The sequence below is a fragment of the Streptococcus suis genome (genome assembly GCF_024509555.1).
GTDB lineage: Bacteria > Bacillota > Bacilli > Lactobacillales > Streptococcaceae > Streptococcus > Streptococcus suis_AD.
The window spans coordinates 1-48,556 of record NZ_JAMWEL010000017.1 but is presented as its reverse complement, the minus strand read 5'-3'; the positions used below and the strand labels follow the sequence as shown (position 1 = coordinate 48,556).

Here is a 48,556-nt window from a genome sequence, read left to right as displayed (position 1 = left end):
CTATTATCAACATTTTTAGTCAAAAAAAGAACTTAGTCTGAGACTAAATTCTGTTGATGTTATGCAGTTTTCTCAAAGTAACTTCTGGAAGGACGGGAACTAGAACTTACTTTGAGAATTTACCAAAATCTTAAAACGCTTATTCTAAGATCTTTTCGAACTCACTCTATTTCTTTTATTCAGAAGACTATCAGCGAAAATCCTTCAAATGGATTTGTAGATCACGTATCATTTCACGGCGACCACGGAAACATTGGCCACTAATTAGTTTTTCATAATTTTCAAGCTGGTCATTGCTTAGTTTTTTTCGATAATCCCTCAAGGCACCTCTCAACATTAACAGTTCATCATTGACTAAACCTGGCGATTGTATAACGTGAGATAAATCATGAATATCTTCATGCGGCATACGATCAAACTTACGCTTCTGACTTTCTTGTCTGCGCACGCGGTCTTTAATTCGATTTCTGAACTTCACTTTGAAATAGCAATATAATTGTTCCTGCTCATCAACTAACCACGGTTGATCTTCCAATAATTCAAACAAGGTCATCATGCCCTCTTGATCCCAGTCTTCCCTGTCCCAGAGCTTAATATAAAACTCTTTTCGAGCTTTATTTACAATACCTTTCACACTTGCATACACCTTTTCGAATTTCATTAACACATCTCCTTTGTTTGATGGTTTAAGTTTATCGAAAAAGGCTATCTTGCTACAGGACATTTTTGTCTACTAATTAGTAAATATGGTTTTTCATTCGTATTTTATAGTTATTACAGGCCATTGTTCTTTCCAGTTTTTCTTTTTTATTCTTTTCCCATATAAATCCATACGTTTAGAATTACCAATAAAATGAGGAGTTGGTCGTACCAAATAATTATAAATATCAGTCAATCCATAAGGCGCAAATAGTTCTATATCCCCTTTCTCTGTCTGACGAACACCAATTGCGGTACACCTTTCAGGAAATTTTTCTATTGCATCTTTTGACGATTGATAAGGAGAGGTATCCGGGCTATGAATGTGCATAAATACTTGATTCTTAGCTTCCCACTGATATTCCGGATATCTTTGACGCAAATTTGCTTCTAATTCTTTTGTTGCGTGATACGATATTTTCTCATCGTAAAAGATAAGATCAACATCCGTATTTTTATCAAAACGGTAGTGATTCCAGATAAAATTACGAATTGTTCCCGCACAAATCCATGAATCCGCTAAGTCTAAATCCTTTACAATCTCCAAAATCCTATTGATATCAGGGTCTTTCGATAAATATTTTCCCAACTCTTCTTTCATACAATCCTCTACCTTCAAGTTGTTCATTGATTTTAGTGTTGTTTTTTCTAGCTTCCTTAAAAAAATCGTTAGAAAATTCATTCTAACGACAGGGAGCAGATAAAACATTCACCAGACCTTAATTCATTCTTTGATTTGCAAACTCATGATAAAAAGGTCCACTGGACCTGATAAAAAGGTCCACCGGACCTGATAAAAAGGTCCACCGGACCTGATAAAAAGGTCCACCGGACCTTTTTATTCCTCCATAAAGCTGTTGAAGACTTCTTCAATCATATCCCATTCGGCTGTTGCGTCTTCTGGGATTGGTTGAAGGTCACCTTCTGTGCCGTTCTCATTTTCAATGTATGAGTAGGCTTGGATTTCAACTTCTCCGTTCTCATCTTCTTCTGCACTTGCAGGAATTAAGAGGACGTAGTTTTTACCAAACTCTTCTTGACCGTCAATCGTCAATAAGATTTCAAAAAGTGTTTCGTTTCCTTGGTCGTCTACCAAAGTAATCAATTCACGCTCGTCGTGATTGTGGTCGTGTTCATGGTCATGATGATGTGCCATTAGTATCTCCTTTAAAATGTTCTATCTAAATAATTTTGCAAAATCAGCTGGGCAGCCAATTTATCAATAACTTTCTTACGTTTCCCGCGGCTAATATCTGCCTGTTCAATCAGCATACGTTCTGCGGCAACAGTTGTCAAACGTTCATCCTGGTAATCAACTGGTAAGTTGTAACGCTCAATTAATAAATCTCCATAAGCTTGGCTAGCTTCCACACGCGGTCCGCTAGTATTATTCATATTCTTTGGCAAACCTACAACAAATTTATCAACCTTATACTGCTCTACTAACTCAGTTAAGCGTTCCAAACCAAACTCACCCTTTTCTTCATCAATTGGGATGATTTCCAATCCTTGAGCTGTGAAGCCCAAGGGGTCTGAAATGGCTATGCCAACTGTCTTAGAACCGACGTCTAATCCCATTATTCTCATTAGAGGTCAATCCCATTTCCTTTCAAATAGTAGCGCACCAATTCTTCGATAATTTCATCGCGTTCATGTTTACGAATTTGGTTGCGGGCATCATTATAGCGCGGAATATAAGCAGGGTCCCCACTTAATACGTAGCCTATGATTTGGTTAATTGGATTATACCCCTTCTCATCCAATGAACGATAAACACTGGTCAGCGTTTGGCTAATTTCTTGCTTATCTGTATCATCCAGACGAAATCGGACTGTTTCTTCTGTGAATCCCATACTTACACCTTCTTTCATTATGTCTTACTCCCATTATAACACACTATCTACATAATCTCAAAGAAAGAGCAAAAAGAACTCTATCATCAGAGTTCTTTCCTACTCTTATAAAGCTGCTCGCATACGAGCCTGAGCATTTTCAACATTACGAACAGAGCGAGGTAAGAAAGCACGAATATCGTCCTCCTTATAACCTACCTGCAATCGTTTCTCGTCAATCAGAATCGGACTTTTCAAAATACGGGGATTAGAAGTAATCAAGTCAATCACTTCGTTGACACTCAAATCTTCAATATCGAAATCCAAACTCTTTGCATAACGGTTTTTAGATGAAACTATGCTAGCAATTCCGTTTTCTGTCTTGGTCAAGATATTTAGAATTTCTTCCTTGGTGATTGCCTCTTTTGCTAGGTTATGTTCATTGTAGGATAATTGGTGGGCATTCAACCAGTTCTTGGCTTTCTTACAAGAAGTACAACTAGATACTGTATAAATTTTAATCATGTAGTCACTCCTTTGCTACATCTTAGTAAGCACATTATATACCATTATATCACAAAATCCCTCGGTCTGTAGACCTATTTTTAAAAAACTTTAAATTTTTGGGGAATAATTCGGTTTTAGACAAGAAAAAAAGTCTGGTCACACCAAACTTTTTCGTTTTTAATCTTCTAATTCAATACCGCCATCAAGATCTAGGATAACATCTTGGATTTCTTCCGTAACAACAGGGGCTTCTTCGGTCACAACCTCTTCAACTCCATCTGCTTCAATCAAGCCATAATGAATACGAATCTTGCGATCAATTTCATCAAAAATTGCTGGATTATCTGCTAAGAATTTCTTAGCATTTTCAGAACCTTGGCCAATTTTCTCTCCATTATATGAATACCAAGCACCTGCTTTTTGGATAATGCCGAGGTTGCTACCAATCTCAATCAATTCACCTGTGCGAGAAATTCCTTCACCGTACATGATTTCAACAACAGCTTCTTTAAATGGTGGCGCCACCTTGTTTTTCACAATTTTCACCTTGGTTTCCTTACCAACGTTTTGATCTTTCTTGTCGCCTGTCCCTTTGATTTGTGTATTACCACGAACATCCATACGGACAGAGGCATAGAATTTAAGCGCACGACCACCAGGTGTTGTTTCAGGGTTCCCAAACATGACACCTACTTTTTCACGCAATTGGTTGATGAAAATAGCTACTGTCTTAGTTTTATTAATGGAAGCACCAAGTTTGCGCATGGCCTGACTCATCATACGAGCCTGTAAACCAACATGGCTATCACCGATATCACCGTCAATTTCTGCACGTGGTACAAGGGCAGCGACCGAGTCCACAACAACCAAGTCAACCGCACCAGAGTCGATCAGCTTGCCTGCAATTTCAAGACCTTGTTCCCCTGAATCCGGCTGTGACAAGAGCAACTCGTCAATGTTAACACCAAGCGCTGCTGCATAAGCTGGATCCAAGGCATGTTCTGCATCGATAAAGGCAGCAATACCGCCATCTTTTTGGGCTTGAGCTACTGCATGAAGGGCAACAGTTGTCTTACCTGAGCTCTCTGGACCATAAATCTCAATGATACGACCTTTCGGATAGCCACCTGCTCCAAGCGCAATGTCGATTGACAAACTACCTGAGCTCATGACTTGAACTTTTTGTTCAGCCCGCTCACCAAGTCGCATGACAGCGCCCTTACCAAAATCTTTTTCAATTGATTTTAGGGCATCATCCAGTGCTTTTTTACGCTCATCTCCAAATTTCTTTGTAATATCTTCTAATTTTTTTCCTGGTTTCTTAGCCAATGATTTTCTCCTCTTTTCTTAGTCAAACTATTATAGCAAATATCTGCTATTTCACAAAGTGTTTCGTACAAAATCCAAAGCCTGCAGACAAGCAAGCTGACGAAGGTATTCCCACGAATAACCACCTAAATCTGTCTCTTTTTGGGAAATACCCGAGGTCGTAGCCAAAGTGAGGTATACTTTTGCAAGTACGTTGTCCTCTGTTGATTCCGGTTTGATAAGCACAGACACAGCCAAACCCAAATCAGCTTGCAGCTCCTGCCGAATGCAGTCAGCTTCCTCTGATAGCCAGCCCGATTCTGTCCCTAGCTGACCGATGACTTTTCCTCCGCTAAAATACGGCTGTTCAGCCAAAGCCAGACTCAATTCAGCTTGCAAGAGACCTCCTGTCCCCTGCTCGACAATGGCTATGGTTTGTCTTTTCTCCACCAAACGAGTCGCTACCGTTTTGACCAGACTATTGTCCTCTCCGTAGGCATAGAAATATTCTCTCAGTTTATCACGTTGTAAGATGTCTTCTTCCAACTGATTCAAACGTAGATTTGCTTCTTCTTGACTATTTGCCTTGGTAGATAAACGTAAAGTCACCTCTCCAACCTTAGCATAGGGTGCGATCGTTGGGTCAGTTTGGTTGTCAATCAAGTCCGCCAAAACAGTCACCAACTGGCTTTCACCAATGCCAAAAAAGCGTAGGACACGCGAGTAAAGTTGCTGCTGAGATTGGGTCAGTAAAGGTAAGAGACTCTCAGAAAACATGGCCTTGAGCTCACTTGGCGGGCCAGGCAAAACTATATAGGTCACCCCATTTTGCTCAATCATGCCTCCTACTGCCAAACCCGCTGGATTTTGTAGAGCTTGACTTCCCTCAACAATTTGTGCCTGGCGTTCATTGTTGGGTGTACGAACACGACCTGGGCGACTGGCAAAGAAACGGTCTAATTTTGCCATAGCCTCATCATCAAAAACCAGATTTCTACCTAAGAAGGTCGCCAAGGTCTGCTTGGTCAAGTCATCCCCAGTTGGACCAAGTCCTCCACAGAGAATGACTAGCTCACTACGCTTGCTGGCTACCTCCAGTACAGACAAAAGCCTCTGTTCATTATCTCCAACAGCTGTGTGGAAGTAAACATCAATCCCCAGCTCTGCACATTTCTCCGAAAGGAACTGAGCATTTGTGTTAACAATTTGGCCTGTCAAAATCTCCGTCCCGACCGCGATTAGTTCTGCTTTCATATTCCTCCTCTGTCTAGGGTGCGATTACTCGCTCATCTAATAAATTCGTAATTGATTTCTAAAATCACAAGATTCTTTATGTTCATTTAAGATACCTGCTGCCTGAAAATAAGAGTAAACACAGACAGGACCTACAAATTTGAAGCCTCGTTTCTTCAAATCTTTTGAAATCCGCTCAGACAAGTCGTTCTTGGTCGGCAATTCTCGGAAGGACTTGACAGGGTTGTCGATAGATGTAAAGTTCACCCATTCCCAAAGATACGTATCAAACGTACCGAATTCCTCCTGTACTCGAAGAAAGGCCTGGGCATTGGCGCGGGTAGCGTACAGCTTTGCCTTGTGGCGGATAATACCTGGATTGTCCAACAGCGTATCCAGGTCTGTATCAGACATGGCTGCAACTATTTCAAGGTCATAATTGAAAAAAGCGGAGCGAAAAGCCTGTCGTTTGTTGAGAACAATCTCCCAGGAAAGTCCTGCTTGGTAGGATTCCAAGCAAAGCAACTCAAACAGAGCCTGCTCATCGTGAAGTGGCTTGCCCCATTCTTCATCATGGTAGGCAATATATAAGGGATTATTGGGATTGACCCAAGCACAAGGGGACATAGAAACTCCTTTTTAGAACGCATAGCTAGATACATTTTTGAAAAAATAGCTAAACACAGACTAAGGACTGTGAGAAACGTAACCCTAAGTCCTGAATATCACCGAATAACGCAGTTGATATCTGGCGAAAGGCTTCGTTAAAACTCGCCTTTTACCTAGTTGTCATTACGGAGGTCTCACAACGAGATTTCTTGCAAAATTTCTGTTCGGCTGTCTATTTTGCTTTGTATCGCTTAACACCTTTGCATCTGAACACGACATGAGCCACAAAAATCGATATTATTTTTGTGGCGAATTAGTAAGGTACCTAGGCAAGTCGCAAATAGCGATTGCCGTAGTATGATGAGTTGCTTCAGCAACCATCATACTGGTACGTTAATTGAACACGGCTACGATACTTTGCAAAACGTAACTCTAAGTCCTAAATATCACCGAATAACGCAGTTGACATCTGGCAAAAGGCTTCGTCAAAACTCGCCTTTTACCTAGTTGTCATTGCGGAGGTCTCACAACGAAATTTCTAGCAAAATTTCTGTTCGGCCGTCTATTTTCTCTTTGTCCTTTACGTCCTTTGTATCTTATTACTTCATCAACATTTTAAGTGCTGACTTAATATAGTTTTCTGCGGTGTCAGTAGTACCGTCAAAGAATTTCTTGATTTTCTTGAGTTCGGCTGGACGGTAGCCAAGGGCTTCCATGGCCTCCATGGCTTCATCGAGGGCAACATTTTCACTGGCAGGTGCTGTTGGTTGGACAGGACCTGCTTCTTCGCTCATAACAAACTTGCCTTCCAAGTCCAAAATCATCTGCTGGGCTGTTTTCTTACCAATCTTTGGAAACTTAGTCAAGTAGGTGATATTTTTCTGCTCAATAGCGCGTACCAGACCGTCATTGTCATCAACAGCAATTATGGCTAGAGCCGTTGTCGGACCAATTCCTGAAACAGAAATCAGACTGAGGAAAACAGACTTCTCAGCTTCTGTCTTAAAACCGTATAGCAAGTGAGCATCTTCACGAATCACTTGATGCGTATAGACCGTTACTTCTTGCTGGACTTGCCCAGAGTAAGCATAAGGATTAGCTACCTGCAAGAGGTAACCAACTCCATGCGTTTCTACCACAATATACTTTGCAGTGATTTTTGTTAAAATTCCTTTGATATAGTCGTACATATACTTCCTTTACTAGTGTGTCAATTCTTTGTCAACGGTTTAATACTTCCCCAATTCACGTAGACTCGTATGATTTTCCTGAATGCGACGAAACATCTTTTCCATATCCGACTTGCTAAAATGCACCAAGACTGGTCGGCCATGTGGGCAGTTGTAGGGATTTTGACAATGCGATAATTGCCGCAACAAATCACGCGCCGAGTAATCATCCAAAGCATGGTTGGCCTTGATTGACCGTTTACAAGACATCATGATGGCCAGTTCTGCCCGATACTGCTTAATAGACACCTGATCCGTCAAGAGCAACATATCGCACATCTCGTAAACGCCCGACTCAATCTCCTCTTCCTTCATCCAGATAGGATGCTCACGTAAGATGAATTGGTTGACACCATACTCTTCTAAGTTGACACCAACTTGACGGAGGGCATCCATTTTATGCGCAAGATTGAGGGCATCATTTTGAGGAAATTCAAAGATATAAGGCACTAAGAGTTGCTGGGCAGAGTTATCTACCTGACCAATTTTCTCACGATAATATTCGTATTTGACCCGCTCCTGTGCAGCGTGCTGGTCGATGATATAAAGCCCTGTTTTCCCCTGTGCAAACAAGTAGGTTCCGTGCATTTGACCAAAATATTCTAATTCTGGGAAGGTTGATGTTTCTTCTTGGTCTAGTTTGTCTGCTAATTTGGCCAACTCTTTAGCACTCAAGTTAGGGTGTTCTGGGTCTGCACTTTCAGCTGTCTGGCGTTCTGCAAATTGGACAGACTTGACTGCATTTTCCTCGGGTACTTCTTTAGGAGCCTGTTTGTCTTCCTTCAAAGGCTTGATTTCCTCAGCGACCACCTCTGGCTTGAGGAAGAAATCCTGCTTGACGGTATCATAGTAAAGCTTGCTTTCCTTGAGTGGCAAGGTGACCTGCTCTGCTTTGACCTTGGTACGCGTACTAGACTGGGCCAGATTTTCCAGGGCATCGGGAATCAAATCCTGTTCCTTGAGAGCCTTGATAATAGCCTCGCGAATCAGGGTCATCAGTTCCTTTTCCTTGGAAATGCGGACCTCTTGCTTGGTCGGATGAACATTGACATCGGCCAGATAAGGGTCAATCTCAATAGAAATCACTGCCAGCGGAAAACGCCCTACCATGAGCTTGCTACCGTAGCCTTCTAAAATGGCACGGTTGAGTAGGAAGTTCTTGATGTAACGACCATTGATGAAAATAGAAATGTAATTGCGGTTAGCACGGGTCAATTCAGGCAGGGAAACATAGCCTGAAACCTGAAAATCCAAGTCCTCGGCCTCGATCTCCACCATTTTTTTAGCAGAAGCAATCCCATAAATACCTGAAATCGCTTGACGGAGCTTGCCCGTTCCAGCTGTCCGCATCAATTCTCGCCCTTCGTTGACTAGGGCAAAGGCTATTTCAGGGTGGGAAAGGCTCAGCCTGTTTATGATATCAGCGATATGCGATAACTCGGCCTGCTGACTGCGGACATACTTAAGACGAGCAGGAGTGTTGTAGAACAAATCTGAAATAGTCATCTGGGTTCCAACTGGTCGACTGATTGGCTCCTCTAACTCAACCACTCCGCCCTTAGAAACCAGACGCAAGCCATGGGTATGATCAGCTGTAGCCGTTTCGATAACCATTTGACTGACAGAGGCAATGGAGGGCAGAGCTTCACCACGAAAACCCAAGGTCCGAATCCGGAAAAGGTCTGCCTGATTTTTTATCTTACTTGTCGCATGACGGCGTAAAGCCAAAGACACTTGTTCAGGAGCAATGCCTTCGCCGTTGTCTGTAATTTGAATGGATTTTAGTCCAGCTTCCTCGATACGAATTTCTATCTGGCTGGCCCCCGCATCAATCGAGTTCTCCACCAACTCCTTAACCACACTGGCAGGTCGCTCAATCACCTCACCTGCTGCAATCTGGTTGGCTAAAATTTCTGGTAATTCAATAATTTGTGACATGATTTTCCCTATATTCCTTTAGAGATTTTTTCCCGTTTACTTATTCCTCCATTATACCACACATCCCTTTGTTTCTAAGTCAATGAAAAAATGACTGCCTAGGCAATCATTCATTCTTTTGATAAATAATAAAGTGATCAGTTGTCTGTACAGACTTGTACTGGGATTCTAGATTTGTCTTGACTTCATCTAAAATTGGCAAATTTTTATTGACCACTACATATGTTGCATCATTTTTATTGAGGTCATAAATCAGACTGTTTTTATTCTCCGTCGTATTCAGATAAGGGGTAATGGTGGTAATGGTCGCTGACGAAAGACGCTGGCTATCAAGGTAGATACTTGCACTATTGTCCCACACATAAATCTTATCTGCTTCCTCTGTTTGCTCACTGACATATTGAGCAACATTCTCTCGGTCTGCCACTAACTCTCCTTGCAGTAGGTAAGCATAAGCAGGTTGAGCAAAAATACCCAAACAAATAAAGAGAGGAAGGAAAAATTGTAATCTCAGATAGCTATCTTCTTCATCTACTGAATCATCCTGTAAATGAACAATCCCCATCACAAACCCATACGGAACTAGATTAAGTAAATAACTCCAATAAAAATGATCTGTCCCGACAATGAACAAGAGCTGAACTAAGAATGCTAGTAAGAGAATAATTTTAATATAGGTATGTTTACCTTGCCCAAATGATATAAGGGTTTGAACCATACTCTTGAAAAATCCAGATAGCAATAGGAATCCCGAAACCATTGCAATCGTCAAGTAGAGGTCAGTATATTGGAAATCCAAACGTAGATTATATAGGAAAGTTTGCTGAATAGCACTTCCCAAAATTTCTGAATCAAAAGCGTAATATCCCACTACGTACATGACTAGCAAGAAACCAAAAACAGTCGCCAAGAACTGGTAAATACCTCGTGCCTTTTGTTGATTTCTGATATTAAAGACAAGCAGGACAAGACTGGCTACCAGCCACAAAATACTTCCCTTTGGATAAATCAAAAATGTCAATGCTAGGTTTATCCCATATAAAATGAAGCCTTCATCTCGAATGGCGTTCTCAAAATAACGCACCAGAAACCATATAGTCATTAATATGAATGGAAGTACGAAGATTTCTGCATATAGACCGCCGAAACCAAGAGCAAATATAAAAATATAGAACCAGTGACTAAAGCTAGTCGCTAGATAATCTGATTGACCAAAATAAGCAATTATTTTATAAAAATAAATACCTGCAATGACTAAGAAAATAAATTGAAGCAGTCCAAAAACAAGAAATCCACCATCAATATGCCCTAGCCAGGCCAGTAAATAGTACAAAACCCCATTGGTTCCAAAGAAATTTCCATATGGAACCTGACCGAACATCATTGCCATACCGGCATACAGATTCTGAGTTTGTATATTGGTTGCAAAAGAAGTTAAAAATGGATTAGCGACACTAAAGATACTTAGTAGCAGACTCCAAATGATTGCTGGCCAAATCTTTGTGTCTAATAGTTTATCATTAAACTCTTCATCAAGATTTAATTCTTGAGACTGTGAGTTTTTACGCTGGCGTCGATATTTACCTTTATTTGTAGCGTTTTCAGATGTTGTATCTAACTCTGTCATTGCACTCCCCTTTCTTACTATTCTTCATTATTATATCAAAAAGCCCTCCCGATGTCATTTCCTATCGGGAGTTCTAGAAATTTTTGCAAACAGTTCCAACTGTCGAAAGGTATGGCGTTTGATCTTTTCAAATTCCTTTAGAAATGCTATTTTTTCTGCATGTGTCATACCTATTTATTCGCAAAAAGATATTCATTTTTTAAAAATCCGTCGAACTTCCGATATAAAGTAAAGGGAACCAGTCACAATCAGTATACCTTGTCCATCCGATTGCCAGTCTTCTATAAATTGCTGGTAGTTCTCAACATAATCTCGTCCTTGTCGGTTTTCCTCAGACACAGCACCATCATAAGCGAAGCTGGTTAGTACAAGGGGAGTATGTGGCAATTTTTCTTCTAATAATTCAAGCATTTCTTGAAAATCCTTGCGCCGAAGGGCTGAAAAGAGAATGGTGACTGGCTCTTCTTGTTCCTGAATAAATTCAACCAAACGTTCGATAGCTGGGACATTGTGGGCTCCATCCAAATAGATTTTTGGCTCTTGAGCAACCAATTCCAAACGACCAGGCCAGCTGGTTTGGGAAAGGGCTTGTTGAATCAACTGAGGTTGAATGTCTTTTTGGATATTGGTCATATAGAGTAGAAAAGTTTGTAGGGCTACGGCCGCATTCTCTTCTTGGTGCTGACCAGCCAGACCTAAAACCAATTCTGACAGTTCCAAGTCCGCATTGCTGAACTGTCCTGCTTTATAGGTGAATTCCTGACCAAATTGGTAGACAGAGGCTTGTTTGTCTTGGGCAATTTGGCGACAGAAGGCTGTGGTTGCTGGACAAAGTGGTCCTAGGACGACAGGCACGTTTTGCTTGATAATCCCTGCTTTCTGCTCTGCTATTTCCCTTAAAGTCGAGCCTAATAAATCCTGATGGTCCATGCCGATGGAGGTGATAAGGCTTAGGGCTGGTGCCACGACATTGGTCGTATCCAAAAGTCCGCCGATACCTACCTCTACTAGCGCCAAATCAGGCTGTTGGTCCTTGAAATAGAGGAACATAATGAGTACCATGACCTCAAAATAGCGGAAAGGCTCATAGCGTGCGGCAACTTCCTGCTCCAAGTCGTAGATGTTCTGTAAATAGTGCTGAAAATCATAATCCGAGATGGGCAGGCTGTTAATACAAATCCTGTCGTGCACGCTCACCATGTGGGGAGATACAAAACTGCCTACACGCAAGCCATGTGCCTGAAATAGCTGGCGCAAAAAAGCAATAGTCGATCCCTTGCCATTGGTTCCAGCGACGTGAATGACTGGCACGGCAAACTGGGGATTCCCTAGCAGTTCCAGGGCATACTCAATCTTTTCCATCTTGTAATGAAAAACCTGACCTTGTTTGGTGTTTAACCAATTTTCTAACATAGCCACCTCCTATATATTGTCTAGTATAGCAAAAAAAGCCAAGCAGATGTTGGCTTTTTGAATAATCTTATTCTTCAATCCATGTTCCCCAGTTACCACCAAGACGTCCAAAAAATTTTAAAAAGTTAAACATATTACTAATCTCCTTTATTCTTTATGAATTTAGTATAATACCTTTGACAAATCTTCAACAGGACAAAAATGTCACATTATTGATTGTCAACTTTCCAATCTTCTTCAATCTTCTGTTCTAATTCTCTATTTTCTATCAATTTTGCAAATAACATCGCATCTAGGTAATGTTTTTCAGCCTCACCTCTATCCTTATTTACAAAAAGTGCATACTTCCACTTCAATACACTAACAATAGGCTTTTTCTGAAAATCTTGAGTTGACTGTATAATTTTATCTACAGTGTCGAATATCTTTGGTATTGGTTCATAATATTTTTTACTTCCCAAAATGTTTACACAAGATAACAATGTATCTCTTAGAACAAATAAATCACTGGAATTGATAACATCGATTTGTCCATGTAAATATTCTATAATTTTCAAAAACTGTTTAAATATTTCTGAGTCACTACTGGACAATCTAACGTATTCAAGCTGGAGCCTAATAATCAGCAAATCATTCACTTCGTACTTTTGTTTTCGGAAAATTTGTTCAAAGTAATCTTCTAGTATCTCTTTTCCAAAGCCTGCTGTCCCTGACTCTAAGGTATCAATTCGGGATTGAATGGCATCAATCGCTATTTTCTCCTCCTCAGGCAAGTCATCATAATAGTCATCATAGATTTCCGTCATGATAGCATCGCGCTTTTCCACCAATTCTTCGTTGCCGTAAGTCGGTGTACGAAGTACATCAAACTTCAGTTTGGAATATCGTTCAGGTAGCGACACATAATCAGGCATAAGCTCGTAGAGCCCCATGCCTAATCGGGTTGCGATATACTGGATTTTTGAAAAAGTCGGCTTGGAAGTGCCTGCTTCGATACGGGTTAATTGGCGGACGGAGAGCTCCAGTTCATCATCGCAAAACTGTTCACGTGTCAGATTAGCAGTTTCTCGCAGTTGACGCACACGTTGACCAAATTCCTTATCGTTCATAACTCACCTCGCTATTTTTATTTCACATCCCTAGTGTATCAAAATTAGCTATAGATGACTAATTGAATATTTTCATGACTTGTTATAGTTGCTAGCTATATTTACACTTCAAACTTTTCCTTAATATCCACCAACTTCTCAATCTTCCAATTCTGCTCCACACCATCAATTTGCAGGTTGATGCTATGAATCCCTGCGTTGATAGCTGTTTCTACATCGAGCAAACGGTCGCCAATATAGTAGGTGCTTTCCTTATCCAGTCCGTATTTTTCGATGAGGAATAGCAGAGCTTCTGGACTTGGTTTGCGGGCAAAACCAGAATCGCTTGTCAAGATTTCTGTGAAATGTTGACGGACACCCAAATCCTCCAAAACCTGAAAAGCATTGTCACTCTTGTGTGTATAAACGAAATTTTGAATTCCTTTCTCTGCTGTCCAGTCCAGAATTTCACGCGCACCAGCCATCAAGGGAATCTGCGTATTTTTCTCCTTCAAGGAAGTCGCACGCACACGATTGAGTTCATCACTATCCAGACCGTACTTGGCCGCATCACGCACCAATAAATCTTTAACAGAATAGCGGAGAATATATTTTCTCACCTCTTCACGGTCAAAAGGAAGTTCATATTGCTCATAGGTTTCCTGAATTCCCGCCAAAATCGCTTCATACGAATCCAGAAGTGTTCCATCCAAATCCCAAATAAATGTCGGTGTCATCTTATCTCCATTCAAATGCTTGATAGGGCTTGTCCAATTGGTAGCCCAGCTTTTCAGCCAGTTTCAAGGATGTCAAGGTGTGGGCATCCCAGCTTGGATAGAGTCCGCGGTCTAAACAAGCTAAAATTAACTGAGCCGCACAGGCTTTTGCCAAACCCATACCTCGATAGTCTTCCCTGGTATCTACTTCTATCTCAATCCCAGCTGAATAGCTGGCATAGGACGAAGCCCCTGAGACCACCTGACCCTTGTGCAAGGTGACATAGCCCAGCCCCAAGTCCAAAAATTGTTCCACATCTATATAATTTCCCACCAAATCCCGTGACCATTCCTCTACCAGACAAGCCTCGTACAGATTACGGTCAATCAGTTTTATATCAAAGCTTTCAGGCAAGTCATCAACCAGTTTCTGTAAATGCCCAAGGTCAAACTCAGTGTCCTTTTTCGTAGCATAGCGGGTAAAGGACCGAATCCCTTCTCCGTAAGTCCCTTCTATCAAGTCTAACCAGGCTTGGTTTTGAGGAACTAGAATAATATCCTTTCCCTCGCAGATTTTTAGCAAGTCTCGATGTGGCTGGCCAGCTAAAAAACCAAAGAAGCTCTGCCGTCCATAGAGAGCTAGGGCTGACTGGGGCAATTGGCTGTCATCAACATAAATGTCTCCCATGGTACCTTCTAAACAGGTCCAGATAATCGTCTCAGGCCAGTCTCCAAATAAACGAGCTACTTGTCTCATCTGCTCTGCCATTATTTTTCCGTATAGGGATAACCCAAGTGCTCGTAAGCCTTGGCTGTCGCAACCCGCCCCGTCCGTGTCCGCATGAGGAAGCCCTGCTGAATCAGGTAGGGCTCGTACATGTCCTCCACCGTCTCACGCTCCTCGGCAATATTGACCGACAGGGTGTTGAGGCCGACGGGACCGCCACTGTACATCTCAATCATCGTGCGGAGAATCTTCTGGTCCACGTAGTCCAGCCCCTCGCGGTCCACATCCAGCATAGTCAAGGCCTTGTCTGTAATGGTGTCGTCAATCAGGCCGTCGCCCATAATCTGTGCAAAATCCCGCACTCGCTTGAGCAAACGGTTGGCGATACGGGGAGTTCCACGAGACCGACGAGCCAGCTCAATAGCAGCTTCATGAGTAATCTCCATATCAAAGATATCCGCTGTCCGCTCGACAATCTCCGTCAAATCAGCCAGTTCATAATACTCCATATGACCGGTAATACCAAAACGGGCCCGCAGAGGATTGGACAGCATACCTGCACGAGTGGTTGCTCCAATCAGGGTAAAAGGTGGCAACTCCAAATGCACGGAGCGACTGGCCTCCCCTGCTCCAATCATGATGTCGATGTAGAAATCCTCCATAGCAGAGTAGAGAATTTCCTCGACAGCCATGGGCATACGGTGGATTTCATCGATAAAGAGGACATCACCTGGCTCCAAATCGTTGAGAAGGGCCACCAAGTCACCTGCTTTTTCAATAACAGGACCACTGGTCTGCTTGATATTGACGCCTAGTTCGTTGGCAATGACAAAGGCCATGGTGGTCTTACCCAAACCCGGAGGGCCAAAAAGAAGCGTATGGTCCAAGGCTTCATCACGGAGCTTGGCCGCCTCGATAAAGATTTTGAGCTGGTCCTTGACCTTGTCCTGGCCGATGTATTCATTTAATTTCTGCGGACGCAGGGTACGTTCTACGTATTCCTCGTCCTGCATTTGTTCCATATCTAAAATTCGATTTGTCATGAAACCATTATAGCACAAAATGAAAATACCAGACTCAATGAGTCCAGTATTCTCAGGAGATTATATGAAAAAGAATGGGCTATTTCTAGCTTGGATATAGTATAGCTCGCCAAGCTTAAGAGAAACTAAAACAGAATTCATTTTATTTATTTTCCACTATTCGCAAAAATCGTTTTAGATAGTGCGAATCTAAATCGTTGTACTGACTGCCTTCTGTTGAACTTTCTTTGGAAATTTCCAGGCTCATCAACTGCCGATCAAACTCCTCTAGTTCGATGTAGGTATCGTCAGGTACCAAGTTCTGATTAACAGCTGGTTGCATAAACACAATCTTTTTCCCATCCAGTTGAATTTGATAGCTAAATTCCCCTTGCCTTTCAGCCCTGTTCACTGTCACTAGCTTGGTCCCAAAGCCTGTCCAGACAGACTTGACATCGCTGTAAAGATATTCCTTGGACGGAGCCAGCAGATTGATGTCGATGATCTGGGCTTTGGTCACTGCTGTTGTGGTAGAAATCAGCAGAGCGGTCAATAGGATACAACCGCCTGCCAGACCCAAACCATATTTCCAAGATAACTTCACCAGCCTCGCCAGTTTTCCAAAAAGAAAAACGAGAAAAGCTATGATAAAAAATATAGCAACCTTACCCAGACCAGTCGAATACTCATAGAAGAGCCAATCACTTGGTAGGAAAAATCTTTCGGTCAACCAGCCGACAAGGACAAAGTAGGCAATCCCACCTACGAGGGAGATAAGACCAATCGGAATCCACCAGCCCTGACTGCGGTTTTTCTGGCGGACCTTGTCCCGATGTTTCCACCAGGTTACGAGGTAGTCTCGCCAGAGAAGCGTTATCCAAGCGGTTGCTAGCAGGGAAACCACTGCTAGTAGGAAAAGATTTTCCTGACGACCCTCTTGGATTCGGGTAAACAGCCAGAGGATGGGGCCTGATGCCATCAGGCTCTGCACAAGGGTCAGCCATAGGCTTGGTAATAAGGCATATTCTAGGTCTTGTTTGAAGTCTTGAAATTCACCGCTTTCCACAAAGGCAATGGATTCCTGTGCTTCTTCCAACCAATCCATTTTCTTACCCAAATCCCTGACCACCTGGTCCAACAAATCAACCTTGTCTGTCAATTCTTCTGCTTGCTGATTGATTCCACGCTTTTTCTCACGCAAGGCTGATTGCAAATCCTCCTCTGGCAAGGCTAGGATGTCCGTAATCTCTGCTAGGGAAAACTCAAAATAGCGGAGTAACTTAATCAAGCGAAGCTGACGTACATTTTCCTCTGAATAATCACGGTAATCGTTGAGCGGATTTCTCACCACTTCAATCAGACCCTTTTCCTCATACAGCCGAATCGCCTTAGTTGACAAGCCTGTCAACTTCTCCACATCTTTGACCTGCATAAGCAACCTCCATCTGTTTTGATAGTCCTAGCATACACTACTCCCCTAGGGATGAGTCAAGACATTTTGTCAATTTTTATCAAAAAACAACCAACATTTGCTGGTTGTCCCGAATGTTTATAACCCAAGTCTCTCAAAGATATCATCCACCCGCTTAGCATAGTAGTCTGGGTTGAAGAGTTCATCGATTTCTTCCTGGCTGAGTTTAGCTGTCACGCGCTCATCCGCTTCGAGAAGGGGCTTGAAGTCCACTTGATTGTCCCATGACTGCGCAGTTTTTGGTTGCACCAAATCATAGGCTTCCTCACGGGTCATACCTTTCTCAATCAAGCTAAGCATGACACGCTGACTGTAAATCAAGCCAAAAGTTGACTCCATATTGCGTTTCATATTTTCAGGGAAGACCGTCAAGTTCTTAACGATATTACCAAAACGATTGAGCATATAGTTGATGAGAATGGTCGTATCCGGTGTGATAATCCGCTCCGCTGATGAGTGGGAAATATCGCGTTCGTGCCAGAGGGCCACATTCTCAAAAGCCGTCACCAAGTGACCACGCACCACACGAGCCAGACCGGTCATATTTTCAGAGCCGATAGGGTTGCGTTTATGGGGCATAGCAGAGCTGCCTTTTTGGCCCTTGGCGAAATACTCTTCGACTTCGCGTTGTTCAGATTTTTGCAGTCCACGGATTTCTGTCGCCATACGCTCGATAGACGTTGCAATCAAGGCTAGGGCTGAGAAATATTCTGCGTGAAGGTCACGAGGAAGGACCTGGGTCGAAATTTCCTGCGGACGAATGCCTAATTTGCCACAAACATACTCTTCCACAAATGGAGGAATGTTGGCAAAGTTTCCAACCGCACCTGAAATTTTACCAGCCTCGACACCCTTGGCCGCCACATCAAAACGCTCCATATTGCGTTTCATTTCGCTATACCAAGTTGCCAGTTTTAGACCAAAGGTCGTTGGCTCCGCATGGACACCGTGGGTCCGCCCCATCATGATAGTGTACTTGTGCTCACGCGCTTTATCGGCGATGATATTGGTAAAGTTTTCAAGGTCACGACGGATGATGTCGTTGGCCTGCTTGTAGAGGTAGCCGTAAGCCGTATCCACCACATCGGTCGATGTCAGACCATAGTGGACCCACTTGCGTTCCTCACCAAGACTTTCCGAAACCGCACGCGTGAAGGCCACCACATCGTGACGGGTTTCCTCTTCAATCTCTAAAATACGGTCGATGTCAAAAGTCGCCTTCTCACGAATCAAGGCCACATCTTCTTTGGGAATCTCACCCAACTCAGCCCAAGCCTCATCAGCGAGGATTTCCACCTCCAACCAAGCCTTGTACTTGTTCTCTTCACTCCAAATAGCCGCCATCTCTGGGCGGGAATAACGTTCTATCATGATTTTCTCCTTAGTTATTATATATCGTCAACACATAAATATAAGTTTCAAAATTAGTCATTAAATACTATGGTAATATTGTATCATCTCTTTCAGATAAGCTTTTCCCCACGTAGTTGTACCTGAGCGAGAAGTTAAATCTTTTTTTAATTCAACCATCATATTTCCACAATAATTATCCAAATTGTTTTTTTCAACATAATTCTTGTGATAATAATAAACTATTTCATAGGCACCAATATGATTTTTTAGTAAATAATTATCAATATTTAACGACAAATCACTAAATAATTTAAAATAATTTATTAATCTTTCTTCGGAAAGTTTATCATAAGATGCTACTTTATTGAATTCTCTATTTTCTCTTGCTTGTGTAATTTCTCTACCAAAAGAATGAGCAGCGTTATTCCGTAGTTTTCTAGTTTTTTCTAGATCCGCAATATTTTGCCTTAAAATTTCAGGTGCATCTGGAAATATTTTGTAAAACATATTTGTTCTTTTAGTCCAATCCCCATGTGTGATTTCTGAATCAATACTACTTATCAAGTCTTTATATCCTTTTTTATTGAAAAGATTTTTCTTTAAAAATTCTACACCATCAATTTTATTAAAAAGTCTATCTGGGCTATCTTCCGATGGGGATAAGTAAGTATAATTAAATAACAATGCAGGATTTGACTCTAATGCAATTCTTGTTACTAAAGATAGATAAGTTTCAAAATTTGAGACTAAGCTAATCAGTATATTTATTCTATTCCAGTTCTCAAATTGCTTTACACTAATCAGCCACTCCTCCAAATTCGGAGGGATACGTCTTGAATTTTCTCCAGTAGCTTTAAAAAAATCTACTGATGAAATCTTATTCAATTCATTACCATCTTTCGCCTCTAAATTTGCTAAATATTTTTCTTTACTCAGAGCTGGAACCAGAGACCAATAATTCCTATTTATATCTGTCAAATAATCTAAAAATGCCTTATAAGCCCACGAATTTGACTCATGTGCAGTATCTCGATTAAAAGTTACCATAAAAGACTTCCCCTATCTTTCGTATCCTATTTATTATGATAGTACAACAAACATACATATGAACTACCTATTCTCATCAATAACTAGATATTTTATACTTATTGTATAAGTTTTTCCTTTTTAAAACTTAATTTTTTAGCAAACATCATCCGTCAACACCGTCACATGTCCCATTTTGCGATTGTGCTTCGCTTCTAGTTTACCATAAAAGTGGGGATGGGCGGTAGGATTTTCTTGAAGAAAGGTTTGGACTGCTTCCATGTCTTGTCCGAGGACGTTGATCATAACGGCTGGAGAAAGCAGGCAGATAGGAGGTAGAGGCTCCCTTAAAATGCCTCGGATATGGGTATCAAACTGTGAAAAATCACAGGCTTCAATAGAATAATGCCCCGAATTATGTGGTCGAGGAGCAATTTCGTTGACCAGAATGTCCTGCCCTGCCACAAACATTTCAACGCAGAGGGTGCCTGCTAAATAGAGCTTACCTGCGATTTGTAGGGCCATGGTTTTGGCTTTTTCAGCAAGTTCATCTGAAATACGGGCAGGCACGATGGTCTTGTAAAGAATATTATTGCGGTGGATATTTTCCTGCACAGGAAAGACGGTGTAGTCGGAGCCATTGCCAGACACAAGGACGGAGATTTCTAGGTCAAAATTCACAAACTCTTCCAAGACACACTCGGCAGAGTTAGCTAACTGACTAGCCTCTACCAAGTCCGCCTCTTCTCGAATGACCTTCTGGCCATGTCCATCATAGCCCCCAGTGGCTGTCTTTAAGACATAGTTTTTACTGAGGTCCAGTCCTTCTAAGTCTAGGCTAGATGTGACAACTTTGTAGGGGGCGACTTGCACGCCAGCTTTTTTTGCCAAAAAATCCTTCTCAAAAATACGGTTTTGGGAAATACGGAGGAGGTCTGTCCCTTGAGGGAGCTGACCGTCCTTGATGACCGCGTCCAGTCCGTCGGCATCAACATTTTCAAACTCGTAGGTCAGAACATGGCACCGCTCCGCCAGCTGTTTGAGAGCCGCCACATCGTGATAGGGAGCAACGATAACCTCGCTGACCTTGGAGGCTGGGCAGTCCGCTGCAGGATCCAGCGTGATGACCTTGTGGCCCATGTAAATAGCGGAAATAGCCATCATCTGCCCCAGCTGACCGCCGCCAATAATTCCGATTGTCTTAGATGAGGTCATCTGTCATCGCCTCCGCAATTTTTTCTTGTTCCTTGGCAAAGTCTGCCAGCTGAGCTGCAATGGTTTGGTCTTCAATGGAGAGAATGCGAAGAGCTGTCAGGGCTGCGTTGGTGGCACCAGCTTCACCGATTGCCATGGTCGCAACAGGGACACCACCTGGCATCTGCACGATAGAATAGAGGGAATCCACACCACTGAGGGCACGGGATTGGACAGGGACACCGATAACAGGCAGGGTGGTCTTGGCTGCTACCATACCTGGCAAATGAGCCGCACCCCCCGCTCCTGCGATAATAACCTTGATGCCACGGCCACGAGCTTCTTCGGCGTGACGGAACATGAGGTCTGGTGTGCGGTGGGCAGAGACCACTTTCTTTTCATAGGCTACGCCAAAGTTGTCCAGCACATCGGCTGCTTTTTTCATGGTTTTCCAGTCAGAACTAGAACCCATGATGATGGAAATTGGAATGTTCATGCTTGTCTTTCCTTTTCTTTATCCCTTATTTTACTGCTTTACTCCCAATATCTGTCCGATAAAAGAGGCCTGTTGTATCCTGATTTTTCAGCTCCGAGTAAATTTTTTCTTGGGCTTCTTGGACGGTATCTGCTGTGGTGACCAACATATAGACCCGACCGCCGTTTGAAAGCAATACTCTGCTATTTTCCGCAAAACGAGCCCCTGCATAGTAGGTCGTGATATCACCCTCGGTCTTTGCTGGCAACTCTACGCCTTTTTCGTAATCCAAAGGATAGCCGTTTGATGCCACAACCACGCCCAGTGTCACGCCGCTATCCAGCCAAGTCAGCTGTGTCGGGCGTTTATGGAGGATATCGTCGATGTTCTGAGCAAAGTCAGAGGTCAGGCGAGGAAGGATAATCTGGGTTTCTGGGTCGCCAAATCGAGCGTTGAACTCAATGACTTTAGGACCTTGATCGGTCAGAATCAAACCAGCATAGAGCACGCCCAGATAAGACCGCCCTTCCGCAATCATGCCCTCAAGAATGGGCTTGACAATGGTATCAACCGCTCTATCCACCACGCTTTGAGGCAGGTGGGGAACAGGGGCGTAAGCCCCCATACCGCCTGTGTTGGGACCTTGATCACCGTCAAAGGCACGCTTGTGGTCCTGAGCTGTCGGCAGAATGTAGAACTGGTCACCATTGACCAGAGCAAAGAGGGAAAACTCCTCGCCCTCCAAGAATTCCTCGATGACCACACGAGCACCCGAGTCGCCGAACTTGTTGTCCAAGAGCATCTCCCGTGCCGCTTCGACCGCCTGCTCGACGGTTTCCGCCACGACCACACCCTTGCCCAGTGCCAAGCCGTCCGCCTTGACCACGATTGGAGCCCCCTGCTCTTCGATGTAGGCTTTGGCTTCTTCGAAGTTGGAAAATGTGCCAAAGGCTGCTGTGGGAATGCCGTATTTGACCATGATTTGTTTGGCAAAGTCTTTTGACCACTCCAGCTCCGCGGCTAGACGACTCGGACCAAAAACCTTTAGTCCCGCCTGTTCAAAATCATCAACCATACCTGCTGCCAGAGCATCGTCTGGACCCACAAAAGTCCAAGCAATGTCATTTTCCTTAGCAAAGTTAATCAGGGCAGAATGTTCGGAAATCCCGATGTTTACTAACTCGATACCATCTAAAGCCATCCCGTCATTTCCAGGAGCTACAAAAACCTGTTCCACCTGTTCAGACTCTAACAATTTCTTTGCGATAGCATGTTCACGACCACCAGACCCGACAACCAAAAGTTTCATTTTTCACACCTCAAAAACGGATTTTCTATAAACAGTATAGCAAAAACAGACGGATTTTGATAGAAAGAACAGGGTAACGTTCGGGAATTTCTTCTATAAAATGAACATCCTTTTTACCACGAAATTTACAAATCAATACTAAAAAATCATTCGTTTTCCCTCCCCTTTCCCGAATAGGTTGTGTAGGAGGATTTATATGAAAAAATATTCGACACTTTTATTTTCAACCCTTGTCTTAGCTACAAGTGTAGCGACGCCTGTATCAGCCAATGAGCAGTCGGAACCTGTCACAAATGCTATTGAAATAACTACTGCCCAGACTGAACAGGCAGTCCTGTCGCAAGGCGTGACCACGCAGCAAAATGGAGCAACCTTATCCATTTACTACAACCGCTCCGCCGATCAGCAGCAAAATCGCATCCAATACGCTATCTGGTCCAACGAAAACGGGCAGGATGATGTCCAATGGTTTACCGCAGGGCAAAGTCAAACGGACATTTCCCTCGCACAATTAGGAAAAACTGGCCTCTACACTATTCATGCCTATATCGTTATTGATAACAAACTGATCTTCCTTGAAGAAACCAGTGTCCATTTAGCTCCTGTCAAACCAAGCATTGTCAGCAGTATTTCGACACCAGGCTATTTGGATGTTCAGATTAACAATCTTCCTAGTAGCGTTACCGAGGTCAAACTTCCAGTCTGGTCCCATGCCAATGGACAGGATGATATCATTTGGTACACCGCTACGGCTGTGGGAAATGGTCGCTACTCTTTGCGAGTGCCACTCAAGCAACACCAGTTTAATACAGGTACCTACTCCATTCATCTCTATGCAAAGGAAAATGGCGCCAGTCAGGTAAGTATCACCGCATCGGCTGAATTTGTCGTACAAACACAACACATTCCTGCATCAACTACTCCTGCAATTTCCATCCAAAACCTCGATCCATTAAAAGGAAGTTATCAGATTAAAGTGCAGGAAACCGCTACTAACAAAGCCATTAAGTCGGTTGAGATTGCCACCTGGTCCACCAGTAATCAGAGCAATATCAAGTGGCGTACAGCTGCATATAGCAACGGCAGTTATATAAGCGGCATCAGCTTTACAGAGCATGCAAACCATACTGGGCTGTATCAAAATCATGTCTATGTGACCTATACAGACGGTAGTCGTGTGGGCTATATTGCACAAACGATCGATTTGACAACAGCTCGGTTGCCTATTGCTACAACAATTGCCTTTCAAAAGACTGGACTTTTCCAGGTTACTGCCCAGAATATCTACGATAGTGAGATAGTCACCTACGCAGTCTGGTCTGAAGAAAACGGACAAGACGACCTCAAGTGGTACACCGCTTCTAAATCTGCCTTACGCACCATTACAGGAAGTATTCCCTTGACCAATCACACAGGGACAGGAAAATACAACCTCCACCTCTACCAGAACGGAAAAGGGCTTGGAGCTTATAGTTTCCAAGTCACCACCAACCAACGTTATGTGGAAAATAATACCTATCCAATAGGACAATGTACTTGGGGTGCTAAGGAAGTTGCTCCTTGGGTTGGGAACTATTGGGGAAATGCAAACCTGTGGCTCATCTCCGCAAGAAATGCCGGTTTCAAAACGGGTACCACTCCACGTGTGGGAGCCGTCGCTGTTTGGACAAGTGGGCCCTATGGACATGTGGCAGTCGTCACCGAGGTCAGTAGCACCACTCGTATCCGTGTCAAAGAAAGCAACTACGCCGGAAATCAAGTAGTTGGGGACTATCGTGGCTGGTTCAACCCAGTCGCTGACGGTGTCGTAGGCTATATCTATCCCAATTAAACCAAAAAACCTCAGCACTGCTGGGGTTTTTGTTTGTATCAATGTCTAAAATGTCTGACTCCCGTAAAGACCATGGTCAAGCCGTACTTGTTGGCCATGTCAATGGAGTCTTGGTCGCGGACAGAGCCACCTGGCTGGATGATGGCCTTGATGCCTGCGGCTGCGATTTCTTCAACATTATCAGCAAATGGGAAGAAGGCATCCGACGCCAAAACGGCTCCCTCCAAACGATCTTTTGCTTGCTCAATAGCGATACGGACGGACGCTACACGGTTGGTTTGCCCCGGTCCCACGCCCAAGGTCATCTTGTCATTGGTGATGATGATGCCGTTGGACTTGACATACTTGGAGGACTTCCAAGCAAACTCCATAGCTGCCCACTCTTGCTCGGACGGTTGACGCTCGGTCACCACCTGCCAGTCCGCTGGGCTTTCCACCACCACGTCCTGATCCTGCACCAAGATCCCGCCGACAACGCCTGTGAACTCTTTTTCCACTTCGCTTGCATCCTGTGCGTCAAAGGCCAATTCCAAAATCCGAAGATTTTTCTTTTTATTGGTCAAAATCGCTAGCGCTTCTGCCGAGTAGCTCGGTGCGATGATGATTTCTAAGAAAATCGGGTGCATCTTTTCAGCCGTCGCAGCATCCACTTCCCTGTTCAGTACGACGATACCCCCGAAAATCGATACTGGGTCAGCCTCATAAGCATAATCCCAAGCCTGCTCAATAGTCTCTGCCTGACCGATACCACAAGGGTTCATGTGTTTGAGAGCCACAACAGTTGGACGGTCCTTGAAATCACGGATAATCCGAATGGCTGCATCCGCATCCCGAATGTTATTGAAGGACAATTCCTTACCATTTAGCTGTTTAGCAGCTGCAATCGAATAATCAGTCGGAATGGCATTTTGGTAGAAATCCGCATGTTGCTGAGGATTTTCTCCGTAACGCATAGGCTGATTGAGGTCGTAGGTAAGGGTGAGTTTTTCAGGCTTGTCTTCGCCTACTTGCTTTGTGAAATAATCTGCTATTAGGGCATCATAGGCTGCGGTGTGACGGAATACCTTTGCAGCCAATCGCTGACGTGTTGCATAGCTCGTTTCCCCCTGCTCTGCAATTTCCCCTAAAACCATCGGATAATCTGTCGGATCCACCACAACTGTCACGCTGGCGTGGTTTTTAGCCGCAGAACGCAACATGGACGGACCACCGATGTCGATGTTCTCCACCGCCAAGTCGTAAGTCACATCTGGACGCAAGATAGTCTCTTTGAAAGGATAAAGGTTGACCACCACCAAGTCAATCAGGCCAATTTCGTGGTCCTTGGCTGCTTGCAGGTGGCTGTCCAAATCCCGACGAGCCAGCAAACCTCCATGAATTTTGGGGTGTAGGGTCTTGACACGGCCGTCCATCATCTCAGGAAAACCGGTCACATCGTCAATAGCGATAGTCGCTACACCAGCCTGATCCAAGGCAACTTTTGTGCCTCCTGTCGAGATAATTTCCCAGCCAAGTTTGGTCAATTCTTGGGCAAATTCTACAATACCATTTTTATCTGATACGCTAATTAACGCACGTTTTGTCATGATTTCTCCCCTATTTTCTAAGTAATAAATTAAGATCGCAAACCAATTTCTTTATAAATTCGTTTAATTTGCTGAATAAATCTATCATCTCCTCTACCTTTTTCGTTAATCTCTTTCTGAGGAGTTGTAGACCAACGATAAATTTGTTCAATACTACCATAAGAACGCTTAAAAAGCTTGGCATATTTAATACAATTCTGTTTCGTTGCAGCATCAGATAATATAATCTTCAATTCCTCATCGGTCCAAGGTTTCCCTTTGTTACTTGTATCTAATTCAACATTATCTTTTTGAAAATCAATTAGTGCTGCCTCTATAAAATTAATTTTTTCTAAAAAAGTTAAGTCTTCAATACTAAAATTAAAAACCGTAAATAACTCTTTTTTAAAATCTGATTTTTTCATTATGTCCCCTATTGATTATTTATATATCCCCCCCAACTCCTCCAAAACTGCTGGATAGAGTTGGTACTCCGCTTCATGTATTCTTGCTTCGAAGGTTTCCAGGGTATCCTCAGCCAGCCTTGGTACTCGGACTTGCTGGATAATTTGTCCTGTGTCAACGCCGCTGTCAACCCAGTGGACTGTTACGCCACTTTCAGATACGCCTGACTGCCAGGCATCTTCAATCCCATGAGCACCGGGAAATTCAGGCAAGTAGGCTGGGTGGATATTGATGATCCGACCTTCGTACTGAGCCAGCAGGGTTGGTCCCACAATCTTCATATAACCTGCCAAGACGACCAAGTCAATCTGATGTTGGTCTAGCAGTTGGATAATAGCTTCTTCGTAGGCCTGCTTATCTGCAAACTCTTTTAATTCAAAAGCAAAGGCAGGCACCCCTAGTTTTTCAGCTCGTTCCAAGACATAGGCGTTTCTACGGTCTGAAAAGACAAAGGCTACTTCAAACTGCTCTGCGATGACTTGGAAATTAGAGCCATTGCCTGATGCAAACACTGCTATTCGTTTCATTTGATGACCACACTCTTATCTTCCTTGGCGATGATGCGACCAATGGTGTAAACTTCCTCGTCAACTAGTTGACAGACACTGTCAACCTTGTCTGGACTGACTGACAGGACCAATCCGATACCCATATTGAAGATTTCAAACATTTCTTCATGTTTGATCTGGCCATATTTTTCAAGGGCTGTAAAGATTGGAAGGACAGGAATCTTATCTTCTTCAATCTCAGCTGCAAGATTATCAGCAAACATACGGGGAATATTTTCGATGAAGCCACCGCCTGTGATATGGGCAATGCCATTGACCAGCCCTGCTTTTACCAGAGGCAACACCTGCTGGACATAGATGCGGGTCGGCTCTAAGAGGACATCCTTAAGGGCTCTGCTGTTGAGCTCTGGTAACAGAGCGTCGCCAGAAACATCTGCAAAAACGCGTCGGACAAGGGAATAGCCGTTGGAGTGGATACCACTGGAAGCTAGGCCGAGGAGAATATCGCCCTCCTGGACCTTACTGCCGTCAATAACCTGGGACTTCTCCGCAATACCGACGGCAAAGCCAGCTAGGTCATAGTCATCCTCGCCGTACATGCCAGGCATCTCAGCCGTTTCACCGCCAATCAATCCACAACCTGCCTGGACACAGCCTTCCGCCACACCTGCAACCACCTGCTCCAGCTTGGCAGGCTCGTTTTTTCCTGTCGCGATGTAGTCGAGGAAATAAAGTGGCTCCGCACCTGCAGCGATAATGTCGTTGACACACATGGCCACGCAATCCTGACCAATGGTATCATGTTTGTCGTACTGGATAGCTAGCATGAGCTTGGTTCCCACGCCGTCTGTCCCAGATACTAAGACTGGCTCTTTAACATCCAGTTTGGTCAAATCAAACATCCCGCCAAAGCCACCGAGAGCTCCCATAACGCCCAAACGTTCTGTCCGAGCAACGTGTTTCTTAATCCGCTCAACCACTTCATAGCCAGCTTCGACGTCAACGCCCGACTGGGCATATGCATTTTTATTTGTCATTTTAATTCCTTTCAACAGTTTACAGGTCTGTCAAGCATACTTGACAACTCTGTCACTTACTTGACATTCTCGATATAAAAACTCGTTTTCTCTTCTAGGCTACGGAGATATTCTTCCTCATAGTCATAGAGAGGCGTTGGAAATTCTCCATCAAAATAGGCCACACAAAGCCCACCTTTAGGTGCATCTGTGTTGATGCCAATGGCCTCAATCATCCCTTCAAGAGAGAGGTAGGTCAGGCTGTCGGCTCCAATAATCTCACAGACTTCCTCAGCGGTGTGATTGGCTGAAATCAGCTCCCGACGGGTCTGGATATCAATCCCATAGAAACATGGGTACTTGAGTTCAGGGCTGCCGATAGCCACATGAACTTCTTTTGCCCCTGCATCACGAAGAAGCTGGACAATGCGACGGCTAGTTGTACCGCGAACAATGGAGTCGTCAATCATGACCACCCGCTTGCCTTTGACAACACTTGAAACAGCTGACAACTTCATGCGCACACCCTGCTCTCGCAATTCCTGTGTCGGTTGAATAAAGGTCCGCTGGGTATATTGGTTTTTAATCAGCCCCATTTCATTTGGCAAACCAGATTCCTCTGCAAATCCCATAGCTGCAGATAGGGAGGAGTTTGGCACACCAACCACGATATCCGCTTCATGTTGAAATTCCCGGGCCAAACGACGGCCCATGTTTTTACGAGCCGTGTGGACATTGACACCATGAATAACCGAGTCCGGTCGGGCAAAATAGACATACTCCATAGAGCAAACAGCCAGTTGCGTATCTCTTGTATAGCTATCATATTGAATTCCTGAATCATCAATGACGACAATTTCACCAGGCTCCACATCTCGCACCCAGTCAGCCCCCACTACTTCAAAAGCACAAGTTTCGCTGGCAACTACCCAGGCACCATTTTTCATTTTGCCAATTGAAAGTGGACGGAAACCGTTAGGGTCCAAGGCAGCAACCAATTTATCTTCTAACAAGATCAGGTAGGCAAAGCCCCCTTTAACAGTATTGAGGGCTTCCTTGATTTTTCCCATAAAGTCTGGATTGTGACTGCGACGAATCAAGTGCATGAGAATTTCAGTGTCAGAAGAAGAAGAGAAAATGGAACCATTTTTTTCCAATTCAGCCTTCAAACTGACCGCGTTGGTCAAATTCCCATTATGTGCCAAACCCACCTGCATATCTGCAAAATCAAATAGGAAGGGCTGGATATTATTGATAGAAGCAGAGCCAGAAGTTGCATAGCGGACATGACCAATAGCAGCCGTTCCTGTCAAGGCTTCTAAATCCGCCGGATTTTTAAAGACTTCTGCAATCAGCCCTGTTCCGCGATGGCGACGCAATTGTCCGCCATCATTGGCCAAAATCCCAGCTCCTTCTTGTCCTCGGTGCTGCAAGCTATGTAGACCAAAATAGGTCACCTGAGCAGCCTGCGGATGTCCCCAAATACCGAAAACTCCGCATTCTTCATTGAGTGATTTAACTTCATATGTCATATTTATTTTCCTGTAAAATAGCGAACTGCTGAAACAAACAATCCTTGGTCTTTCTTACCTGGAATATTTTGGAAAAGACCGTCCTCGTAACGCTCGGAATGCCCCATTTTCCCGATGATTTGTCCGTTGCGACTGGTAATACCTTCAATAGCATGGCTGGATCCATTTGGATTGTACTTAGAATCCATGCTTGGCTGACCTGTAAAGTCAACGTATTGGCTGAAAATCTGACCATTGTCCCGAAAGATAGCAAATTCCTCGTCTGTCACTACAAATTTTCCTTCCCCGTGGGAAACTGGAATAGCGTGAATGTCACCGACCTGGACACCTGCCAACCACGGTGAGTTGACATTGGCAATCCGCGTTTCCACCATTTTGGCAACGTGCTGGTTGGCATCGTTGTAGAAAAGGGTCGGACTGCTTGCACCCGCCTCCTCAAAGTTTCCATAAGGTAGCAAGCCCGATTTGACAAGAGCTTGGAAACCATTACAGATACCGATGATGAGGCCACCTTTTTCGATAAATTGGTCAATAGCAGAGCGGACCTTGGCGTTTCGTAAGATGGTCACGATAAACTTGGCAGACCCGTCTGGCTCATCCGCAGCTGAGAATCCCCCTGCGAAGAAAAGAATATTGGCCTTGGTGATATTGTCAACCATAGTGTCAACCGACTTTTCAATACTCTCTGCATCCAGGGTTACAAACGGAACAAGATTGACTTTTGCACCAGCCTGTTCAAAGGCCTTCGCAGAATCATATTCTGAGTTAGTACCTGGGAAGACTGGGATGTAAACTACAGGAACCTCAACGGCTTCTTTTGCTTTTATAACCGCTGAACTTGTGACTGCCGGAACATCCTGCAACTCCGTCGCCTGTTCAAATTCTGTTGGATACACTTCTTCTAGTTTGCCTTCAAAGGCTGCCTGCAAATCCTGTCCAGCTAGGTTGACACCGTTGACAAGGAGTGTAAAGTCAGCGGTGGTTTGTCCAATTTTCACAGCATCTGGAATGTCTTCTTGCGATGTGAAGACAAAGCCACCGAGCTGGCCTGTCAAGCTGGTTTCAAGGTCTGCAAGCTCAACTCTTGCTCCGACTTGGTTACCAAAGGACATGAGGGCTAAACTTTCTAGAATGCCTCCATATTTAACTGCACTAGCAGCCGTAATCGCATAATCGCTCTGCCATTTTTCAAAAGTCTCAAAATTAGACTTCATCAAGGCAAAATCAATGTCTTCTGATAAAATCTGGCCTGGTAGGTAATAAATGTGCTCGCCAGCCGCCTTGAACTCAGGTGAGAGAACCTTGCGGCTGTCTGCTGTTGTCACACCAAAGGCAACCAAGGTCGGCGGAACAGTCAAGTCCTCAAAGGTACCAGACATGGAGTCCTTACCACCGATAGACGGCAAACCAAGCTGAATCTGAGCCTCGATAGAGCCCAGAAGTGCTGCTACTGGCTGACCAAAACGCTCTGCCTGCTTGTCCATCCGCTGGAAATACTCCTGATAGGAGAAGCGAGCCTTGGACCAGTTAGCACCTGTTGCAACCAAGCGAGCCGTCGCTTCGATGACCGCATAGGCAGCCCCGTGGTAAGGGGACCAGTCTGCCAGATAAGGATGGTAACCCTGAGCCATGACCGAAGTCGTTGTCGTCACACCCTGCTGGACAGGCAACTTTTGCACAGAACTTTCAGTCGGTGTCAGCTGGTGACGACCTCCGAGTGGGTGGTTGACGGTTGAACGACCAACAGATGAGTCGAAAATCGTCTGCAAACCTTTTTGGCTAGTATGGTTGAGGTCTGATAAAAGTTCTTTCAAGTCCTCTTGTAGTGTTTCAGTAGATGTCCTACGTGTTTCTGGTAGGTTGACAGAACTGTCAACCACCTTGGCGTCCACCACCACGCGCACACCGTTGGTATCAAGGAAGGAACGTTCCAAATCAACAATGGTTTGACCATTCCAAGTCATGACCAGGTTTGGTTTTTCAGTAACTTTGGCTACGACAACCGCATGGATATTTTCCTCACGACAGGCTGCGATAAAGGCATCTACGTCTTCTGGACGGACAACTACACTCATCCGCTCCTGTGATTCGGAAATGGCAATCTCCGTTCCATTCAAGCCTGCATACTTGAGCGGGACCTTGTCCAAGTCTATTTCAAGACCGTCTGCCAGCTCACCAATGGCAACGCAGACACCTCCTGCACCGAAGTCATTGGATTTTTTGATAAGGCGTGTAACGTTACCATTTCGGAACAAACGCTGAATTTTACGTTCTTCAATGGCATTTCCTTTTTGGACTTCTGCACCAGCTCTTTCCACAGACTCGACTGTCTGCACCTTGGATGAGCCTGTTGCTCCACCGATACCGTCACGGCCTGTTTTGCCACCCAACAAGATGACCACATCGCCTGCGACTGGTTTTTCACGAACCACATTTTCCTTAGGAGCAGCACCGACAACGGCACCTAATTCCATGCGTTTTGCGACAAAGCCTGGGTGGAAATATTCACGTACATAGGTAGTTGCAAGACCAATTTGGTTTCCATAAGAAGAATAGCCATGTGCCGCTGTTTTGGAAATGATTTGCTGTGGCAATTTCCCTGGACGTGTCGCTGTCAGCGGCTGGGTGATATCGCCCGCACCTGAAATCCGCATGGCTTGATAAACATAAGAACGACCTGACAAAGGATCACGAATAGCTCCACCGATACAGGTTGCGGCACCACCAAAAGGCTCGATTTCAGTAGGATGATTGTGAGTTTCATTCTTGAACATGAGGAGCCATGGCTCTTTTACGCCATCCACATCCACTTCAATCTCTACCGAGCAGGCATTGATTTCATCTGACACTTCCATGTCATCCAGACGACCATTGGCCCGCTCGTAACGACCAAAAATTGTCGCCATATCCATGAGCGTCTGTGGCTTATCTGTCCGACCTAATTCTGTCCGCATCGCCAGATACTTGTCATAAGTCGCCTGCAATTGCTTGTGGAATTTTGAAGCTGAAAAATCAATAGACCTGAGCTCCGTTTCAAACGTCGTATGACGGCAGTGGTCACTCCAATAAGTATCCAAGACCTTGAGTTCTGTCTCAGTTGGCATTCGACCAATTGACTTGAAATAGTCCTGAATGAAGAGCAGGTCTTCCACTTCCATGGCCAAGCCAGCTTCTCGCTTGTAAGTTGTAAACTCTTCCGCCCCGTAGCTATCAAAAAAGTCCAAGCTTGGAATGACGGTATCTGACACCGAAAACTCCTGAGCCACCAAAGGAGCATCCATATCCTTGAATCGCGAATCCACAGGGTTGAGCAAATAATTCTTGATGGCAGCTAATTCTTCTTCCTGCACATCACCGTTCAAAATATAGAGCTGACCTGTATTGACACGCGCCTCCTGACGACTGCCCAATAAGAGAAGGGCCTCCTGACTGCTGGCAGCCCGCTGGTCAAACTGCCCAGGAAGAGCCTCAATCGCAAAATAAGCAGCCTCCTCCAAATCAAGCTCAGCTTCCGACAAGACCTTGTCCGTCACTTGCTCGGTAAAGATGTGCTTGATGGCCTGCTCTAACAAATCCTCCTCAAGATTGAAAACATCGTAAACCTGCACTAACCGCAAACTTGACAGACTTGTCAACTGTAAATTATGGGTCAACTCCTTGCGAAGAGCCTCCGCCTTAATCTGAAAATCCGCCCTCTTCTCAACAAAAATCCGCTTCGCCATTTTTTCCAATCCTTATTTCACTTCTTGTAACTTTGCCAATACGACCTCGTAAACCTCGGTCAACTCCCCGAGACCCCGACGGAAAACATCCTTGTCCAGATGGTTGCCATCCGCATCCCATAAACGACAATTATCAGGAGAAAACTCATCCGCCAATAAAATCTGACCAGACGAGTCAACCCCAAATTCTAGCTTGAAGTCCACCAAAGTCAGCCCAATCTGAGCAAACAAGTCCTTCAAGAATTCATTGATTCGTCTTGTTTCTTCCTTGATATAGGCAATTTCTTCTGAACTAGCTAGATTAAGAAAAGCAATATGTTCGTCGTTGATAAAAGGATCGTCCAACTCATCTTTTTTATAGTAAAATTCCACGATAGGAGTAGATAAGTCAATCCCTTCTTCCACCCCAAAGCGTTTTGAGAAAGACCCAGCTGTCACATTTCGCAAAACAACCTCGAGAGGAATGATATCCACTTTTCTATTTAACTGATCTGTGTCTGACAAACGCTTGATAAAATGCGTTGAGACACCAGCTTCATTCAATTTTTCAAAAATCAAAGATGAAATCAAATTATTGAGCCGGCCCTTGCCCACAATCTGTTCTTTCTTACCACCATTAAAAGCCGTCGCCTGGTCCTTGTAAACCGCAACAATCTGGTCACTATCAGCCGTTGCGTAGATGTCTTTTGCTTTTCCTGAATAGAGAAGGTCTGTTTTCATAAGAATGTTCGCCTTTCATAAAATATTCTAGTCTTTTCGTTTATTTTATCACATAACATTCGTGTTAACAAATAAAAATCTAAAATGCTATCGAATAAAAAGAAAAACGCCCGTAATCTACGAACGTTCTTTTAATTGACTCCAAATAAAATCCACAATATCTTCTAATGTTTCAAAGCGCTCAATCGCGGCATCTGGAACATCGACACCAAACTCGTCTTCCAAGGTCAATACGAATTCCATAATTTCCACCGAATCCGCTGCGATATTATCTACCAAGGTAGATTCAGGTTGAACTTGAAAATCTTCTCCCTTTTCATCCTGAATCAATTCAACAACCCGCTGATAGACCTGCTCTCTAATCATGTTATTCCTCCACTACTGAAAATTTCGCCACTGATTTTTCGACAATACCAGCATCCAAGATAGAACGCGTCTGCTTAATAGTATAGAAAATCGACTGGGCATCGCTGGATCCATGCGCCTTGATGACAGGTGCTTTCAGACCAAGCAAGACAGCACCACCTGCAGTTTTATAGTCCATAGCCCCCAAGGCCTTTTTCAAGGTTGGTTTGACCAGTAAGCCTCCCAATTTAGCACGCAGACCGCCATTCTTGATTGAGTCCGTCAACTGGCCAAGGATGGATTTTGCAGTTCCCTCAATGGTTTTCAGCACAGCGTTTCCCGTGAAACCATCCGTCACGACCACATCCGCCACGCTGTTGAGCAACTCACGCGCCTCCACATTGCCGATAAAGTTGATCGACTTGTCTTCTGACAAGAGTTTATAAGCCTCTTGGTGAACTGGCGTGCCCTTGGTATCTTCCGTACCGTTGTTCAAAAGTCCCACACGAGGTTGTTTGACACCACGCACATGCTCCGCGTAAAATGAGCCAAGAATACCATACTGATAGAGGTGATGAGCTGTATTTTCAGCATTTGCCCCCAAATCCATCATATCAAATCCCTTACCGTCCATAGTAGGAAGAGTGGACATAAGACCAGGACGGTCGATGTTCTTGATACGACCGACGACAAAGACGCCTGCCGCCAACAGAGCACCTGTATTTCCAGCTGACAAGACCGCATCTGCCTGACCATCCTTGACAGCCTTGGTCGCTAGGACCATCGAAGCCTCTTTCTTACGACGAATAGCCTTGACAGGCTCATCATCTGAATTGATTTTCTCCGTCGTATGGACGATGCTGACACGCTCTGTCGCTGTCAAATACTGCTTGATTTTGGCCTCATCACCATAAAGTTGAATTTCAATGTCTGGAAAGGCAGCCAAGGCTTGATTGACACCTTCTACCACTGCCTGAGGGGCGTGGTCCCCACCCATAGCATCTACTGCAATACGTTTCATTCTGTTTCCTCATTTTCTGTTCTTGGTTTCATAATCTGTCCCCAAGAAGACAAATCATCTATAAATTTCTTGGATTTCAAGTGAATCCCCACATATTCCTCGTACAGCTGGTCAATAAAAAGCCGTAATTTTCGCTTCATCTCAGGCTTGATGGAAATGGTTTCCAGCTCATCAAAGGAAATAGCCTGAAATTGATCAAGTAGATAGGGAACATTGGGATCCAGATAAGCCCGTCGCTCATCTTGTTGATAGTGTTGCGGACACAAGACACCGCTGTACTTGTAAGAATAATCAAAAGGCAAGCCAACCCGATGACAAAAAGCACACTCGTGAAAATTCAGACTGATCCCAAAACGTCCCAAGAGCTGAATTTCAAAGATATTGGTCAGAACTTCGTAGTCCAAACCTGACTCCATCAAGTCCAAGGTCTTGACCAAAAAAGCAAAGAGAGCTGGGTCATAGACCTTGTCCTGCAAGGCAGCATCTGCCAAGGCTAAGATGTAGGTAGCATAGCTAAGCTTGAAAATATCACCGTTAATATTCTTAAATGGCTGTACCTGATGAAAATCTTCAATATAAGACAGACCATCATCATTGATTTTAACGATAAAATCCGCATAGGTCAAAGGCTGGATAGAAGCTACCAGCTTGGACTTAGAGGCATGTTTCACGAAAAACATTCGCTTGCCAGCCTTCTCCGTAAAAATCTTGACCAGCTTGTCATCTTCTCGAAAATTCCGATTATATAGGACTAATCCCCTGGTTTCAATTCGTTCCATTTTCTTCTAGATATTCCTTCAAACGAGCCATAGCTGTTTGAATCTTCTCCATACTTGCTGCGTAGGAAATTCGCACATAGCCTTCACCATACTGACCGAAGGCTGCACCCGGAATTAAGGCCACCGCTTTCTTTCTCGCAAAGTCTTGTAAGAAGCTAAAGGAATCTTGATTGTAACCCATAGGAATTTTTGCAAAGATGTAAAATGCTCCATCAGGCTTGATAATTTTAAAGCCCAAGTCCGTCATCTTCTCGATGATGTAATCCCTACGCTTGACGTACTCCGCCCGCATCGGAAGAGCATCATCCTTACCGTTTTTCAAGGCCTCAACCGCACCATACTGCATAGCAGTTGATGCTGCAGTCACGAGATATTGGTGGCTCTTGATGATTTGAGCGATAATCGGAGCCTGACTCATAATCAAGCCAATCCGCCAACCTGTCATGGCATGAGACTTGGACAATCCCTGAATCAAAATGGTCTGTTCTGGCAAAAACTCCGCAATCGAAGTATGAGGCTGACCAGTGTAAGTCAACTCCGCATAGACCTCATCCGAAAGGACAAAGACAGGGTACTTACGCAAGACATCCGCAAAAGCCTGAATCTGCTCACGTGAGTAGGTCACACCTGTTGGATTAGCAGGATAGTTGAGAATGACAGCTTTTAGCTTATCACCCTGCTCAATAATCGCCTCTTCCAACATCTCAGGTGTCAACACAAAATCATTTGCCGTCGTATCGATTTCAACGATGTCTGCTCCCACCATATTGACAATAGGCTCATAGCCAGGATAGGCAGGAGCAGGTAAAAGAACCGTATCCCCAGCCTCCAAAATAGCTACAAGGCTTGCTGATAAAGCCTCTGTCGCACCAATAGTAGATAAAATTTCCGTATCTGGATTGTAGTGCAAGTTGTATTTTTCAGCCACAAACTCAGCTGCAGCCTGACGCAACTCCAAAAGTCCAGCCATACCAGTATAATAGCTCTTGTTGGCATCAATGGCGGCCTTGGCCGCTTCTTTGACATGATCAGGCGTTGTAAAATCAGGCTCGCCCAAGGTCAGTTTCAAAATTCCTGGAACATCCGAAATGGACTGATCAAACTGACGAATCATCGAAACCTCGATACGGTCTAAATTCTTATTAAAACGGTCATGTAACTTCATAGCAAGCCCCCCTTAAACTCATAATTGTATGTGAACTAAAAAGCTAGTGATTTAGATATAGTCATTTGAATTAACTTTGATACATCGTCACTTTCGGCTTGCCGTACTCTACGAAAGTAACTAGCTTCGCAAGTCTTATCTCCAACCTAGAACAGCCTCTAGGCTGTTCTAGCAGCCTGCACCTCAGTTCCTTGTCTGAAAGCTAATTCATTCGACTATAAATCCCCTTGAAGTCCTACCGACTTCCACCTAGATTTCCTAAAATCATACGCTTTTCTTAATGTTCTCATTAATTATATAAGAATATTATACCAAAAAGAAGAGCCTGACGGCTCTTCCAACTATTATTTGGTAATCTTTGTTTCAAATAGAGGTGATAGTGGACGTTTTTCATGGATACGAATAATGGCATCCGCCAACAAATCAGCTGTTGAAATATGCTCAATCTTCTCAATCAAACGTTCTTGAGGAATTTCAATAGTGTCCAAGACCACCAATTTTTCAATGGCTGACTTAGTGATATTGTCCATAGCTGGTCCTGACAAAACAGGGTGAGTACAAGATGCATAGACAGCTGTTGCACCAGCTTCCGCCAAGGCATCTGCCGCATGACAGATAGTCCCTGCCGTATCAATCATATCATCAATTAGGATACAAGTCTTGCCCTCGATATTTCCGATGATATTCATAACTTCAGATGTATTCATCTTATCAACACTACGACGCTTGTCAATAATCGCAATCGGTGTTTTCAAAAATTGCGCCAGTTTACGCGCACGGGTCACACCACCATGGTCTGGTGAAACCACCACGTAGCCATCACCTGTCATCCCGCGACGCTCAAAATAATCCGCAATAAGTGGTGCCCCCATCAAATGATCCACAGGAATGTCAAAGAATCCTTGAATCTGGGCAGCATGGAGGTCGATGGTCAACAAACGATCCACTCCAGCAGTTTCCAGCATATTGGCAACCAATTTTGATGTGATTGGCTCACGAGCACGAGCCTTACGATCCTGACGAGCATAGCCGTAATAAGGAACAACAACATTTATCGACTCAGCAGATGCTCGTTTCAAAGCATCTACCATGATCAAAATTTCCATTAAATTATCATTTACAGGTGAGCTAGTAGATTGAAGGATGAAAACGTGACTGCCACGAATTGATTCTTCAATATTTACTTGAATTTCACCATCTGAAAATTGACGAACACTTGATTTCCCCAAAGGAATTCCAATTTTTTTTGCAACCTTCTCTGCTAACTGTTGATTGGACGAAAGTGCAAACAACTTTAAGTCGGTAAACGCCATGATATCCTCCTAGATTTTTCTACTCTACTATTTTAAACCTTTTTAGACCAATTTTCAAACAAAAATAAAAGATATAGATAATATTAGAATTTTCTTAAAAAATCCTTGGATAAACCAAGGATCGAACGATTATGGGTAAATATAGTAAACTGCACCTTCAGATGTAGTTGTTGGATTAAACCAGCCACGATGATTACCAATATAGCGATGGCCATTATAGTTCGATTCAGAAACTTGAATATTTGTAGAGCTTTCTACTGCTGTTACTAGAGCAACGTGACCATAAGCACCACCGACCCATACTGCAACTGCTCCAACCTGTGGAGTTGTACCTACACTGAATCCTTCTGCACGAGCTGAAGCAACCCACTGGTTAGCATTTCCCCAGTAAGGTCCAACCCAAGAAACTTGTGACTTAACTCCCCAAGTACATTCCCCAATCGGGTAAGAAGAAGCATCATATTTGGCATTACTTGCTGCTGCAGATGAACTTCCTGAAGAAACAGTGTTACTTATATTTGAACTAGTTGCTGTAGTCGTTGGTGTTGAAACAACTGGAGTTGAAGCTGCAGTTGAACTTACGGCTGGAGCAGTTTGCTCTTCAGTTTTATTTTCAGTTGTTGCTTTAGGGGTAGATACTGTTGCTATAACCTGTGCCACCGCTGAAGCTGCTTGTTGTTGAGCCAGAGCAGCCTGCTGAGCTTCGTATTCCGCTTGACGTGCTGCCGCTTGACGTGCTGCTTCTTCTGCTGCAGCCTTTTGAGCAATTAAATCATTTTTTTCATCTTCAGCAGTTGCTTTCTCTGCAGCGAGATTCAATTGTGCAACTTGCAATTCAGCTTGACGAACTTTCAAAACCTGCTCATCATCTTCCAATTTCTGACGATTTGCTGCCAATACATTAATTGCTTCTTGATTAGCTTTCTGTTTTTCAACAATTGCCTCTTTGTCAAGTTTTTGCTGATTTAACATACGATTATTTGCAGCAACAATCTCACGCATTGCGTTTACACGAGAAACAGCATCAACAATAGATTTTGAATCTAGAATTGTATTAATATAGCTTGATGCTGAAGCATCTGTCTGAGCACTTCGTGCTTGCTCTTTCAAGGCGCCGTCTCTAGAAACAATATCTGCTGATAATTTATCAATTTCAGCTGATAAGGCCTTCGACTCATTTTCCAAGCGAATATTTTCTTCAGTTAATTTTTCTTGCTCTGCAACAATTTCATTAACCTGACCTTGAATTGAATCCACCTGCTGTTGAGCAGCTGTTTGTTGCGCCGTAAGTTCATTGATCTGTTGATTTTTTGCAGCAATCTGACTATCTACATCATTTGCATTGATTACAAACGCATAATTTACATTTGATAAAACTATAGTACTCAACATTAAAGATGCTAAGATTTTTTTCTTCATAAACAAATACTAACTCCTCTATACTTTCTGACTATACCATTTTATTAAAAAATAATGTGACTATATTACACATATTTTACATTTCTATATCTAATTTGTTATTAGTTAGTGATTTAAAAAACCGATTTTGATTGTCTTAAATATTGAAAAAGACTTTCCTCAACCCTTTAAAGCTTATCTCCTATGAACATAAAAATGCTCTATAAGACTGTAGTAGGAAAATCCACTAGAGAGATTATGGAGCCTTTTTGAGTATAGAAAAAAGTCCCATATGACCTATAATAGAAAACGACTAAACTCGCATTAGAAAAACACATATGGAACAAATCAAGAGTCAGGGAACGACTCTTGATTCCTGAGCCTAGAAATTGAAAAGCGAAGCTCTTATCACAAATTTGCTCAGAATTAAAGACAAAAATATTACTATCTCTAATGAATATGACCTAGGAACTCACTTAGAACTCCACGGTCACTTGGATTACATAGCCCCTAAATGTCCCTCCTGCAAGGGACAAATGGCTAAATACGATTTCCAAAAAGCCTCCAAAATCCCCTATCTAGAAACTGCTAGTTTCCCACTGCTTATCCGTCTTCGAAAGCGTCGCTTCAAGTGTAAAGATTGTGGGAAAACGGCTGTCGCTGAAACTCCTCTTGTCAAGAAAAACCACCAAGTATCTGTCTCTGTTAACCAGAAAATCGCCCAATTACTCATCGAAAATCAAGCAATGACACATATTGCACACAGGCTATCTATCTCAACATCATCAGTTAGTCGAAAGCTAAATGAGTTCAAGTTTGAAACGGATTGGAATACCTTACCTGAGGTGATGAGTTGGGAGTCAAACAGTCTGGGGATAGACTGGTTGAGCTGCCTTCAAGAAGGGGAAGATGAGCTTTATCGCTCAAGATTTCAACTCCCTAAACGTCATTGCTATCCTTTGTGTAAGAACTCAAGGAACCATCCGAAACCACTTTCTACGCTATCCTAGAAAGTTAAAAATCGGGTCAAAGTGATCACCATGGTTATGTTTAGTCCCTACTACAAATTGCCTATACCCTTCGCCCTCCCATTTCAAGGCTCAGGCTGAAACAGTCTATTCCCAGACTGTTTCACTCCCAAATGCCAAGATAGTACTCGATAGCTTTCATATCGTGCAACACCTTAGTCGAGCTATGAACCGTATCCGTATTCAAATTATGAATCAATTCGACAGAAAATCGCACGAATACCGTGCTTTGAAACGCTACTGGAAACCTCGCTTTCTTATTTCTAGGCTCAGGCTAAATCAGTCCACCGGACTGATTTACTTCAACAAGATAGCCGTAAACTCAGCGATAAACGATTTCATCGCCCTATGTTTCGCATGCATTTGACTAACAAGGAAATCCTAGAAAACTCCTATCCTACTCAGATGAACTCCGACAGCGAAATCAGGATTTAACCTCCCTGACACCCCTTGTTTTGATGAAAAATTTGACCTAAACATCTGTCGGAAACAGACCAATGAGATGAAACAACAGTATCAAAATTTTCCTAATCACTATCGCTGTTTACCTAATCGCACACCCTTTGACTTTCTACCAAGCTCTAGCCAAAAAAGTGATCCACCCCTGTTTTACGAACTTCATTTTCGAATGGTGCGTCTCGAAATCAAGCCAGGTTTCTTTGAAACTTTGGTGACAAACACCAATTATTCTCCAGAAAAATTAAAAGATCTCTATGCCTACAGATGGGGCATAGAGACCAGTTTTCGTGACCTAAAATACAGTATCGGTCTGACTCATTTTCATGCAAAAAAAGAAGGAAGGGATTCTCCAAAAAATCTACGCTCACTTTATCAATTTTAATGTTTGTAAATGGCTAACCTCACACGTTGCTATTAAAATATCAAAGTTAAAACAGATTTATAAGATTTACCCGTTGTGCTAGCTAATCAAGCGTAAGCAAGGGAATATTTTAAGCTGATACCAAATTCAGTATGACTGCTTTTAAGCAAAAGAGAATAGATAAGTAATATAGCTTCTGTCTTAAATTTGAGCGCCTGAATGTTTCGGCAACGTAAAGCCTCCATTCCAAACTGCTCTAAGCTAGAAAATACGGTCTCCACTGGTTTCCTCAATCGACTTATTTTGTAATTTTCTAGCCATGAATAACCCATCAAGTTTTTTCTGAGTTGAGAAATTAACTGGATACCACAGTCTGCTAACGCTGCCTTTGTCTGTCTATCCACATATCCTTTATCTCCATAAACGATTGGAAATGGGCTATTTTCAAGCAGCTCCAAAGCAACATTGCCATCATAAATAGATACGGGTGTGACAACATAATCAATAGGAAACCCACTATCGCTGACAAGAACTGAAAATTTCAAGCCATAATAATGGATTTTCTTAGTCGCATTATAGCCAATGTCTGCCACCTCTGATAACAATGTAGCTCTCATGTTGCGAATGGGGTGACATAGTGCACAAGGAAAGCTGTCAATCAAGCCGAACGAGCAGGTTTGATAAAAATCTAAGACCATATAATAGCGTATACGCTGAATACTTTGAGCAAGATTTTGACAGATACGGCAGTTCTGGGAAGTTGTCAGGGAAGTGATTATGACGAATGGCACGGTAAATAGCACTTGTCGTCCGGCAGCCCTCTTGAATTGTCCAAAGATAGCTAGCGATAACAACGACATCAGACTGTTTTTGTAGGTGGATGTTTCGCCGATTTTGAACCTCATGGGGAACAAATCGCTCATATAAAGCGAGAACTTGGATCAAGATTTTTGAAAAAATAACTTGTGTTTGATTGGGATTTGCGAGATAATAATGTTGGCTTTGCATATCATTCCCTCATTTCGTGGTTGTTTTGAGTTTATGATACGCAAAGTTTTTTTATTTGGCTAGAATTAACTAGCACAACGGGTAGGATTTGTTTTTCAGACGCTGTTTATGCTTGTCGAAAATTTCGTAGAAACAAACTCTCTTCCTTCCAATTGGAAACCTACATTGCCAAACATTTATCCATCGTCCGACCTAATCGAACATTCCAAAGAAAGATAAGAAGCAAGGTACCTGTAAGCTTCACTTATAGAGTAACATAATAGTTGAAAAATTGGGTTAAAAAACATCCTTTTTGTGCGCCCTAAATACAAAAACTATTCCCGTTTGGTCATCAATTGCTCGGACGGGAATAGTTCCTTTAATTATTTAAATGCTTAACTTCATGATATTGGCTAGGGGACTACCTTTTTGTTTTTTGATAGCGAAAGCGGCTTGGCATAAACATTTCTTCAAATAAGAATTTCCGTGTCGAATCTTGGTACTTCGTTTCTTACCAACACTCTCATTATTACCTGGACATAGTCCAGCCCAAGAAGCTAAATGTCTAGCAGTAGGAAACTGACTCACGTCAACACCAACCTCAGAAATGATAACAGAAGCTGTAATGACATCAATGCCTGAGATGGAATCCAATATTTCTACATGATTTTCATATTGTGATAGATAGATATTCATTCGCTCTTCTAACAACTCAACCTTCTTCTGATAAAAATCATAAATCTCTAAAGACTGCTTTAACATGAAGCGATGATGGTCAGAGAAATAACCGTCCAAGGCTTCCAGAAGCTGAGGCACTTTCTTCTTCAAGCTAGTGTAAACGGATTGATGGACAATGCGAGGTGTGATAGGCGTCCCATCAGCCAGTAGCTGAAGGAGATTACGTCCAGATAGCCCCATAATATCTTCAATATAGGTTGTTGGCTTGATACCACCTGACCGAAGAATTTTATGGATACGGTTTGTTTCTCGATTGCGACTTTCCACATAATGTTTTCGCTGTCTGGTCAACTCCCTCAATTCTTGAATGGTTTCATTGGGAACGAAACTCCGAGGCAATAGACCAATCCGTGTTCATTATTTTAGTCGTATTTTTATACTCATGCCTATCGCATGTTTTGGGGTTCTCGTCAGTAGAGTGGATCAGTTTTGCCCTCGATGAATAGCATCATTAACTCGTCAACCACAAAGCCCTCACTAAGATGTTACACCTAGTGAGGGCTTTATGTTCGTTTTCATTATTTTGTGGGTGAGGGCGGAAACGTCATGGATGTCTTTCCCGTTCTCTAGATGTTAACTGACATCAATCCACTACAGTTAAAAAAGTAGCAAAAAATCATATTTACGGATAGATATAGCCTGAAACTCCACTTGCTGCTGCATCAAACCAACCACGGAAATTGCCAACGTACATATTTCCATTAAAATTTGATTCTACAACTTGAATTTGCGAACCATTTACTGCAGTAACAACTGCCACATGTCCATAAGCACCTGAAGTCCAAACCGCTACCGCACCGACTACTGGTGTTGAACCCGTACTGAAGCCAGCAGCTGAAGCTGAGTATAACCATTGGTTTGCATTTCCCCAATAGTTCCCAACCCACGGAGCAGCTTGTTTTGCTCCCCATGTACATTGACCTACTGGGTAAGTATTAGCACTACTACTATTGCTTACTGCAACTGAAGAATTTGATGACGATGTAGTTGCTACATTCGCAGTAGATGCTGCCGTTGCAGACGTAGTAGATACTGTTGTTGAAGCAGGTGCAGATGACACTTCAACTGAAGAAGACTGAGGAGTTGTTGAAGCAACGTTTTCAATAGCTGTTCCTGTAGCAGGTGCTGCTTGAACAGGAGCCACTGCTTGCTGTTGCTGTTGAGCAAGTTGTGCCTGACGAGCTTGGTAAGCTGCTTGTTCTTCAGCAGCTTTTCTTGCTGCTTCTTCAGCTACTGCTTTTTGCTCCAACAAACTAGCTTTTTCATTTTCCGCTGAAGCTTTTTCCGCAGCCAATGATAACTGTGCAACTTTTAACGCTGCTTCTTGAGTTTTCAATTCTTGAGCAACATCATCTAATTTTTTCCAGTTAGTCTCAACGGTATTAATAGCTTCCTGATTGGCTTTTTGCTTTTCTTCAATTGTAATCTTATCAGACTTTTGCTGTTCCAACATTCTATTATTTGCTGAAACAATTTCATTCATGGCATTAACACGGGAAACTGCATCAACAATAGATTTTGAATCTAAAATAGTATTAATATAGCTCGATACAGAACCGTCTGTTTGAGCACTTCTAGCCTGTTCTTTCAAAGCAGCATCACGAGATACAATATCAGCTGCTAATCTCTCAATTTCAGCAATTAGCTCTTTAGACTCAGCTTCCAGTCGAGTATTCTCTTCTTGTAAAGAAGCCTGTTCTGCAAGAATTGTATTTACTTTCGCTTGTAGCTCATCTACTTGAGCTTGAGTACTAGCCTGTTCAGCTGCAATCTCATTAATTTTATTTTCTTGTGCTGCAATTTGACTATCATAATCATTAGCAGAAACTACTGTTAAAGAAGTAACATTTGATAAAATAATTGTACTCAACATAAGAGTAGCTAAGATATTCTTTTTCATAAACAGTAATAACACCTCTATTCTTTCTGACCTTATCAGTTTATCAAAAATATTTCGCAAGTATATTACGCAATTATTACATTTCTATGTCTTGTTCCCTCTGACTGAAATTTTCAAACAGAGGTAACGTCAGGAAAAATAATAATAGATTGCAAATCAAAGTTGGTAATAAATTAAAGAAAACAAATACAGAAACTGACAAATCTGTCATATTAAAAAGACTAGCTATCAAGAAACTAAATATCTCTAGTAAAAACAGAACAACTAGAAAAGACAATAATCTTGTAAGCCCAACGAAATAAACATTCCTATTGAAAAAGTAGATTAGTAATATAGTCATAGGAAATAAACTTGTAGCAAAACCTATAAAATTAAAATAATAAATATCATACAAAAGACCTAAAAAAATATAAGTAATGAACATAAGTTGGAAAGAATCTCTATTTATTCTATGAAGCGCATAAATAAATACCAGATGTATAGAGATTGAGGTAAAAGCAGGTGAAAGATTCGTTAACAAGGTAGATAACTGACCATCAAGAAGGAACAAAAATAAGATGACAAGTGCAGACATGAAACTATTCTTTTTAAAATCCATTATTGTTTCACCACCGACACAGAATAAATATTAGAGAAATTCGCTGCTGGCTTAATATAAACTTCTCTATTTAAACTATCATTACTTTCTTTAACAGAAGATACCTCTCCAATTTTCAAATTAGCAGGAAGCGTACCAGCTAGGTCACTTGTAACCACTGATGAACCAGTCTCAATAGCTGAAGTAGAATTCAACTGATTGATTATAAAAGTATTTGAATCTAAATCATATCCGGATAAAATACCGTAAACAACATTATCACCTGAACCAATCTTGACAGGTATTTTAGTAAAGTCATCAGAATTAGTAATAAGCTTAATTACAGCTGAGTCAGTTGAAACCGTTGAAACCGTTCCAATAACTCCACCATTTGACAAAACCAAGGTATTCTTACTAATATTTGAAGACTCACCAATATTAATAATCAACTCTTTAGTCCACAAACTTGGTGTTCTTACAAGAACCTCCCCAACAGAAAAATCAATATCAGGATGAGACGTGGACAACTCAAGATTAGCTTTCAAAGACTCATTTTCTTTTTTTAAAGAATCGTTCTCTGCATTCAAAGTATCGAATTCTAAAGATATTCTTTTTAACTCTCTATTCTCCGAGTAGGAAGCAAATAAATCATCAATTAGGTCAACCTGACTTGAAATATAAACAACAGGTGCTGACAAAACTCTCTGAATAGGATTTATAAAAAATCTTACAGAAGAATCAACAAATGAGGAGCTATCTGAGTTAGAATAAGTAGCAAATAAAAGTGAAATTGAAACAAAAAAGAATAAAAAAATAGCTATTATATACTTATAAAACTTAAACATACTCTCACCCACATCAAAAGATACAATAAAACGAGAATATCAAAAGATAATCTCGCTTTCTACGGAGAATAAGGGATTCGAACCCTTGCGCCAGTTACCCGACCTAACGATTTAGCAAACCGTCCTCTTCAGCCTCTTGAGTAATTCTCCATTAATATAGAATGGGCACGAGTGGAATCGAACCACCGACCTCACGCTTATCAGGCGTGCGCTCTAACCATCTGAGCTACGCGCCCAAGACAGTAACTTGGACAAGTTATGGCGCGAGACGGAATCGAACCGCCGACACATGGAGCTTCAATCCATTGCTCTACCAACTGAGCTACCGAGCCAATAAAATATATTCTAAAATAAAGGAGGATGTGGGATTCGAACCCACGCACGCTCTTACACGCCTGACGGTTTTCAAGACCGTTCCCTTCAGCCGGACTTGGGTAATCCTCCATTTATATGGACCTTGTAGGACTTGAACCTACGACCGCTCGGTTATGAGCCGAGAGCTCTAACCAGCTGAGCTAAAGGTCCAGCACAAGTGATGATAGCGGCGAAGGGGATCGAACCCCCGACCTCCCGGGTATGAACCGGACGCTCTAGCCAGCTGAGCTACACCGCCAAAAATATAATCGGGAAGACAGGATTCGAACCTGCGACACCTTGGTCCCAAACCAAGTACTCTACCAAGCTGAGCTACTTCCCGTTATTACTTAAAAATAAACCTCCCCTAATGTCTTCATTAAGCGAGTAATGCACCCTAGAGGATTCGAACCTCTAACCGCCTGATTCGTAGTCAGGTACTCTATCCAGTTGAGCTAAGGGTGCTTCTATAAAATGCATGCCGAGGACCGGAATCGAACCGGTACGATGTTGCCATCGCAGGATTTTAAGTCCTGTGCGTCTGCCAGTTCCGCCACCCCGGCCTCTCAAAGCGAACGACGGGATTCGAACCCGCGACCCCCACCTTGGCAAGGTGGTGTTCTACCACTGAACTACGTTCGCAATCTTTTCTTAATGCCGGCTACATGACTTGAACACGCGACCCTCTGATTACAAATCAGATGCTCTACCAACTGAGCTAAGCCGGCCTATTAAAATTTCTTATATGCGGGTTAAGGGACTTGAACCCCCACGCCCGAAAGCGCCAGATCCTAAATCTGGTGCGTCTGCCAATTCCGCCAAACCCGCATATGACTCGTGCTGGGCTCGAACCAGCGACCCATTGATTAAAAGTCAATTGCTCTACCAACTGAGCTAACGAGTCTTTACTTAATTATATTAATTGAAACAGATGATTGAATCGTTTCAACGGTCCCGACGGGAATCGAACCCGCGATCTTCGCCGTGACAGGGCGACGTGATAACCGCTACACTACGGGACCTATGGGAGTTAACGGGATCGAACCGCTGACCCTCTGCTTGTAAGGCAGATGCTCTCCCAGCTGAGCTAAACTCCCATTTGGAGATTTCTCTCCAATTTGCTAAGCGACTACCGTATCTCACAGGGGGC

Annotated in this window: 40 protein-coding genes, 15 tRNA genes and 5 pseudogenes; 4 read left to right on the top strand and 56 right to left on the bottom strand. The window is 43.0% G+C overall.

What is annotated here, in order from left to right:
* Nucleotides 1–190: 190 nt before the first annotated feature.
* From NF418_RS07905 to purD, 23 genes are all read right to left on the bottom strand, one after another.
* The gene (locus NF418_RS07905; protein ID WP_256779124.1) at nt 191–661 is read right to left on the bottom strand and encodes a sigma-70 family RNA polymerase sigma factor; all 471 of its coding nucleotides are present in this window, start codon (nt 659–661) and stop codon (nt 191–193) included.
* A 93-nt stretch (nt 662–754) separates the two neighbouring features.
* Nucleotides 755–1,300, bottom strand: a complete 546-nt coding sequence (locus tag NF418_RS07900; protein WP_256779123.1) for a nucleotidyltransferase family protein — start codon at nt 1,298–1,300, stop codon at nt 755–757.
* 237 nt (nt 1,301–1,537) lie between these two features.
* Nucleotides 1,538–1,855, bottom strand: a complete 318-nt coding sequence (locus NF418_RS07895; RefSeq protein ID WP_004195480.1) for a DUF1292 domain-containing protein — start codon at nt 1,853–1,855, stop codon at nt 1,538–1,540.
* Nucleotides 1,856–1,866: 11 nt separating this feature from the next.
* Complete coding sequence (gene ruvX, locus NF418_RS07890) at nt 1,867–2,286, bottom strand: Holliday junction resolvase RuvX (protein WP_105150615.1); 420 nt, start codon at nt 2,284–2,286, stop codon at nt 1,867–1,869.
* On the bottom strand, nt 2,286–2,552 hold the full coding sequence (locus NF418_RS07885) for an IreB family regulatory phosphoprotein (RefSeq protein ID WP_105108277.1): 267 nt from the start codon (nt 2,550–2,552) through the stop codon (nt 2,286–2,288). Before NF418_RS07885 ends, ruvX begins: the two co-directional genes overlap by 1 nt.
* Nucleotides 2,553–2,657: 105 nt before the next feature.
* Nucleotides 2,658–3,056, bottom strand: a complete 399-nt coding sequence (gene spx / locus NF418_RS07880; protein WP_105108276.1) for a transcriptional regulator Spx — start codon at nt 3,054–3,056, stop codon at nt 2,658–2,660.
* Nucleotides 3,057–3,215: 159 nt separating this feature from the next.
* The gene (gene recA / locus NF418_RS07875; RefSeq protein ID WP_256779122.1) at nt 3,216–4,367 is read right to left on the bottom strand and encodes a recombinase RecA; all 1,152 of its coding nucleotides are present in this window, start codon (nt 4,365–4,367) and stop codon (nt 3,216–3,218) included.
* A 51-nt stretch (nt 4,368–4,418) separates the two neighbouring features.
* A complete protein-coding gene (locus NF418_RS07870; RefSeq protein ID WP_256779121.1) occupies nt 4,419–5,600 on the bottom strand; it encodes a competence/damage-inducible protein A in 1,182 nt (393 codons plus the stop codon).
* 36 nt (nt 5,601–5,636) lie between these two features.
* Nucleotides 5,637–6,206, bottom strand: a complete 570-nt coding sequence (locus NF418_RS07865) for a DNA-3-methyladenine glycosylase I (RefSeq protein WP_256779120.1) — start codon at nt 6,204–6,206, stop codon at nt 5,637–5,639.
* Between the two features lie 581 nt (nt 6,207–6,787).
* Nucleotides 6,788–7,378 carry a Holliday junction branch migration protein RuvA gene (ruvA, locus tag NF418_RS07860; RefSeq protein ID WP_256779119.1) on the bottom strand — a complete coding sequence of 197 codons (591 nt, stop codon included), beginning with the start codon at nt 7,376–7,378 and terminating at the stop codon, nt 6,788–6,790.
* A 39-nt stretch (nt 7,379–7,417) separates the two neighbouring features.
* Entirely contained in the window at nt 7,418–9,355 is a 1,938-nt protein-coding gene (mutL, locus tag NF418_RS07855) for a DNA mismatch repair endonuclease MutL (RefSeq protein WP_256779118.1), read from the bottom strand.
* A 106-nt stretch (nt 9,356–9,461) separates the two neighbouring features.
* The gene (locus NF418_RS07850) at nt 9,462–10,982 is read right to left on the bottom strand and encodes a glycosyltransferase family 39 protein (protein WP_256779117.1); all 1,521 of its coding nucleotides are present in this window, start codon (nt 10,980–10,982) and stop codon (nt 9,462–9,464) included.
* A 192-nt stretch (nt 10,983–11,174) separates the two neighbouring features.
* A complete protein-coding gene (locus tag NF418_RS07845) occupies nt 11,175–12,395 on the bottom strand; it encodes a bifunctional folylpolyglutamate synthase/dihydrofolate synthase (RefSeq protein ID WP_256779116.1) in 1,221 nt (406 codons plus the stop codon).
* Nucleotides 12,396–12,604: 209 nt separating this feature from the next.
* Nucleotides 12,605–13,504 carry a helix-turn-helix domain-containing protein gene (locus tag NF418_RS07840; RefSeq protein WP_256779115.1) on the bottom strand — a complete coding sequence of 300 codons (900 nt, stop codon included), beginning with the start codon at nt 13,502–13,504 and terminating at the stop codon, nt 12,605–12,607.
* A 101-nt stretch (nt 13,505–13,605) separates the two neighbouring features.
* The gene (locus NF418_RS07835; RefSeq protein ID WP_256779114.1) at nt 13,606–14,220 is read right to left on the bottom strand and encodes an HAD-IA family hydrolase; all 615 of its coding nucleotides are present in this window, start codon (nt 14,218–14,220) and stop codon (nt 13,606–13,608) included.
* 1 nt (nt 14,221) lies between these two features.
* Complete coding sequence (locus NF418_RS07830; protein WP_256779113.1) at nt 14,222–14,968, bottom strand: GNAT family N-acetyltransferase; 747 nt, start codon at nt 14,966–14,968, stop codon at nt 14,222–14,224.
* Entirely contained in the window at nt 14,968–15,969 is a 1,002-nt protein-coding gene (ruvB, locus tag NF418_RS07825) for a Holliday junction branch migration DNA helicase RuvB (RefSeq protein WP_256779112.1), read from the bottom strand. Before ruvB ends, NF418_RS07830 begins: the two co-directional genes overlap by 1 nt.
* Before the next feature lie 142 nt (nt 15,970–16,111).
* Entirely contained in the window at nt 16,112–17,380 is a 1,269-nt protein-coding gene (locus NF418_RS07820; protein ID WP_256779111.1) for a MerR family transcriptional regulator, read from the bottom strand.
* Nucleotides 17,381–17,497: 117 nt separating this feature from the next.
* A complete protein-coding gene (purB, locus tag NF418_RS07815; protein ID WP_044768569.1) occupies nt 17,498–18,790 on the bottom strand; it encodes an adenylosuccinate lyase in 1,293 nt (430 codons plus the stop codon).
* A gap of 60 nt (nt 18,791–18,850) precedes the next feature.
* Nucleotides 18,851–19,819, bottom strand: coding sequence for a hypothetical protein (locus tag NF418_RS07810; protein WP_256779110.1), 969 nt, complete (start codon nt 19,817–19,819; stop codon nt 18,851–18,853).
* Nucleotides 19,820–19,954: 135 nt separating this feature from the next.
* Nucleotides 19,955–21,013: a 5-(carboxyamino)imidazole ribonucleotide synthase gene (purK, locus tag NF418_RS07805; protein ID WP_256779109.1), complete on the bottom strand. Its 1,059-nt coding sequence runs from the start codon at nt 21,011–21,013 to the stop codon at nt 19,955–19,957.
* Entirely contained in the window at nt 21,000–21,488 is a 489-nt protein-coding gene (gene purE, locus NF418_RS07800; RefSeq protein WP_256779108.1) for a 5-(carboxyamino)imidazole ribonucleotide mutase, read from the bottom strand. The genes purK and purE overlap by 14 nt, the downstream gene beginning before the upstream one ends.
* A gap of 25 nt (nt 21,489–21,513) precedes the next feature.
* Complete coding sequence (gene purD, locus NF418_RS07795; RefSeq protein WP_256779107.1) at nt 21,514–22,776, bottom strand: phosphoribosylamine--glycine ligase; 1,263 nt, start codon at nt 22,774–22,776, stop codon at nt 21,514–21,516.
* A 196-nt stretch (nt 22,777–22,972) separates the two neighbouring features.
* On the opposite strand from purD, the gene NF418_RS07790 reads away from it, so the two are divergent.
* A complete protein-coding gene (locus NF418_RS07790) occupies nt 22,973–24,607 on the top strand; it encodes a GBS Bsp-like repeat-containing protein (protein ID WP_256779106.1) in 1,635 nt (544 codons plus the stop codon).
* A gap of 38 nt (nt 24,608–24,645) precedes the next feature.
* On the opposite strand, the gene purH is transcribed toward NF418_RS07790, so the two are convergent.
* From purH to pcsB (NF418_RS07725), 13 genes are all read right to left on the bottom strand, one after another.
* Entirely contained in the window at nt 24,646–26,193 is a 1,548-nt protein-coding gene (purH, locus tag NF418_RS07785) for a bifunctional phosphoribosylaminoimidazolecarboxamide formyltransferase/IMP cyclohydrolase (protein WP_256779105.1), read from the bottom strand.
* Nucleotides 26,194–26,222: 29 nt separating this feature from the next.
* The gene (locus NF418_RS07780; RefSeq protein WP_256779103.1) at nt 26,223–26,597 is read right to left on the bottom strand and encodes a hypothetical protein; all 375 of its coding nucleotides are present in this window, start codon (nt 26,595–26,597) and stop codon (nt 26,223–26,225) included.
* Nucleotides 26,598–26,612: 15 nt separating this feature from the next.
* Nucleotides 26,613–27,164 carry a phosphoribosylglycinamide formyltransferase gene (gene purN, locus NF418_RS07775; protein WP_256779102.1) on the bottom strand — a complete coding sequence of 184 codons (552 nt, stop codon included), beginning with the start codon at nt 27,162–27,164 and terminating at the stop codon, nt 26,613–26,615.
* Complete coding sequence (gene purM / locus NF418_RS07770) at nt 27,161–28,183, bottom strand: phosphoribosylformylglycinamidine cyclo-ligase (protein ID WP_256779101.1); 1,023 nt, start codon at nt 28,181–28,183, stop codon at nt 27,161–27,163. Before purM ends, purN begins: the two co-directional genes overlap by 4 nt.
* A 56-nt stretch (nt 28,184–28,239) precedes the next feature.
* Nucleotides 28,240–29,694 (bottom strand): amidophosphoribosyltransferase, encoded by a 1,455-nt coding sequence (gene purF / locus NF418_RS07765; protein ID WP_256779100.1) that lies wholly within the window; start codon nt 29,692–29,694, stop codon nt 28,240–28,242.
* Nucleotides 29,695–29,696: 2 nt separating this feature from the next.
* Nucleotides 29,697–33,416: a phosphoribosylformylglycinamidine synthase gene (locus NF418_RS07760; RefSeq protein WP_256779099.1), complete on the bottom strand. Its 3,720-nt coding sequence runs from the start codon at nt 33,414–33,416 to the stop codon at nt 29,697–29,699.
* 12 nt (nt 33,417–33,428) lie between these two features.
* Nucleotides 33,429–34,136, bottom strand: a complete 708-nt coding sequence (purC, locus tag NF418_RS07755; protein WP_256779097.1) for a phosphoribosylaminoimidazolesuccinocarboxamide synthase — start codon at nt 34,134–34,136, stop codon at nt 33,429–33,431.
* A 117-nt stretch (nt 34,137–34,253) separates the two neighbouring features.
* Entirely contained in the window at nt 34,254–34,502 is a 249-nt protein-coding gene (locus NF418_RS07750; protein ID WP_256779096.1) for a phosphopantetheine-binding protein, read from the bottom strand.
* 1 nt (nt 34,503) lies between these two features.
* Nucleotides 34,504–35,502, bottom strand: a complete 999-nt coding sequence (gene plsX / locus NF418_RS07745; protein ID WP_256779095.1) for a phosphate acyltransferase PlsX — start codon at nt 35,500–35,502, stop codon at nt 34,504–34,506.
* A complete protein-coding gene (gene recO / locus NF418_RS07740; RefSeq protein WP_014637252.1) occupies nt 35,499–36,281 on the bottom strand; it encodes a DNA repair protein RecO in 783 nt (260 codons plus the stop codon). The genes plsX and recO overlap by 4 nt, the downstream gene beginning before the upstream one ends.
* On the bottom strand, nt 36,268–37,446 hold the full coding sequence (locus NF418_RS07735; protein ID WP_256779094.1) for a pyridoxal phosphate-dependent aminotransferase: 1,179 nt from the start codon (nt 37,444–37,446) through the stop codon (nt 36,268–36,270). The genes recO and NF418_RS07735 overlap by 14 nt, the downstream gene beginning before the upstream one ends.
* 344 nt (nt 37,447–37,790) lie before the next feature.
* The gene (locus NF418_RS07730; protein ID WP_105109992.1) at nt 37,791–38,759 is read right to left on the bottom strand and encodes a ribose-phosphate diphosphokinase; all 969 of its coding nucleotides are present in this window, start codon (nt 38,757–38,759) and stop codon (nt 37,791–37,793) included.
* Nucleotides 38,760–38,888: 129 nt separating this feature from the next.
* Complete coding sequence (gene pcsB / locus NF418_RS07725; protein ID WP_256779093.1) at nt 38,889–40,178, bottom strand: peptidoglycan hydrolase PcsB; 1,290 nt, start codon at nt 40,176–40,178, stop codon at nt 38,889–38,891.
* Between the two features lie 368 nt (nt 40,179–40,546).
* Between pcsB (NF418_RS07725) and NF418_RS07720 the strand changes: the two are divergent.
* Nucleotides 40,547–41,604 (top strand): annotated as a pseudogene (locus NF418_RS07720) (transposase); the annotation flags it as partial.
* A 2-nt stretch (nt 41,605–41,606) separates the two neighbouring features.
* Nucleotides 41,607–42,093 (top strand): annotated as a pseudogene (locus tag NF418_RS07715) (transposase); the annotation flags it as partial.
* A gap of 19 nt (nt 42,094–42,112) precedes the next feature.
* Here the strand turns inward: NF418_RS07715 and NF418_RS07710 are convergent.
* Nucleotides 42,113–43,013: pseudogene (locus NF418_RS07710) on the bottom strand (IS982 family transposase).
* Between the two features lie 77 nt (nt 43,014–43,090).
* Here NF418_RS07710 and NF418_RS07700 point away from each other — a divergent pair.
* A pseudogene (locus NF418_RS07700) lies at nt 43,091–43,273 on the top strand (IS4 family transposase); the annotation flags it as partial.
* A gap of 127 nt (nt 43,274–43,400) precedes the next feature.
* On the opposite strand, the pseudogene NF418_RS07695 reads toward NF418_RS07700, so the two are convergent.
* From NF418_RS07695 to NF418_RS07610, 19 genes and pseudogenes are all read right to left on the bottom strand, one after another.
* Nucleotides 43,401–44,084: pseudogene (locus NF418_RS07695) on the bottom strand (IS110 family transposase); the annotation flags it as partial.
* Between the two features lie 268 nt (nt 44,085–44,352).
* Nucleotides 44,353–45,630 (bottom strand): peptidoglycan hydrolase PcsB, encoded by a 1,278-nt coding sequence (pcsB, locus tag NF418_RS07690; protein ID WP_256779092.1) that lies wholly within the window; start codon nt 45,628–45,630, stop codon nt 44,353–44,355.
* Between the two features lie 76 nt (nt 45,631–45,706).
* Nucleotides 45,707–46,204 (bottom strand): rod shape-determining protein MreD, encoded by a 498-nt coding sequence (gene mreD, locus NF418_RS10710; protein ID WP_373325953.1) that lies wholly within the window; start codon nt 46,202–46,204, stop codon nt 45,707–45,709.
* A 23-nt stretch (nt 46,205–46,227) separates the two neighbouring features.
* A complete protein-coding gene (gene mreC, locus NF418_RS07685; protein ID WP_256779091.1) occupies nt 46,228–47,052 on the bottom strand; it encodes a rod shape-determining protein MreC in 825 nt (274 codons plus the stop codon).
* 62 nt (nt 47,053–47,114) lie between these two features.
* Nucleotides 47,115–47,202: transfer RNA gene (locus tag NF418_RS07680), tRNA-Ser, on the bottom strand.
* Between the two features lie 12 nt (nt 47,203–47,214).
* Nucleotides 47,215–47,288: transfer RNA gene (locus tag NF418_RS07675), tRNA-Ile, on the bottom strand.
* A gap of 23 nt (nt 47,289–47,311) precedes the next feature.
* Nucleotides 47,312–47,384: transfer RNA gene (locus NF418_RS07670), tRNA-Phe, on the bottom strand.
* 22 nt (nt 47,385–47,406) lie between these two features.
* Nucleotides 47,407–47,496 (bottom strand) — tRNA-Ser (locus NF418_RS07665).
* Nucleotides 47,497–47,503: 7 nt separating this feature from the next.
* Nucleotides 47,504–47,577: transfer RNA gene (locus tag NF418_RS07660), tRNA-Ile, on the bottom strand.
* Between the two features lie 14 nt (nt 47,578–47,591).
* Nucleotides 47,592–47,665: transfer RNA gene (locus tag NF418_RS07655), tRNA-Met, on the bottom strand.
* A 10-nt stretch (nt 47,666–47,675) separates the two neighbouring features.
* Nucleotides 47,676–47,749, bottom strand: a tRNA-Pro gene (locus NF418_RS07650).
* Nucleotides 47,750–47,797: 48 nt separating this feature from the next.
* A tRNA-Arg gene (locus NF418_RS07645) sits at nt 47,798–47,871 on the bottom strand.
* Between the two features lie 14 nt (nt 47,872–47,885).
* Nucleotides 47,886–47,969 (bottom strand) — tRNA-Leu (locus NF418_RS07640).
* Nucleotides 47,970–47,976: 7 nt separating this feature from the next.
* A tRNA-Gly gene (locus NF418_RS07635) sits at nt 47,977–48,048 on the bottom strand.
* 13 nt (nt 48,049–48,061) lie between these two features.
* A tRNA-Thr gene (locus NF418_RS07630) sits at nt 48,062–48,134 on the bottom strand.
* Nucleotides 48,135–48,152: 18 nt separating this feature from the next.
* Nucleotides 48,153–48,234 (bottom strand) — tRNA-Leu (locus NF418_RS07625).
* Nucleotides 48,235–48,237: 3 nt separating this feature from the next.
* Nucleotides 48,238–48,310: transfer RNA gene (locus tag NF418_RS07620), tRNA-Lys, on the bottom strand.
* A 45-nt stretch (nt 48,311–48,355) separates the two neighbouring features.
* A tRNA-Asp gene (locus NF418_RS07615) sits at nt 48,356–48,428 on the bottom strand.
* Between the two features lie 2 nt (nt 48,429–48,430).
* Nucleotides 48,431–48,503: transfer RNA gene (locus NF418_RS07610), tRNA-Val, on the bottom strand.
* Between the last annotated feature and the right edge of the window lie 53 nt (nt 48,504–48,556).

Excerpts from the sequence above, each read along its gene's own strand:
- NF418_RS07905 (WP_256779124.1), bottom strand. The coding sequence starts at position 661 with ATGAAATTCGAAAAGGTGTATGCAAGTGTGAAAGGTATTGTAAATAAA.
- NF418_RS07900 (WP_256779123.1), bottom strand. The coding sequence starts at position 1,300 with ATGAAAGAAGAGTTGGGAAAATATTTATCGAAAGACCCTGATATCAAT.
- NF418_RS07895 (WP_004195480.1), bottom strand. The coding sequence starts at position 1,855 with ATGGCACATCATCATGACCATGAACACGACCACAATCACGACGAGCGT.
- ruvX (WP_105150615.1), bottom strand. The coding sequence starts at position 2,286 with ATGAGAATAATGGGATTAGACGTCGGTTCTAAGACAGTTGGCATAGCC.
- NF418_RS07885 (WP_105108277.1), bottom strand. The coding sequence starts at position 2,552 with ATGGGATTCACAGAAGAAACAGTCCGATTTCGTCTGGATGATACAGAT.
- spx (WP_105108276.1), bottom strand. The coding sequence starts at position 3,056 with ATGATTAAAATTTATACAGTATCTAGTTGTACTTCTTGTAAGAAAGCC.
- NF418_RS07870 (WP_256779121.1), bottom strand. The coding sequence starts at position 5,600 with ATGAAAGCAGAACTAATCGCGGTCGGGACGGAGATTTTGACAGGCCAA.
- NF418_RS07865 (WP_256779120.1), bottom strand. The coding sequence starts at position 6,206 with ATGTCCCCTTGTGCTTGGGTCAATCCCAATAATCCCTTATATATTGCC.
- ruvA (WP_256779119.1), bottom strand. The coding sequence starts at position 7,378 with ATGTACGACTATATCAAAGGAATTTTAACAAAAATCACTGCAAAGTAT.
- mutL (WP_256779118.1), bottom strand. The coding sequence starts at position 9,355 with ATGTCACAAATTATTGAATTACCAGAAATTTTAGCCAACCAGATTGCA.
- NF418_RS07850 (WP_256779117.1), bottom strand. The coding sequence starts at position 10,982 with ATGACAGAGTTAGATACAACATCTGAAAACGCTACAAATAAAGGTAAA.
- NF418_RS07845 (WP_256779116.1), bottom strand. The coding sequence starts at position 12,395 with ATGTTAGAAAATTGGTTAAACACCAAACAAGGTCAGGTTTTTCATTAC.
- NF418_RS07840 (WP_256779115.1), bottom strand. The coding sequence starts at position 13,504 with ATGAACGATAAGGAATTTGGTCAACGTGTGCGTCAACTGCGAGAAACT.
- NF418_RS07835 (WP_256779114.1), bottom strand. The coding sequence starts at position 14,220 with ATGACACCGACATTTATTTGGGATTTGGATGGAACACTTCTGGATTCG.
- NF418_RS07830 (WP_256779113.1), bottom strand. The coding sequence starts at position 14,968 with ATGGCAGAGCAGATGAGACAAGTAGCTCGTTTATTTGGAGACTGGCCT.
- ruvB (WP_256779112.1), bottom strand. The coding sequence starts at position 15,969 with ATGACAAATCGAATTTTAGATATGGAACAAATGCAGGACGAGGAATAC.
- NF418_RS07820 (WP_256779111.1), bottom strand. The coding sequence starts at position 17,380 with ATGCAGGTCAAAGATGTGGAGAAGTTGACAGGCTTGTCAACTAAGGCG.
- purB (WP_044768569.1), bottom strand. The coding sequence starts at position 18,790 with ATGATAGAACGTTATTCCCGCCCAGAGATGGCGGCTATTTGGAGTGAA.
- NF418_RS07810 (WP_256779110.1), bottom strand. The coding sequence starts at position 19,819 with ATGGTAACTTTTAATCGAGATACTGCACATGAGTCAAATTCGTGGGCT.
- purK (WP_256779109.1), bottom strand. The coding sequence starts at position 21,013 with ATGACCTCATCTAAGACAATCGGAATTATTGGCGGCGGTCAGCTGGGG.
- purE (WP_256779108.1), bottom strand. The coding sequence starts at position 21,488 with ATGAACATTCCAATTTCCATCATCATGGGTTCTAGTTCTGACTGGAAA.
- purD (WP_256779107.1), bottom strand. The coding sequence starts at position 22,776 with ATGAAACTTTTGGTTGTCGGGTCTGGTGGTCGTGAACATGCTATCGCA.
- NF418_RS07790 (WP_256779106.1), top strand. The coding sequence starts at position 22,973 with ATGAAAAAATATTCGACACTTTTATTTTCAACCCTTGTCTTAGCTACA.
- purH (WP_256779105.1), bottom strand. The coding sequence starts at position 26,193 with ATGACAAAACGTGCGTTAATTAGCGTATCAGATAAAAATGGTATTGTA.
- NF418_RS07780 (WP_256779103.1), bottom strand. The coding sequence starts at position 26,597 with ATGAAAAAATCAGATTTTAAAAAAGAGTTATTTACGGTTTTTAATTTT.
- purN (WP_256779102.1), bottom strand. The coding sequence starts at position 27,164 with ATGAAACGAATAGCAGTGTTTGCATCAGGCAATGGCTCTAATTTCCAA.
- purM (WP_256779101.1), bottom strand. The coding sequence starts at position 28,183 with ATGACAAATAAAAATGCATATGCCCAGTCGGGCGTTGACGTCGAAGCT.
- purF (WP_256779100.1), bottom strand. The coding sequence starts at position 29,694 with ATGACATATGAAGTTAAATCACTCAATGAAGAATGCGGAGTTTTCGGT.
- NF418_RS07760 (WP_256779099.1), bottom strand. The coding sequence starts at position 33,416 with ATGGCGAAGCGGATTTTTGTTGAGAAGAGGGCGGATTTTCAGATTAAG.
- purC (WP_256779097.1), bottom strand. The coding sequence starts at position 34,136 with ATGAAAACAGACCTTCTCTATTCAGGAAAAGCAAAAGACATCTACGCA.
- NF418_RS07750 (WP_256779096.1), bottom strand. The coding sequence starts at position 34,502 with ATGATTAGAGAGCAGGTCTATCAGCGGGTTGTTGAATTGATTCAGGAT.
- plsX (WP_256779095.1), bottom strand. The coding sequence starts at position 35,502 with ATGAAACGTATTGCAGTAGATGCTATGGGTGGGGACCACGCCCCTCAG.
- recO (WP_014637252.1), bottom strand. The coding sequence starts at position 36,281 with ATGGAACGAATTGAAACCAGGGGATTAGTCCTATATAATCGGAATTTT.
- NF418_RS07735 (WP_256779094.1), bottom strand. The coding sequence starts at position 37,446 with ATGAAGTTACATGACCGTTTTAATAAGAATTTAGACCGTATCGAGGTT.
- NF418_RS07730 (WP_105109992.1), bottom strand. The coding sequence starts at position 38,759 with ATGGCGTTTACCGACTTAAAGTTGTTTGCACTTTCGTCCAATCAACAG.
- pcsB (WP_256779093.1), bottom strand. The coding sequence starts at position 40,178 with ATGAAGAAAAAAATCTTAGCATCTTTAATGTTGAGTACTATAGTTTTA.
- pcsB (WP_256779092.1), bottom strand. The coding sequence starts at position 45,630 with ATGAAAAAGAATATCTTAGCTACTCTTATGTTGAGTACAATTATTTTA.
- mreD (WP_373325953.1), bottom strand. The coding sequence starts at position 46,204 with ATGTCTGCACTTGTCATCTTATTTTTGTTCCTTCTTGATGGTCAGTTA.
- mreC (WP_256779091.1), bottom strand. The coding sequence starts at position 47,052 with ATGTTTAAGTTTTATAAGTATATAATAGCTATTTTTTTATTCTTTTTT.